The organism is Vibrio sp. Hal054 (assembly GCF_037162405.1).
Classification (GTDB): domain Bacteria; phylum Pseudomonadota; class Gammaproteobacteria; order Enterobacterales; family Vibrionaceae; genus Vibrio; species Vibrio diazotrophicus.
In genome coordinates, this window is record NZ_JARLUT010000001.1 from 2,133,842 (window position 1) to 2,191,512 (window position 57,671).

Annotated in this window: 49 protein-coding genes and 2 pseudogenes (1 of these 51 cut by a window edge); 18 read left to right on the top strand and 33 right to left on the bottom strand. The window is 43.4% G+C overall.

What is annotated here, in order from left to right:
• From menC to P4S58_RS09855, 5 genes and pseudogenes are all read right to left on the bottom strand, one after another.
• Positions 1-468: the 5' portion of an o-succinylbenzoate synthase gene (gene menC / locus P4S58_RS09835; protein WP_337163832.1), read on the bottom strand. It extends 528 nt beyond the left edge of the window; the window shows 468 of its 996 coding nt (coding positions 1-468); its start codon is at positions 466-468; its stop codon lies beyond the left edge, outside the window.
• A gap of 109 nt (positions 469-577) precedes the next feature.
• Entirely contained in the window at positions 578-1,444 is an 867-nt protein-coding gene (menB, locus tag P4S58_RS09840) for a 1,4-dihydroxy-2-naphthoyl-CoA synthase (RefSeq protein WP_042483502.1), read from the bottom strand.
• A pseudogene (gene menH / locus P4S58_RS09845) lies at positions 1,437-2,260 on the bottom strand (2-succinyl-6-hydroxy-2,4-cyclohexadiene-1-carboxylate synthase). Before menH ends, menB begins: the two are co-directional and overlap by 8 nt.
• Positions 2,250-3,962 carry a 2-succinyl-5-enolpyruvyl-6-hydroxy-3-cyclohexene-1-carboxylic-acid synthase gene (menD, locus tag P4S58_RS09850; protein ID WP_337163835.1) on the bottom strand — a complete coding sequence of 571 codons (1,713 nt, stop codon included), beginning with the start codon at positions 3,960-3,962 and terminating at the stop codon, positions 2,250-2,252. Before menD ends, menH begins: the two are co-directional and overlap by 11 nt.
• A complete protein-coding gene (locus P4S58_RS09855; protein ID WP_337163837.1) occupies positions 3,959-5,266 on the bottom strand; it encodes an isochorismate synthase in 1,308 nt (435 codons plus the stop codon). Before P4S58_RS09855 ends, menD begins: the two co-directional genes overlap by 4 nt.
• A 215-nt stretch (positions 5,267-5,481) precedes the next feature.
• On the opposite strand from P4S58_RS09855, the gene P4S58_RS09860 reads away from it, so the two are divergent.
• The 4 genes from P4S58_RS09860 to P4S58_RS09875 all read left to right on the top strand — a co-directional run bounded on the left by P4S58_RS09860 (position 5,482) and on the right by P4S58_RS09875 (position 9,742).
• Positions 5,482-6,696: a pyridoxal phosphate-dependent aminotransferase gene (locus P4S58_RS09860; RefSeq protein ID WP_337163838.1), complete on the top strand. Its 1,215-nt coding sequence runs from the start codon at positions 5,482-5,484 to the stop codon at positions 6,694-6,696.
• 128 nt (positions 6,697-6,824) lie between these two features.
• On the top strand, positions 6,825-7,409 hold the full coding sequence (gene yfbR / locus P4S58_RS09865; protein WP_102952840.1) for a 5'-deoxynucleotidase: 585 nt from the start codon (positions 6,825-6,827) through the stop codon (positions 7,407-7,409).
• Positions 7,410-7,538: 129 nt separating this feature from the next.
• On the top strand, positions 7,539-8,309 hold the full coding sequence (locus P4S58_RS09870; protein WP_237291894.1) for a substrate-binding periplasmic protein: 771 nt from the start codon (positions 7,539-7,541) through the stop codon (positions 8,307-8,309).
• A gap of 83 nt (positions 8,310-8,392) precedes the next feature.
• Entirely contained in the window at positions 8,393-9,742 is a 1,350-nt protein-coding gene (locus P4S58_RS09875) for an anti-phage deoxyguanosine triphosphatase (protein WP_042483526.1), read from the top strand.
• A gap of 7 nt (positions 9,743-9,749) precedes the next feature.
• Here the strand turns inward: P4S58_RS09875 and P4S58_RS09880 are convergent, their stop codons facing one another.
• The gene (locus tag P4S58_RS09880; protein ID WP_337163842.1) at positions 9,750-10,352 is read right to left on the bottom strand and encodes a tRNA-uridine aminocarboxypropyltransferase; all 603 of its coding nucleotides are present in this window, start codon (positions 10,350-10,352) and stop codon (positions 9,750-9,752) included.
• Between the two features lie 3 nt (positions 10,353-10,355).
• On the opposite strand from P4S58_RS09880, the gene rrtA reads away from it, so the two are divergent.
• Complete coding sequence (rrtA, locus tag P4S58_RS09885; RefSeq protein WP_337163843.1) at positions 10,356-10,910, top strand: rhombosortase; 555 nt, start codon at positions 10,356-10,358, stop codon at positions 10,908-10,910.
• A gap of 44 nt (positions 10,911-10,954) precedes the next feature.
• On the opposite strand, the gene P4S58_RS09890 is transcribed toward rrtA, so the two are convergent.
• Together P4S58_RS09890 and sohB are read right to left on the bottom strand one after the other, a co-directional pair.
• On the bottom strand, positions 10,955-11,374 hold the full coding sequence (locus P4S58_RS09890; protein WP_102967693.1) for a DUF3319 domain-containing protein: 420 nt from the start codon (positions 11,372-11,374) through the stop codon (positions 10,955-10,957).
• Positions 11,375-11,662: 288 nt separating this feature from the next.
• Positions 11,663-12,721: a protease SohB gene (gene sohB / locus P4S58_RS09895; RefSeq protein WP_337163844.1), complete on the bottom strand. Its 1,059-nt coding sequence runs from the start codon at positions 12,719-12,721 to the stop codon at positions 11,663-11,665.
• Between the two features lie 89 nt (positions 12,722-12,810).
• Between sohB and P4S58_RS09900 the strand changes: the two genes are divergently transcribed.
• From P4S58_RS09900 to P4S58_RS09915, 4 genes are all read left to right on the top strand, one after another.
• The gene (locus P4S58_RS09900) at positions 12,811-13,554 is read left to right on the top strand and encodes a YciK family oxidoreductase (RefSeq protein ID WP_042483538.1); all 744 of its coding nucleotides are present in this window, start codon (positions 12,811-12,813) and stop codon (positions 13,552-13,554) included.
• Between the two features lie 128 nt (positions 13,555-13,682).
• Complete coding sequence (imuA, locus tag P4S58_RS09905) at positions 13,683-14,369, top strand: translesion DNA synthesis-associated protein ImuA (RefSeq protein ID WP_337163845.1); 687 nt, start codon at positions 13,683-13,685, stop codon at positions 14,367-14,369.
• A gap of 2 nt (positions 14,370-14,371) precedes the next feature.
• Positions 14,372-15,769 carry a Y-family DNA polymerase gene (locus P4S58_RS09910; RefSeq protein WP_337163846.1) on the top strand — a complete coding sequence of 466 codons (1,398 nt, stop codon included), beginning with the start codon at positions 14,372-14,374 and terminating at the stop codon, positions 15,767-15,769.
• A gap of 61 nt (positions 15,770-15,830) precedes the next feature.
• On the top strand, positions 15,831-18,902 hold the full coding sequence (locus P4S58_RS09915; RefSeq protein WP_337163847.1) for an error-prone DNA polymerase: 3,072 nt from the start codon (positions 15,831-15,833) through the stop codon (positions 18,900-18,902).
• Positions 18,903-18,978: 76 nt separating this feature from the next.
• Here P4S58_RS09915 and P4S58_RS09920 read toward each other — a convergent pair whose 3' ends face one another.
• Positions 18,979-19,920 carry a chemotaxis protein CheV gene (locus P4S58_RS09920; RefSeq protein ID WP_042483549.1) on the bottom strand — a complete coding sequence of 314 codons (942 nt, stop codon included), beginning with the start codon at positions 19,918-19,920 and terminating at the stop codon, positions 18,979-18,981.
• 86 nt (positions 19,921-20,006) lie between these two features.
• Entirely contained in the window at positions 20,007-21,224 is a 1,218-nt protein-coding gene (mlc, locus tag P4S58_RS09925; RefSeq protein WP_042483552.1) for a sugar metabolism global transcriptional regulator Mlc, read from the bottom strand.
• Between the two features lie 335 nt (positions 21,225-21,559).
• On the opposite strand from mlc, the gene pyk reads away from it, so the two are divergent.
• Positions 21,560-23,005, top strand: coding sequence for a pyruvate kinase (gene pyk, locus P4S58_RS09930; RefSeq protein WP_102952830.1), 1,446 nt, complete (start codon positions 21,560-21,562; stop codon positions 23,003-23,005).
• A 49-nt stretch (positions 23,006-23,054) separates the two neighbouring features.
• Here pyk and P4S58_RS09935 read toward each other — a convergent pair whose 3' ends face one another.
• Both P4S58_RS09935 and cydH read right to left on the bottom strand, forming a co-directional pair.
• Positions 23,055-24,245 carry a patatin-like phospholipase family protein gene (locus P4S58_RS09935; protein ID WP_042483558.1) on the bottom strand — a complete coding sequence of 397 codons (1,191 nt, stop codon included), beginning with the start codon at positions 24,243-24,245 and terminating at the stop codon, positions 23,055-23,057.
• Positions 24,246-24,263: 18 nt separating this feature from the next.
• Entirely contained in the window at positions 24,264-24,353 is a 90-nt protein-coding gene (cydH, locus tag P4S58_RS09940; protein ID WP_042483562.1) for a cytochrome bd-I oxidase subunit CydH, read from the bottom strand.
• A 680-nt stretch (positions 24,354-25,033) separates the two neighbouring features.
• Here cydH and P4S58_RS09945 point away from each other — a divergent pair.
• Both P4S58_RS09945 and P4S58_RS09950 read left to right on the top strand, forming a co-directional pair.
• Positions 25,034-26,494, top strand: coding sequence for a sodium-dependent transporter (locus tag P4S58_RS09945; protein WP_102963151.1), 1,461 nt, complete (start codon positions 25,034-25,036; stop codon positions 26,492-26,494).
• Positions 26,494-26,586 carry a MetS family NSS transporter small subunit gene (locus tag P4S58_RS09950; protein ID WP_146029080.1) on the top strand — a complete coding sequence of 31 codons (93 nt, stop codon included), beginning with the start codon at positions 26,494-26,496 and terminating at the stop codon, positions 26,584-26,586. The genes P4S58_RS09945 and P4S58_RS09950 overlap by 1 nt, the downstream gene beginning before the upstream one ends.
• Before the next feature lie 72 nt (positions 26,587-26,658).
• Here the strand turns inward: P4S58_RS09950 and P4S58_RS09955 are convergent, their stop codons facing one another.
• The 16 genes and pseudogenes from P4S58_RS09955 to yceD form a co-directional block, all read right to left on the bottom strand.
• Positions 26,659-27,375 (bottom strand): SDR family oxidoreductase, encoded by a 717-nt coding sequence (locus P4S58_RS09955; protein ID WP_337163849.1) that lies wholly within the window; start codon positions 27,373-27,375, stop codon positions 26,659-26,661.
• 141 nt (positions 27,376-27,516) lie between these two features.
• On the bottom strand, positions 27,517-27,921 hold the full coding sequence (locus P4S58_RS09960) for a hypothetical protein (RefSeq protein ID WP_102987026.1): 405 nt from the start codon (positions 27,919-27,921) through the stop codon (positions 27,517-27,519).
• Between the two features lie 164 nt (positions 27,922-28,085).
• Positions 28,086-29,516 (bottom strand): PTS glucose transporter subunit IIBC, encoded by a 1,431-nt coding sequence (gene ptsG, locus P4S58_RS09965; RefSeq protein ID WP_337163851.1) that lies wholly within the window; start codon positions 29,514-29,516, stop codon positions 28,086-28,088.
• Positions 29,517-29,960: 444 nt separating this feature from the next.
• Positions 29,961-30,728 (bottom strand): TatD family hydrolase, encoded by a 768-nt coding sequence (locus P4S58_RS09970; RefSeq protein WP_337163852.1) that lies wholly within the window; start codon positions 30,726-30,728, stop codon positions 29,961-29,963.
• Positions 30,719-31,684: a DNA polymerase III subunit delta' gene (gene holB / locus P4S58_RS09975; RefSeq protein ID WP_337163853.1), complete on the bottom strand. Its 966-nt coding sequence runs from the start codon at positions 31,682-31,684 to the stop codon at positions 30,719-30,721. Before holB ends, P4S58_RS09970 begins: the two co-directional genes overlap by 10 nt.
• 8 nt (positions 31,685-31,692) lie before the next feature.
• Positions 31,693-32,321, bottom strand: a pseudogene (gene tmk / locus P4S58_RS09980) (dTMP kinase).
• On the bottom strand, positions 32,321-33,334 hold the full coding sequence (mltG, locus tag P4S58_RS09985) for an endolytic transglycosylase MltG (protein ID WP_337163855.1): 1,014 nt from the start codon (positions 33,332-33,334) through the stop codon (positions 32,321-32,323). The pseudogene tmk and the gene mltG overlap by 1 nt, the downstream one beginning before the upstream one ends.
• Positions 33,331-34,134, bottom strand: a complete 804-nt coding sequence (gene pabC / locus P4S58_RS09990; protein WP_042483588.1) for an aminodeoxychorismate lyase — start codon at positions 34,132-34,134, stop codon at positions 33,331-33,333. Before pabC ends, mltG begins: the two co-directional genes overlap by 4 nt.
• Positions 34,135-34,213: 79 nt before the next feature.
• Positions 34,214-35,458 (bottom strand): beta-ketoacyl-ACP synthase II, encoded by a 1,245-nt coding sequence (fabF, locus tag P4S58_RS09995; RefSeq protein ID WP_042484139.1) that lies wholly within the window; start codon positions 35,456-35,458, stop codon positions 34,214-34,216.
• Positions 35,459-35,549: 91 nt separating this feature from the next.
• Positions 35,550-35,783, bottom strand: coding sequence for an acyl carrier protein (gene acpP / locus P4S58_RS10000; protein ID WP_014204679.1), 234 nt, complete (start codon positions 35,781-35,783; stop codon positions 35,550-35,552).
• Between the two features lie 232 nt (positions 35,784-36,015).
• Positions 36,016-36,750, bottom strand: coding sequence for a 3-oxoacyl-ACP reductase FabG (gene fabG, locus P4S58_RS10005; RefSeq protein WP_042484141.1), 735 nt, complete (start codon positions 36,748-36,750; stop codon positions 36,016-36,018).
• 27 nt (positions 36,751-36,777) lie between these two features.
• Complete coding sequence (gene fabD / locus P4S58_RS10010) at positions 36,778-37,701, bottom strand: ACP S-malonyltransferase (RefSeq protein ID WP_337163858.1); 924 nt, start codon at positions 37,699-37,701, stop codon at positions 36,778-36,780.
• Between the two features lie 101 nt (positions 37,702-37,802).
• On the bottom strand, positions 37,803-38,753 hold the full coding sequence (locus P4S58_RS10015; protein ID WP_042483594.1) for a beta-ketoacyl-ACP synthase III: 951 nt from the start codon (positions 38,751-38,753) through the stop codon (positions 37,803-37,805).
• A gap of 5 nt (positions 38,754-38,758) precedes the next feature.
• A complete protein-coding gene (gene plsX / locus P4S58_RS10020; protein ID WP_042483596.1) occupies positions 38,759-39,784 on the bottom strand; it encodes a phosphate acyltransferase PlsX in 1,026 nt (341 codons plus the stop codon).
• Positions 39,759-39,965 carry a 50S ribosomal protein L32 gene (gene rpmF / locus P4S58_RS10025; protein WP_337163860.1) on the bottom strand — a complete coding sequence of 69 codons (207 nt, stop codon included), beginning with the start codon at positions 39,963-39,965 and terminating at the stop codon, positions 39,759-39,761. Before rpmF ends, plsX begins: the two co-directional genes overlap by 26 nt.
• A 33-nt stretch (positions 39,966-39,998) precedes the next feature.
• Positions 39,999-40,523, bottom strand: coding sequence for a 23S rRNA accumulation protein YceD (gene yceD / locus P4S58_RS10030; protein WP_102952821.1), 525 nt, complete (start codon positions 40,521-40,523; stop codon positions 39,999-40,001).
• A 146-nt stretch (positions 40,524-40,669) separates the two neighbouring features.
• Between yceD and P4S58_RS10035 the strand changes: the two genes are divergently transcribed.
• On the top strand, positions 40,670-41,251 hold the full coding sequence (locus P4S58_RS10035) for a Maf family protein (protein WP_042483620.1): 582 nt from the start codon (positions 40,670-40,672) through the stop codon (positions 41,249-41,251).
• A gap of 51 nt (positions 41,252-41,302) precedes the next feature.
• Here P4S58_RS10035 and rluC read toward each other — a convergent pair whose 3' ends face one another.
• Entirely contained in the window at positions 41,303-42,253 is a 951-nt protein-coding gene (gene rluC, locus P4S58_RS10040) for a 23S rRNA pseudouridine(955/2504/2580) synthase RluC (RefSeq protein WP_042483623.1), read from the bottom strand.
• A 603-nt stretch (positions 42,254-42,856) separates the two neighbouring features.
• Between rluC and rne the strand changes: the two genes are divergently transcribed.
• From rne to P4S58_RS10055, 3 genes are all read left to right on the top strand, one after another.
• Positions 42,857-45,871 (top strand): ribonuclease E, encoded by a 3,015-nt coding sequence (gene rne, locus P4S58_RS10045; RefSeq protein ID WP_337163861.1) that lies wholly within the window; start codon positions 42,857-42,859, stop codon positions 45,869-45,871.
• 256 nt (positions 45,872-46,127) lie between these two features.
• A complete protein-coding gene (locus P4S58_RS10050; protein ID WP_102963139.1) occupies positions 46,128-47,687 on the top strand; it encodes a SulP family inorganic anion transporter in 1,560 nt (519 codons plus the stop codon).
• Between the two features lie 165 nt (positions 47,688-47,852).
• Positions 47,853-48,728 (top strand): DMT family transporter, encoded by an 876-nt coding sequence (locus P4S58_RS10055; RefSeq protein ID WP_042483629.1) that lies wholly within the window; start codon positions 47,853-47,855, stop codon positions 48,726-48,728.
• Between the two features lie 44 nt (positions 48,729-48,772).
• On the opposite strand, the gene P4S58_RS10060 is transcribed toward P4S58_RS10055, so the two are convergent.
• Both P4S58_RS10060 and adhE read right to left on the bottom strand, forming a co-directional pair.
• Complete coding sequence (locus tag P4S58_RS10060) at positions 48,773-49,183, bottom strand: hypothetical protein (RefSeq protein WP_042483631.1); 411 nt, start codon at positions 49,181-49,183, stop codon at positions 48,773-48,775.
• Positions 49,184-49,481: 298 nt separating this feature from the next.
• A complete protein-coding gene (gene adhE, locus P4S58_RS10065) occupies positions 49,482-52,178 on the bottom strand; it encodes a bifunctional acetaldehyde-CoA/alcohol dehydrogenase (RefSeq protein WP_042483633.1) in 2,697 nt (898 codons plus the stop codon).
• A gap of 629 nt (positions 52,179-52,807) precedes the next feature.
• On the opposite strand from adhE, the gene P4S58_RS10070 reads away from it, so the two are divergent.
• A complete protein-coding gene (locus P4S58_RS10070) occupies positions 52,808-53,443 on the top strand; it encodes a YchE family NAAT transporter (RefSeq protein ID WP_042483635.1) in 636 nt (211 codons plus the stop codon).
• A gap of 52 nt (positions 53,444-53,495) precedes the next feature.
• The gene (locus P4S58_RS10075; protein WP_337163867.1) at positions 53,496-54,353 is read left to right on the top strand and encodes an ion transporter; all 858 of its coding nucleotides are present in this window, start codon (positions 53,496-53,498) and stop codon (positions 54,351-54,353) included.
• 103 nt (positions 54,354-54,456) lie between these two features.
• On the opposite strand, the gene P4S58_RS10080 is transcribed toward P4S58_RS10075, so the two are convergent.
• Together P4S58_RS10080 and asd are read right to left on the bottom strand one after the other, a co-directional pair.
• Positions 54,457-55,977 carry a diguanylate cyclase domain-containing protein gene (locus tag P4S58_RS10080; protein WP_337163869.1) on the bottom strand — a complete coding sequence of 507 codons (1,521 nt, stop codon included), beginning with the start codon at positions 55,975-55,977 and terminating at the stop codon, positions 54,457-54,459.
• Between the two features lie 292 nt (positions 55,978-56,269).
• The gene (gene asd / locus P4S58_RS10085) at positions 56,270-57,382 is read right to left on the bottom strand and encodes an aspartate-semialdehyde dehydrogenase (RefSeq protein ID WP_042483641.1); all 1,113 of its coding nucleotides are present in this window, start codon (positions 57,380-57,382) and stop codon (positions 56,270-56,272) included.
• Positions 57,383-57,671 lie beyond the last annotated feature (289 nt).

Consider the following 57,671-nt stretch of genomic DNA (forward strand, 5'->3'; position numbering starts at 1 on the left):
TGGCATAGATTCTAAGAATAGATTCACCAACATGCCGTCACGAATCGGTTCGTACAAACCCACTTTGATTTTCGCCACTTTTCTGCCTGACATATTGTTCAGCGTTGGAATGAGATCGTCTGGGTCACCAGTACAAAGCGGTGCCGCGTTATACTCACCCTCTTGTGGTAAACCACCAGCTAACTCTAATTCCGCCATAGATAACCCGAAGGCGACTGATGGAAACAGCTCATCGTAGCTCAGCGATTGTCCTTGAACCCAGAGTTCAAGCTGCTCTTTTGCTAACGCACCCGCTTCATCTGGCGTTTCGACACTGAATCCTTTTAAGGGCGCAATTTCCCCAAGCCCTACTTTTCCATCTTCACGAAGTTCAACAACAAAACCTTCGCGTACAGTCAGTTTCTCTTCACGAAGAATCACTCCGCTATCCATGGGTAATGCATAGCGGTACAGTTTTGCACTGCGCATATAAAACCTAATTTGTTGACTATGGGTCAGAGTAACGAGACTACTGACCCTAATTTCGTACGGCTAATAATTAAAAACTGTTAGCCATTAACCATAAGCGTCTGCAACATTAAGGGTTGCGAGGGAACTTGTTGAAGTCCGGACGACGTTTTTCATTAAACGCATTACGTCCTTCCTGCCCTTCGTCAGTCATGTAGAACAACATGGTTGCGTTACCCGCCAGCTCTTGAAGACCAGCTTGACCATCACAGTCTGCATTCAGTGCTGCTTTCAGACAACGAAGCGCCATAGGGCTGTGTTGCAGCACTTCACGACACCAACGTACCGTCTCTTTTTCAAGATCAGCCAGTGGAACAACAGTGTTGACTAAGCCCATATCCAACGCTTCCTGAGCGTTATAGAAACGGCAAAGGAACCAGATTTCGCGTGCTTTTTTCTGACCCACGATGCGAGCCATGTAAGAGGCACCCCAGCCGCCATCAAATGAACCCACTTTTGGCCCGGTTTGACCGAACTGCGCATTTTCTGCCGCGATAGTAAGATCACACATCATGTGCAGAACGTGACCACCGCCTACCGCCCAGCCCGCAACAGATGCGATCACAGGTTTTGGACAGGTACGAATTTGGCGTTGGAAGTCCAACACGTTTAGGTGGTGAGTGCCGGTGTCGTCTTTGTAACCGCCGTAGTCGCCACGAATCTTCTGGTCGCCACCAGAGCAGAATGCATCTTCACCTAAACCGGTAAGTATGATGACACCCACGCCTTCATCGTAACGCGCATCTGCCAACGCATTGATCATTTCTTTTACGGTTTGAGGGCGGAATGCGTTACGGACTTGAGGACGAGCGATGGTGATTTTCGCGATACCATCTTCAGATTTGTGGTAGTGAATATCTTCAAAACTACCGCTGCAATCATGCCACGCCACTGGTGCGTAAAGTTCTTCTTCTGAAATGCCTACTGTTTTAGCCATGGTGATTCCCAATATCGTTGCTTCTCACTTCTTTGTGGAGTGAGTCTATAAATCGCTGAATTGTCTTCGCAAAAGCACTTGGCTGTTCCTGATGAACATTGTGTCCTGCGCTTTCAATTTGACTGTAAGTCAGCCCGCTCTGTTCGGCGAGTTGACGAAATTTGTCATCGTTTGCTCCACACACATAAAGCACTGGCAACGAAAGTTGCTGCAATGCAGGTAGTAAGTATGGTTGATTTGCTAACGATGTCGATAACAGCATATTTGCTATCTCGTTCCCAAGATTAGCACTACGCTTTGTGATCAGAGTTTGTCTTTGCTCATCATTTAGTGAACTAAACACCGCTTGCCGATACCAATCGTTCAATACTTGCTCAATCGGTTCCATGCGAAATCTCTGCGCCCAATGGCTGTCATTTTCCCAGCGCGCTTTTTTTCTTGTTCATTCTGTAAACCAAAATTCCCACCTTCGATAACCAATCCAACAAGGTTGAGATTCGAAAACAGTTCAAGCGCAGCGCCTAACATCGCAATGCGACCACCCAATGAGTATCCAATCAAAATAATGGGTGTATTAGGTTCTAGTTGGGAAAGGATTGTGTGAGAAATTTGTCGGCAGCACTGAAAAAAATCAGCACAGGCATGCTCTTGACTTTGACCATGCCCGGGAAGGTCTATGGTGATCCAATTGCTGTTAGGAAGTTGTTCAATCGATGATTGCCAATCTTCGCCACTGCCCAGCAAACCATGCAAAAAGACCAGCACGGGCTCGCCTTCTTTGGTGGTTTGTTTAAAGCAAGAGTGACTATAAAGCATGAATCTGAGCGGTCAGTTGCTTGATTTGTGCTGAAGCTTGTTGAGGTGGCGTGATGACCTCCACCAGCAGACATCCCTCACCCGACTGCAAATGTTCCTGCACCAAAGAGCGATAGGCTTGAAGCGTCTCAGGTTGCGCATAGTGCAAACCAAATTGCGCTGCGGCGGCTTTAAAGTTCATGCCATGTGGCATCTGGTAAAGCGCTTCACGCTTCTCGGCGGGTACCGGAAGCAAATCGAATATCGCTCCACCATCATTATTGCAGACAACGATCACCAGCGGGTGTTTACTTGCGCGCACTAACGCCAACGAGTTGAGATCGTAAAGCAGTGATGTATCACCCAATATCATCAACATAGGTTTATCAATTGCGCGATGTACGCCAGCCGCTGTCGCAACAAGTCCATCAATACCAGACGCTCCACGATTTGAGTACACGTCACGTTGATCTATCACGCTGAACATATCCGCTAAACGCACAATCAAGCTGTTGCCCAAGAACAATGCTGCGTCCGTATCACCATCACTCAGTTCGAGTGCGACTGCGATTTCGGTTAAATGTTGCTGAGATAAATGCAAGTTCGCCAATTGTGAAATGGCCGTTGAATACGCTATTAGTGAATCCGCCCAGCCAGATTGCAGCGGCGTTAGCGCTGTCCACTGTTCTATGGCAGAAGCGCCCCAGTCAGAAATATCAGCGACCCAATGTTGCTGAGGAAGATGCGCAGGATTGTTTCTGTCCGAACTAGGGGAAACATAACCATATCGGCAATTTCTTTGGCTCACTTGTTCCGAAAGCCATTGATTTAAACGCTTGGAGACGATACGAGAGCCAAACTGAATGATTTGCTCACATTGATTAAGCTGAGTTTTTGCTGTGGCATTTTGCAGCCATAAATCAAAGTGTGCCCATTGACTGCTGATACCTGATTGAGGGTCACACAGCAGAGGCCAACCCAGCTTTTGGGCGAACCGCTTAGCCGCCAACGCCTCTTTTAAACTCACCGAGCCAACAATGACGACGCCTTTGTTACTCAATATGTCGTTAGAAATAAGAGAAAGCTGCGAAATGCTAAAGTGTCGTTGGCAATAAATTTGTTCAGATTGAGACCATTCACCAATCGTAGCGAGGTAATCCAGATACTGTGAATCGTCACCATTGGAATACAAAGGTTCAGGGAATGGGCAGTTAACATGGATGGCACTGCCCGCTTGCTCCTGCTGATAACAAGCATCATCAATCGTAGTCAACAGCCAGTTAAGTGAGACGCCAACATCAGGGCTGGGCAGGTAAAGCGCTTTTGTCACATGCGAAGAAAAAATGTCATGCTGCACAATTGCTTGGTTCGCGCCACAACCTACCAGTTCAACAGGACGGTCAGCAGTAAGCACGATCAGTTTTTCACCGGTTAGTTTTGCTTCTGCAATAGCAGGAAGTAAATTTGCTACCGCCGTGCCAGATGTGACGATAACTGCAACAGGCTTGTTGCTTGCTTTCGCTAAACCTAATGCAAGGAAACCAAGTCCGCGTTCATCATAGTGATTGTGAAGGTTTAACTTTGCGTTTGCGTCTGCTTCAAGTGTCAAAGGTGTAGAACGAGATCCCGGAGCCACGCAAACTTCAGTCACACCAAATCGCGATAACTCTTCTAAGATAACCTTGCTCCAAATTCGGTTCAGTACCGCTTGATCTTGGCTCATGAAGCCACTCCCAAAGGCAGCTTGTCTGAGATTAAACTCAGCAGCGTCGACATTTTCTTATCCAGTTCCTGCCACTCATGTTCTGCGACCGAACCGGGAACAATACCCGCACCGGCAAAAAGCTGAACTTCTTTTTCCAACACTAATGCACTGCGAATCGCGACACAAAACTCGGCTTTTTGATGGCTAAAGTAACCCATAGAACCTGCGTACCAACCACGCGCAAAAGGCTCGTTTTGGGTGATAAAATCCAACGCTTCTTTGCGAGGTAACCCAGCCACGGCGGCTGTCGGCTGCAACGCACTCAACAATTGAATGCCGTTAATACCTTGTTTCAGCTCAGCACGGATAGAACGTTTCAAATGTTGAACTTTGCGTAAGCGAACCAATCGGGCTTCCTCTTCAACAAACACTTGATGAGAATGCGGTTCTAAACGCTCAACAATATCATCCACAACTAACTGGTTTTCATTCAGATTTTTTGTATCTTGCGTTAACCAATTTGCCAGTTCTAAATCCTGACTGGCATTGTGACCCCGTCCAATTGTGCCAGCCAACGCTTCTGTCTGTAGTTCACTGCCTTGGCGGTAATACAAACGTTCCGGCGTAGAACCCATGAAACTGTGCTTTGTATCAATCGATAGCAGGAAGTGGAAGCTGTGATGATTCTGCGCATAGCTTGCTTTTAAAAGCTGAGCAGCACTTAAGTTGCTGTCTAGCTGCAAGCTTGTTTTTCGTGCCAGAACCACTTTTTTGAACTCTTTCTGCTCAATACCATGCAAGACTTTTTCTACAAGGTGATTCCAACCGTTTTCATCCGGTGTATGTGTTACATGCACAATCTCGCTTTGCAGCGTTCGAATTGGCGTAACGTCCACCAGCAGTTTGTTGAGCGTGGCTAATGTGCGGTGTTTTTCGTGGCTCACATTTGCAGCTAATGACCATTTATCGTCGAAACGGATTAACTCAATCTGTGGCAGAAAGAAAAAAGAAGCCATGCAGTAACGGTTCTTCTCCGTCCGCCCATCAAAAGAACGTCCGCCCCATACTCGCTGGCCTTCGCCCAGAATAGCGTAAGCAGGCTCTGGCTCAGTAAAGGTGTATAACTGCCCTAATGCGACCACTTCGTCACGAGTGTCTCGTGATTGCCAGTAAAACTTAGGGAAAATAGGTTGGGCTTCAAGCCAATCTATAAACGCGAATGGTGGCTTGTCTGCCAACTCTTGGACAAAACGAACATCGTTTTCTCTCGCGTTATTTACTTGCTCAATTAACTGAGCAACGGCTTGATAAAATTTAGACAAAACAACCTCGTAGTTAAGGAGATTTGGTATACCTTTGGCTACTCTATTGAGAGAACTTATTTAAATCAAGGTTATGCTCTATCTTTTACATCACTTCAACAAAATGACATTCAACTCACTCACCATAAAGCAGACTTTTTACAGATTTTTATTCTAAAAAACTTCTATTTGAGTTAGTTTAATAAAGAAATTCAACCATTCTCAGGAATAAAAAAATGCAAAATATCGGGATGTCGTCAAAACTCGATAATGTCTGCTACGACATTAGGGGTCCTGTACTCAAACATGCTAAGCGCATGGAGGAAGAGGGGCATAAAATACTGAAGCTAAATATCGGTAACCCGGCCCCATTTGGCTTCGACGCCCCAGACGAAATCTTGGTTGACGTGATCCGTAATATGCCGACTTCGCAAGGCTATTGTGATTCGAAAGGTATTTATTCCGCTCGTAAAGCTGTCGTTCAGCACTATCAGAAAAAAGGTATCCGCAGCCTAGACGTCGAAGACGTTTACTTAGGTAACGGCGTATCTGAACTGATCGTAATGGCGATGCAAGCCCTACTGAATAATGGCGACGAAATGTTAGTGCCAGCACCTGACTATCCGTTATGGACTGCTGCTGTGTCTCTTTCTGGTGGTACTGCGGTGCATTACATCTGTGATGAACAAGCAGACTGGTACCCAGATCTGGATGACATTAAAAAGAAAATCACACCAAAAACTCGTGGTATTGTTCTGATTAACCCGAACAACCCTACTGGTGCGGTTTACAGTCGCGATTTTCTGTTAGAAGTGATTGAAATTGCACGTCAGCATAAATTGATCATTTTCGCAGATGAAATCTACGACAAAGTCCTTTATGACGGTGCAACACATACTCCAGTAGCAAGTCTGACGGAAGATGTACTGGTTGTGACATTTAACGGTCTGTCTAAAGCTTACCGTGTTTGTGGTTTCCGCAGCGGCTGGATGTTCCTGACTGGTCCTAAGCATTATGCTAAGGGTTATATCGCAGGTCTTGAGATGCTCTCATCAATGCGTTTGTGTGCCAACGTTCCTATGCAACATGCAATCCAAACAGCACTGGGCGGTTATCAAAGTATCAATGAACTCATTCTTCCTGGTGGTCGCCTGTTAGAGCAGCGTGATAAAGCATGGGAAATGATCAACCAGATCCCTGGTGTTTCTTGTGTAAAACCAAAAGGCGCGATGTACTTGTTCCCGAAAATCGACACTAAGATGTACAACATCAAAGATGACCAAAAAATGGTGTTGGATTTCTTAGTTCAGGAAAAAGTACTGTTGGTTCAAGGTACTGGCTTTAACTGGCCAAAACCAGACCACTTCCGTATCGTAACGTTACCGCACGTTGAAGATTTGGAAGTCGCCATCGGACGCTTTGAACGCTTCCTAAGCACTTACAGTCAATAATTTGATGTTACAAATATCATATTCGAACCCTTAAGCGACAAGCCAAACGGTAAGAGTATTAGAATTAACGGGCTCTCTTCTGTACACTCAAGAGAGCCCGTTTTTTATGCTGAACAAGTTGGAATGTTATGCAAGAGAGTCATTTTTTCGCCCACCTCGCCCGAATGAAGCTGATTCAACGCTGGCCATTAATGCGTTCAATCTCTAAGGAAAATATCTCAGAGCACAGCCTGCAAGTGGCTTTTGTTGCTCATGCTTTGGCGGTAATCAAAAACAAAAAATTTGGTGGAAATCTCAATCCTGAGCGCATAGCCATTTTGGCGATGTACCACGATAGCAGCGAAGTATTAACTGGCGATTTGCCAACCCCAATCAAGTACTACAATCCAGATATCGCTAAAGAATACAAAAAGATAGAAGCAGCGGCAGAGAAACGTCTTCTGTCTATGTTGCCTGAAGAGTTCCATGAAGACTTCGCGCCTTTCTTAGTTTCAGAATCTTCACATCCGGATGATGCCGCTATCGTCAAACAAGCAGACTGTATCTGTGCTTATCTGAAATGCTTAGAAGAGCTGAGTGCGGGTAATCACGAATATGCGTTAGCGAAAAAGCGCTTAGACGTAACGTTGAAAGAGCGCTATTCGCAAGAAATGGAGTATTTTCTAAACACTTTCGCCCCAAGTTTTGAATTAACACTGGACGAAATTAGCTAGAACCCGTGTTGATATAAAAAGCATGTTTGAAGGATTCTTTAAACATGCTTATTCAATAGGACACTCCGCTCGAAAAAGCCAAACATCAAATATCGTCTATAATCATACCGTTAATAACGGAGATGCTTTATGTTTGGGTACTTCAAGCGCCTATTGATTTTAACTTCACTGATTCTTTCATGTTTCATCCCGCCGAGTTACGCCAATACGGTCAATTTATCCGCGATGGAGTGGCCTCCCTTCTATGGGAAAAATCTACCCGAAAATGGTTTTTTAGCTGCAATAACCAGAGAAGCTTTTCAGCGCTCGGGATACACACTAGAACTGACGTTTATGCCTTGGAAACGAGCCCTCAGCAGCGCACAGAATGGCCTAGTCGACGGCATTCTAGGGTTGTACTTCGCACAAGAAAGAGAGAAAACGCTTTCTTACTCTTTCAGTATTTATTCTAGTGAACAGGTGTTTATTAAAAAACGAAACCCACTGAATAAAACTGACTCATTCGATGATAATAAAAATCTCCTTATTGCCGTTCAGATAGGCACCCTGCAAGCCGATGACGCTCAAACCGAAGGGCTTAATTTATATCCGGCAAACTCTAATTTGGTTAGTTTGTCTATGCTAGTTAAGGAAAGAGTTGACCTTGCTTTGATGGCTCGGGAATATTTTCGCTTCATGCAAAATTCTGGATTAGAACCGAGCAATTCCTCCGAACATATAGAAATCCTCGATCCGCCATTTCGCACTTACGAAGTCTATAATGCATTTAGTCGCAAGTTATCTCGAAGTGATGAGCTGACTCAAGCATTCAACCAAGGCCTGTCATCTATGAAAGAAGATGGTACTTACAACGCCATACTGACACGGCTTGGTGTTTCAAATCTTCCTAATGAAAATTAAGGCACCAAAGTAATTTCGCGTTATCTCTGGACGAACACCGCTAAGTCACTATAAGTTATACAAACACCTTGTAGGAGTTATGAATGAAACCCTCTTTCGACCTCGCGGAAAACTACGAATGCAATGCTCTATGGCAAGAACGTAAGAACGACGAGCATAAAATTCGCCGTAATGATCACCGCAGCCCTTTCCAGCGAGACAGAGCACGCATACTCCACTCCGCCGCTTTTCGACGCCTGCAAGCAAAAACTCAGGTGCACGGTACCAGTCTCAATGACTTCCACCGCACTCGCCTGACTCACTCTTTGGAAGCCGCGCAAATTGGCACAGGCATCGTCGCCCAACTCAAACTGAAACAACCCGAATTCAGTGAGTTATTGGGCAGCGACACATTAATTGATTCACTTTGTTTAGCACACGATATTGGGCACCCACCTTATGGGCACGGTGGTGAAGTCGCCTTGAATTATATGATGCGTGAACATGGTGGTTTTGAAGGCAACGCTCAGACGTTCAGAATTGTCACCTGCTTAGAACCCTATACTGAACATCACGGAATGAACCTTGCACGACGTACTCTGCTCGGGTTATTGAAATATCCTGCCCTGCTGAGTGCAACCCGTGCAGAAAAAATACCGGAATCCGTTCCTCACCAGCGTCAGTTAAAAGCGAAAGACTGGTCACCAGCGAAAGGGGTTTATAACTGTGACAGCTTTGTTTTTGACTGGGTCTTAGAGCCTCTTGATGCTCATGACAGAGCACTGATTAGCCAAATGCGTGACGGAATACAGTCACCCTACCAACATCAGAAAACTCGCTTCAAGTCGCTCGATTGTTCCATTATGGAACTGGCGGATGACATTGCGTACGGTGTTCACGATTTAGAAGATGCGATTGTACTTGGTATGGTCACTCGTCAGCAGTGGAGTGAAGCGGCTGCCCAGTTGGAGAAATGTGGCGACCCTTGGTTTGGCGAGAATACAGGCAAGCTCAGTGATATGCTTTTTTCTGGCAAACACCATGTGCGCAAAGATGCTATAGGCGGCATAGTCAATGCCCTGCTTACCAGCATCAGCATTCAACCCGTTAATGCACCTTTCCATAGTGAACTGCTCGCTCTAAATGCTTACTTGGAACCTCACATGGCAACCGCTTTGGAAGTGCTTAAGCACTTTGTTAGCCAATATGTCATTCAAATACCTGAAGTGCAGCGTTTTGAGTATAAAGGGCAACAAATCATTATGGATATGTTTGAAGCTTTAGCCGCTGATCCAGAAAGATTGCTTCCATCCGCCACCAAGGAAAAATGGCTTAATGCAGAGCAAACATCAGGCGATGGGTTACGGGTCATTTGCGATTATATTTCTGCAATGACCGATGCTTATGCACAGCGTCTACATCAGCAGCTATTCTCTGCTCATACTCATTATTAGCACGCGCTTATGAACGATAGTTGCGCTCAAATACGCCAGCAGGCATTTGCTGAATTTGATAATCGATCATGGCTTCAAATACGTCTAAAAGAGGCGAAAAGTCTTTCTCTGGTTGCATCATACTGAGAACATGAAAACCTGCTTCAACGGTTGACAGCGCATTTTCGCTTGGCGCTTTACGAATACGATAGTTACCTTTCAAATCTTCTGGCAAATGCAAGCAAGGCAGATGGTGGAGCTGGGTATTCAGCTGCCACATCTTGAATGCTTTTTTCCATGTTCCATCCAGCAAAATGATGCGGATTTTTTTCTCAATTGGTAACGCTACATCCGCTGCCGATAGAGAAACATCACTGGGATATAGGACAAAATGCTCAACATCCGGCTCTGCTAATAGTTGGTTTAGTTCACCATGTTCGCGGAAGTCTTCCCCGACCAACAGGCGACTGTTGGCCAGTGACAAACTTAAAATTCGCGCCGTTCCCATAGGTCGGTGTTCTTCTGTTGGGTGTTGAAGGATGATAAGCTCGACCTGCGAATCAAGCGCAACAATGCTGTCACAGATACACGCTTTACGTGCCTTTCCACACTGAGAACAATAACGAGACATTTTGTGAATCTTTACCTGCTGTTATCTATAGTCACCACCGTTTGCTTTGGGCTTCAATTTGAGCCTTTCAGCCACGTAATGGATTGGCAAGCCGATGCGATAGAAAATGGTCAATGGTGGCGGATCGTAACAGGAAACTTCACTCATACCAACTTTGCTCATTTGGCGATGAATTTGTTAGGTTTGTGGGTCATTGGCTACCTATTCCAACCCAAACCGCGATACTTTGCTCTGATCACTTTACTTATCAGCACTTGGATAGGAATCAGCCTGTTATTTACCAACATGGTGAACTACGTGGGTTTATCAGGCACTCTGCATGGTTTATTTGCTTTTTATGCTTTAAAGGAAGCATTAGGCGGACGAAAAAGCAGTTGGTTATTAGTGATTGGGGTGATGTTAAAAGTCGCCAGTGAACAGTTATTTGGAGCTTCCGACAGCACAGCAGAAATGATTGGTGCACGAGTCGCAACAGAAGCGCATCTGGCAGGTTTACTTGGTGGTTTACTGCTGGCATCAATCGCCGAAATTAAAAAACGTCAATACTTAAAGAAGTAAAAACGTCCTATATTTATGCCTTAATTACAGAGATAAGTAGCCAACTATTTAATGACAGATACCCTTTCTTCTATCCGATCAATAACCTGAATTATTTTATCTTTAGAGCCTTTCATTAATTTTCCCCGGTAAATGATATACCAATCATTCTGCCCACCAAGGTCATTAATTATCTTAAAATTTTTGTAATCAAAAGTTTGCCTATTCGATGGATCATCATTACTTTCAAAATATTCTGGAGGTACATATGTTCCCGTATCTGCCCAATGATCGATGGTCATTTTAATGTATTTTATTTCACCTACCGCAATTTTCTCACCTAATACCACAGACCAGCGTTCTGAACTATCAGCATTGCGTTTTATGAAATGACCTCGATAAAAGTCTGTTCTAACGGTATGTGCTTTCCTAGATTTGGGTTTAGCCGAAGTAAAGATACTCAGAAATGATTTCATCTTATTCATTATTTCTACCTAATGTGAGAGTCGGTGACTACGCTTTCTTAATGAAACGACATTGCCAAACCTGACCATTTTTATCTCGACATGTTTCTATTTCATCTACCACACTGTAAACCCTAACATTTTCATTCCACCGATAACTGTGAGCATATAGAGGTTCTTTGACTTCTGATACATTCCACCAGCCATGTCCATAACGTTAATTTTCGACAGACAATAAAAAACCTGCCTAAGCAGGTTTTTTTATCAACTAGGTAGTTTTCAGAATGGTCTTCAGACTTATTCAAACAACTACACTATCGGTCGTTGACCTCGGTTGATCAGCTTTAATAGAACACTGTCTGCCGCTTCTCCGGCAACGCCTGCCAGTTTGTCGGTCAATTTTTTCTTCTGCACATAGCGAAGAGCTAATACCGTCTTCTCTTTGCACGCTTCAACAATTAAATCGTCCGATGTTTTGATTTCATCTACCAGACCAAGCTCTTTTGCTTGCGTACCAAACCAGTGCTCACCGGTTGCCACTTTGTCTAGATCTAACTCAGGGCGACGCTCACGGATGAAATCTTTAAACAATACGTGCGTTTCTTCTAGCTCTTGCTTGAATTTCTCGCGAGCTTTATCCGTATTCTCACCAAACATAGTCAATGTACGTTTGTACTCACCTGCGGTCAGTTGTTCGAATTCAATATTGTTTTTTTTCAGCAATTTATTGAAGTTAGGCAACTGTGCTACCACACCAATAGATCCAACAATGGCAAAGGGTGCTGAAACAATTTTATCCGCAATACAGGCCATCATATAGCCACCGCTTGCAGCCACTTTATCTACCGAGATGGTCAGTGGTAAGCCTGCGGCTTTAATACGATCCAATTGTGAAGATGCCAAGCCATAGCCGTGAACCATACCCCCACCTGTTTCAAGGCGTAGCAACACTTCGTCACCTTGCTGTGCGACAGCCAGAATCGCAGTGACTTCTTGGCGCAATGAAGACACTTCTTTGGCATCAATACTGCCGTGGAAATCTAAAACAAATAAGTGAGGTTCACGTTCTTCTTTTAACTCGCCCGATTTTGCGGCTTTCTTAACGGCTTTTTCGCGTTGCTTATGTTTTTCTTTCTCGCTTTTCGCTTCTGCTTTATGGCGAGCTTTCAAAAAAGATTCATCGTGTAAGTGCGCTTCTAAATGTTCAGCGTTCTCTCTGTTCTGCTTAGTTAAGTCGGTCACTTCCAACTCACCTTTAGCTGCACCTTTTCCGCCGACGGATTTAGCAATGACTAACAACACAACGATCGCAATCACAAGTGTCGCGATCTTGGCTAAAAATAAGCCATAGTCCAACAAAAATTCCAATGTACTCATCCTCTTCAATGCGAATTGGTGTATTGTAACCACCTTGTCATCATGACTTAAAGTAAATCATAACAATAAGGATACGTAACGTGGATTATTCAGTGTCTGCAAACGCCCTAAAAGATAAAGTAATTTTAGTTACAGGTGCTGGTGACGGCATTGGTAAACAAGCAGCCATCACTTATGCGGCACATGGTGCGACAGTGATTTTGCTTGGGCGCACTGTGAAAAAATTAGAACAAACCTACGATGAAATTGAAGCCGCTGGCTATGCTCAGCCTGCTATTGTTCCTTTAGATATGAAAGGAGCAACAAAACAGAACTATCTGGATATGGTTGATACCATTGAAGGGCAGTTCGGCCGTTTGGATGGTGTTTTACACAACGCCAGCATTTTGGGTGTACTAAGCCCATTTGATCAGATCGGTGAAGACTCTTATGACGACGTCATGCAGGTAAACGTCAAAGCACAGTTCCTGATGACTCAAGCTCTGCTGCCTCTACTTCATAAATCTGACGATGCCCGCATCATTTTCACCAGCTCGACGGTAGGCCATTCTGGTCGCGCGTTCTGGGGGACTTATGCGATATCCAAATTTGCGACTGAAGGCATGATGCAAGTGCTTGCCGATGAGCTTAGCGATACAAATATTCGCGTTAATGCTATCAACCCAGGTGGTACTCGTACTGGTATGCGTGCAAAAGCTTTCCCTGCGGAAGATGCTGGCCTACTGAAAACACCACAAGACATTATGCCGTTATACCTGTATTTGATGGCGCCAGAAGGCAAAGCTGTCAATGGTCAGTGCATTGATGCTCAGCCGAAAAAATAGTTACTGAGTTTCATCAAACGATTCAAAGCCTTGCTAACTAAGCGAGGCTTTGTTGTTTATAAACCTTACTTTTTTCTTGAATGTTCTAAACAACAAAATATACTGTACAAATATACAGGTAAATTATTATGTATGAACTGATAGAACACCTCAAGAACAAACACTGGCTATGGCAAGGCTCAGAAACAAAATATGAGCAAAGCGCCCACTCGACCGGATTCAACGCACTGGATGACAAACTTGCCGGAGGCTTTCCTCCTCATGGTGTGGTTGAAATTCAGTCTCTGTCGGGTATTGGTGAATTACGCCTTATCTATCCTTATCTGAAACAACACGATAAGCGACTAACGGTATTTATTAATCCACCAGGCATAGTGCAGGCTGAAAGTCTGAAGTGTGAAGGTATAAACCTTGAACACGTATTGGTTTTAACACCAAAAAACCACAAGGAAGCCTTGTGGGCTGCTGAACAATGCCTAAAAAGTGGTGCATGCAGTCAAGTATTGCTTTGGCAAGATAAGCTCGAAGTCCATCAGGTTCGTCGTTTAAATGTTGCCAGTGAAACGGGTAGCTGTTTGCAATTTCTTTTCCGTTCGCCGCAAGAAAGCGTATTTTCGCTACCCGTATCACTCAGTTTATCGTTACAAGCCGATCCACAAGGTCTGCAGATTAGTGTCCCCAAACGCAAAGGTGGATGGCCTTTAAGCGCATTTAAGCTATCTATGTATGAGCGCTGGCCAAACTTGGTGATCCCGCAGGCTTCTTCAAAACCGTCTTCACAAGTTATCGCCTTTCCTCAACGTATGCAGGGCTAACGATGACACTTTGGATCTATCTTCATTTTCCAGCACTACAACTGGATACCTTATACGCCGAGCATGAATACCCTCTGGTTATCATCGAAGGTCGTGATAACCATGTTGTTCAAGCCAGTGCTTGTGCATTAAAGCAAGGCATAAAAATTGGGATGGGGCTAGGCAGTGCGGCATCTATGTGCAGCGATCTACAAGTACATCCCTATGATGAGAATGTTGAAAATCAAACCATCGAAGAGATAGCACAATGGTTGTATCTGGTAACCTCAGACATCGTGTTGCTTCCACCAAAAGGCATATTGCTAAGAGTCACTAACATGCTGTCTCTGTATTCGGGTCTGGATAACTATTGGCACACATTAAGTGCTCATCTTCGTTTACGTAAAACACGTTACTACTATGGTTCCGGTTTTTCGCCACTTTCGGCTGTTTTGCTTGGAAAAAGCGCTTCAAATATCATCATTGAGGATAAAGACAAGATTCTTGCTGCCATTAACGATTACCCACTCAGTGCCACAGAACTGGATTTTAAACAGGTAGAAAAACTCGCCAGAGTCGGGATTCGAGACATCAAAGCCCTCCTTGCCGTACCAATACAAGATCTGGCAAGACGGTTTGATATCGATTTAGTGAACTATGTAGGCAAGCTCTTGGGGCAATTTAAGCATCCAGTTAGTTTTTACCATCCGCCAGAAGCCTTTTGTAGCCACCTAGAATTGCTGTATGAAATTGAAAATATTCAATGGTTGGAGAAGCCTTTATCTCGTTTGCTAAAACGCTTAGAGCAATTTTTAACACTGCGAAATCAGGTCGCTTTTGAGCTTGAACTGATACTGACTCAGCGAGATAACATCAAAAACAGTCTGCATTTTACTTCAGCACAGGGAGAATATGCTTGTGGAAAATGGGGGAAGCTCTGTCAACTCACTCTAGAGTCAATACAACTGTCCCAACCCGCACTGGCAATGACGTTAAAAGTCATTCGTTCTGGGGAAATGAACCAAAGCGTGACGGACATTTTTGATGGTGAAAAAGGTCAGACGACAGCACTGGAACTGATCACTCTGCTACAAGCCAAGCTTGGTCAGGCACAAGTCAATAAGCCGAATCTGAGTGATGATCCTCGCCCAGAGAAGCGCAGCCAATACATAGCAGCAACAGAACCCACATCCCATACATTACGCAGACCAGAGTTGCGCCCTAGCCTGCTGCTTCCTGAGCCCGAACCTCTGTGTGAAATCGTATCGCTCATCCATGGGCCTGAAAGACTAGTCACTGGATGGTGGGACAACCAGCCCATCACTCGTGACTATTTCATTGCCCACAGCGAACAAGGCCGCTGGCTTTGGGTATTTCGCAACCAAGATAAACACTGGTTTCTGCATGGCCAGTTTAGCTAAAACGCAGGCTTGTTTAGCAAACGTGCCTCTTTGATCAGACGATTTTTATAAGAGTAGTGATATGGCTTACGCTGAACTATTTTGCCAAAGCAATTTCTCATTTCTGACGGGTGCTTCTCATGCTGAAGAACTTATTCAGCACGCGGATTTTCTACGCTATCGCGCTCTCGCGATTACCGACGAGTGTTCAATCGCTGGCGTCGTGAGAGCTCATACCGCCATCAAAGACCGAAAGCTTGGTATCAAACAAATTGTCGGCAGTATGTTTTGGCTCAATGGTGAGTGCCAAGTTGTACTTTTGTGCCCAAATCGCCAGGCATACGCTGAGCTGTGCAGAATCATCACCAATGCGCGCAGGCGCAGTGAAAAAGGCAGCTATCAGCTATCTGAATGGGATTTAATGTCCGCGAAGCACTGCCTTATTCTCTGGCTTCCAACCGAGGAAGACAACAATGCCTATTGGGGAAAGTGGCTGAAGCAATATCATCAAGGTCGTTTATGGATTGCCGTTCAACGCCATCTCGGCGCGAACGACCATCACTATATTTCGCACTGTCAGGAGCTGGCTCAACAACTGAGCTTGCCCATCACTGCATGTGGCGGTGTTCTGATGCATACGGCCACACGCCTTCCACTGCAACATGTTCTTACGGCCATAAAGCACAACCAGAGTGTCGAACACATTCAGGCTCACCTAATTGGTAACACTGAACGGGCACTGCGCAGTAAAACAAAGCTCGCCAAAATATTCCCAAGTGAATGGTTAAAAGAGAGCGTACGTATTGCTGAACTGTGTCACTTCAAACTGAGTGATTTGAAATACGAGTACCCAAGTGAATTGATTCCAGATGATGTCAAACCTATGGAACATCTGCGTCAACTGGTTGAAAAAGGCAAGCTTGTTCGCTTTCCCGAAGGCGTCCCTGACGATATTCAGGCGACCATAGATAAAGAACTCTCTCTGATTGATGAACTCAACTATCCATTCTATTTTCTTACCATTCACGACATCGTTATGTTCGCCAAAAGTAGAGGCATTCTATACCAAGGACGAGGGTCTGCCGCGAACTCTATTGTCTGTTACTGCTTAGAGATAACCGCGGTCGACCCTCGCCAAGTCGCGGTGTTATTTGAACGATTTATCAGTAAAGAACGTCAAGAGCCGCCAGATATTGATGTGGATTTTGAACACGAGAGACGTGAAGAAGTTATTCAATACCTGTATCAGAAATATGGCAGAGAGCGAGCTGCATTGGCCGCGACAGTAATTACTTATCGCTTAAAAAGCGCTATTCGAGACGTAGGGAAAGCATTGGGGATTAGCGAGACTCAACTCGATTTCTTTATCAAAAATATTAACCGCAGAGACCGCAAACTCGGATGGCAAGCCCAGATCATAGAGCTTGGACTTCAGCCACAATCGCATAAAGGGCAACTGTTTATCGATCTGGTCAACGAAATACAGTCGTTCCCACGCCATCTCTCACAACATGTGGGTGGCTTTGTTATTTCCGCGGGTCCTTTGTATGAGCTGATCGCCGTAGAAAACGCAGCCATGCCGGAACGAACCATTATTCAGTGGGATAAAGACGATTTAGAAAGTCTCGGACTGATGAAAGTCGATGTGCTGGCGTTAGGTATGCTAACGGCTATTCGTAAGTGTTTCACCATGATCGAACTCCACCATCAACGAAAGCTCAGCATTGCAGACATCACACGTTTAAAAGACGACGAAAACGTGTATGGGATGATACAACGCGCAGATACCGTAGGCGTGTTTCAAATAGAGTCTCGTGCGCAAATGAGTATGCTACCACGCTTAAAGCCTCGCACTTATTATGATCTGGTCATACAAATCGCCATCGTTCGCCCCGGTCCAATTCAGGGCGATATGGTGCACCCGTTCCTTAAACGAAGAAATGGTATTGAGGAACCTTCTTTCCCATCCCAAGAGGTGAAAGAAGTTTTAGAGCGGACGATGGGCGTTCCGATCTTTCAAGAGCAAGTGATTAAAATTGCTATGGTTGCAGCTGGTTTCAGTGGAGGCGAAGCAGATCAGCTTCGCCGAGCGATGGCGTCTTGGAAAAAGAGTGGCGAGTTGGCTAAATTCAGACCTAAATTGATAAACGGCATGCTGGCTCGCGGTTATGAAAAAGAGTTTGCCGAACGGATTTACGATCAAATTTGCGGCTTCGGGGAATACGGTTTCCCAGAGAGCCATTCGGCATCATTCGCGGTTTTGGCATATTGTTCGGCATGGCTCAAATACTATTATCCGGAAGCGTTTTACGCCTCGTTGCTCAATAGTTTACCTATGGGTTTTTATAGTCCGTCACAACTGATTCAGGATGCTCAAAGGCACGGCATTGTGGTTCTGCCTGTTTGCGTTAATCATTCATCTATTGAGCATCAAGTCGTACGCCACCAGCAAGGTTTTGCTATTCAACTCGGTCTGCGTCTGGTGAAAGGATTAAGCGACTCAGGAAGCGAGCAACTGCTGCGAGCTCGCCCTACTAGCGGATTTCAGCATGTTAATCAGCTAAAAAATGCAGGAATTAACCAGAAAGATATGGAATCACTGGCCTCTGCCAATGCCCTGCATCGCTTAACCAATAACCGCTACGACACCCGTTGGGCTATCATGGATTCTCTTTCTGACCTGCCGTTATTTGAACACTATCAAGAAGATGAACGCCTAATTCAACACTCACCTACAGCGATGAAAGATCTGATAGAAGATTATGCATCATTAGGATTATCCCTCAACCAGCATCCGATAACCTTATTAGACAAAGCTGGTATCTTAGGCAAGTTCACCCGCCATAAAGACCTGATAAATCTCCCGCATAAATCACTCGTTACCGTTGCAGGAGTCGTCACCGGACGACAAGCTCCCGGAACAGCCGCTGGCGTAACGTTTTTCACACTAGAAGACGATACCGGAAATATTAATACCGTAGTTTGGCAAGCCACAGCCAGAGCACAGAAAAGCGCTTATATCAGTGCCAAAGTCCTAATGGTAAAAGGTATTGTCGAGAAAGAAGAGAATGTGGTGCATGTGATCGCGGGAAAACTGATTGATATCACCGAACATTTAACGTTGCTTCAAAGTCGCTCTCGAGATTTTCATTAAGCCAGATACTAATAAATACTGTGAGACAGTATTTGAAGATACCAAAAAGCGCTGAATATTCAGCGCTTTTCTATTCTTATAAAACTTCTCGAAGACGTTCTTGAGCCACCTGCACCAACAAGTCGGGCTGGAACTTAGAGATGAATCGGTTACAACCAACTTTCTGAACCATCGCTTCGTTAAAGCTGCCACTCAAAGAGGTGTTCAAAGTAATAAACAGGTCTTTCATACGAGGGTCGTTGCGAACTTCATGAGTTAAGCGATAGCCGTCCATTTCTGGCATTTCAGCATCTGTAATCATCATCAGAAGCTCATCATTGATGTTTTTACCCGCATCACATAAAGATTTGAGGAAATTCAATGCTTCCAAACCGTCTCGGCATTCAATGATGTTGAGACCAAGCTGTGACAAGGTATCTTTAATCTGGTTTCGTGCGGTTGAAGAATCATCCACGATTAAAACATTGCGGCCTACCATTTCACCCAAAATATTGTGGTCAAGCAACTCTTCAGAAATAGAAACATCGTACTCGATGATCTCTGCAAGTACCTTCTCAACATCAATAATTTCAACGATATTGGTTTGATTTTGCTCTTTAATCTGAGTAATGGCAGTCAAGTAGTTTGAACGCCCCGCTGATTTTGGCGGCGGTTCAATTTCTGTCCATGCAGTATTAACAATGTTGCGGACTTGACCAACGAGAAAGCCCTGAGTAGTACGGTTGTATTCCGTAATAATGAGGTTTTGCTCTGGCTTTTCTAATCGAGATGGAGGGAAACCAATCGCTTGGCGCAAGTCGATAATCGGTACTGGCACACCGCGAAGTGTTGCAACACCGGTAATATTGCGATGTGAGCCTGGCATTTTAGTTAGATGAGGGACTTTAATCACTTCTCTAACTTTAAATACGTTAATAGCAAACAGTTGACGGCTGTTTAAGCTAAAAAGCAATAACTCAAGTCGGTTTTCGCCAACCAAGTTAGTACGTTGATCGACTGAATTTAAAACACCTGACATAGAAAATTCCGCAAACTATTAAAACCCAATAACAGTATAGCTACAAAGGATAAATGTAAATGATAGTACTCAAGGTATTGTGATAATTATCCTTCCACCACCTTCATCAGCAACAAACCATCATATAATGCTTGCTTAACAAGCGCTGCACCAGGCATCGTCGCCTGTTTGTAAAAACGAGACTCCACGAGCTTCAAATCTTTATGGTAAACAGGAAGGCTTTGTTGTTCGATACAATGCTGAATTGCCGGGTACAACACACTTTTTGCTTGATTGATAACGCCACCAATAAGAATTTTTTCTGGATTAAATAGGTTGATTACGATAGCAATCGCCGCACCTAAATAAGCACCAAGCTGCTCAATCACTTCAACCGCAAGAGGATCCCCTTCTGCAGCCGCAGAACAAATATCTTCTATCGTGATTTCTGCAATTTCACTTAAGCTTGAAGCTTCACCATTGGCAATACGTTCTGCGACTTGTTCTCGAATCGCTTGAGAACTGGCAACCGTTTCAAGACAGCCAATATTCCCACAGTGGCAACGCTTACCATTGCGGTCAATTTGGATATGCCCTAATTCACCAATATTGCCGTTACGACCTTGCAGTACTCGACCATCAAGAATGATACCAGCGCCTAAACCATGGTGTATTGAAATCAGAATTGAATTATCAACGTCTTGCGAATGACCAAATAACTTTTCCGCCAAAGCCCAAGCACGAGTATCGTTAGCAATAAATACAGGCAGCCCAGTTGCTTTATAGATTTCAGGGCCTAACGCTAGATTATTCACGTTGTAGTGAGGCATCTGCAAAACGATGCCTTTCTCCGAGTTAACTAAACCCGGTAAAGTGATAGCAATGCTCGTGACGCGATCGAGTTGGTCAGCATAAGTTTGGAAAAACTCTTCAACTTCAAATAAAAGACGTTGAAGCACATCGTCTTGATCGATTTCATGAATCTCAATTTTAGTATCGATCAGAACTTCACCACCAAGCTCATGAAGGGCTATGGTTAAATATCCGCGTCCCAGACGCATAGAAAGGAACTGCCAGCCTTCATTGTTGGTCTGTAAACCTACAGCAGGACGACCACGGCTGATAGCTTCTTGAACCGTTGTTTCATGAATTAGGTGCGCATCAATAAGCTCGCGAGTAATTTTAGTAATACTTGCAGGCGCGAGTTCGCTCTCTTTCGATAAATCGATACGAGATATCGGACCTTTTTGGTCAATCAATTTATACACACGACCAGCATTGACCTGCTTAATGTGGTCAATATGGCCAGGTTGAGCCATGTACATAGTACGCTCCAAAAAACAACAACCTGCCAATTTTTTTACTTTGCGAACTAATTGTGAAGGGCTTTGGTAAATACCCGTGACCAGCATCACGTATATACTCGGAACTTTGTGTATTCAGTCAAATTGTCGGGTTTGGGTAGGCTCGATATCTGTGTTTGAAAAACTTATTTTCAGAGCAAAATTATTTTAATTGCATTGAGCATTACGGCCAAATTCCTACAAAAATCTCAGACTTACGTAACAATTTTATAACCTTAATCTCAAGTACTATGGGTGTTGTTTATACTTATAAAATCCTCGATACCTTATCTGCCCGATCACTGTAGGAGATCACCATGAGTTTAGGTCAAAGACGTACCAAAATTGTCACCACACTCGGCCCATCCACAGATAAAGAAAACGTACTAGAGCAAATCATAAAATCAGGGGCAAACGTAGTACGAATGAATTTTTCGCACGGTTCTGCGGAAGACCACAAGCTAAGAGCTCAAAAAGTTCGCGAAATCGCAGCAAAACTCGGAAAAAATGTCGCGATTTTGGGTGATTTACAAGGCCCAAAAATCCGCGTATCCACATTTAAAGATGGACCGATTCTCCTGACTGAAGGTGACCGATTTATCCTTGATGCCGAACTGGCGCCCGGAATGGGCGATCAGGACTCAGTCGGTATTGACTACAAAGCCTTGCCAAACGATGTCAAAAGAGACGACATCCTTCTGCTCGATGACGGAAGAGTACAGCTACAAGTATTGTCTGTTGAAAACAATAAGATTTTTACTTCCGTCCTGATTGGTGGTCCTTTATCGAATAACAAAGGCATCAACAAAAAAGGAGGAGGCCTTTCAGCAGACGCACTGACCGAGAAAGACAAACGCGATATCCTTCTCGCTGCTGAAATCAAAGTGGATTACCTCGCCGTTTCATTCCCTCGCAACGGGGCAGATATGAATTATGCTCGCCGTCTTGCTCGAGATGCTGGCTTAGAAGCGGGGTTAGTAGCGAAAGTGGAGCGAGCAGAAACCGTCTCATGCGATGAAAATATTGACGATATCATCATGGCATCTGACGTGATCATGGTGGCTCGTGGCGATCTCGGTGTCGAAATTGGCGACCCAGAACTCGTGGGTGTGCAGAAAAAACTGATCCATCGCGCGAAAGCTCTCAACCGAGTGGTGATTACCGCCACGCAAATGATGGAGTCTATGATCACAAATCCAATGCCAACCCGTGCCGAAGTCATGGACGTTGCGAATGCCGTACTTGATGGCACCGATGCCGTAATGCTGTCAGGAGAAACGGCGGCGGGGAAATATCCTGTTGAAACGGTCAAAGCGATGGCAGAAGTCTGTATTGGTGCAGAGAAAACCATTGAGTCGAATCAACAGAACTATCGTATTGATCGCTCCTTTGCCACCTCAGAAGAAACCATCGCCATGTCTACCATTTATGCAGCTAACCATTTGGAAGGTGTACAGGCGATGGTCACATTGACGGAGTCGGGGCGCACAGCACTAATGACGTCTCGTTTAAATTCCGTCTTTCCTATCTTTGCCATGTCACGGAATGAACGCGCGCTTAATCGCTGTGCACTATACAGAGGCGTTACTCCATTCTATTTCGACAGTAAGCATGAAGAAGGATTTATTGCGGCACAATCTGCTTTGAAATCTCTCAAAGATAAAAAGCTGCTCGAGTTTGGCGACTTGGTTATCATCACTCAAGGCGATGTGATGGAGGTTGAAGGTTCAACCAACTGTATGCGTATCCTGCCAGTCTTCTAACTGGTATATCCCATAAAGCAATAACTCACTCTACTTGTTCTAGAGTGAGTTATTCGCCGATTTCCAGAGAATTAAAATCAGCACGAATAATGCGTTCCGCTTTTATCTCCCTAGCCTGCAAAAACAAATTGATAAAGCGGTTTCCGGCTTCAACACCTAACTCATAATCGTGTAATAGGTCTTCTTTATCGCTCATCAAAGAGGAGGATTTCAGAGGACTGCTTGGCGCAATTTGCACTATAAACACATCATCAGGTGGTGAATTCAGAAACTCTCTAGTTAGGGAGTAAGTCTGGTAATGTACCATCAACATATCCGCCAGCCCTGAATCAAATTTATCTCCAAGCAAATGACTCAATCGATAAATATCGTCCGCACCAAATAACCAACGACCGCCGTTGAGTGCTTGTAGGTGTTTATGCTCATTTTTCAACTCTTTGGAGCGCGCAATTTGCTGCTGAAAAAAACGGTTCCAGTCTTGTTTCCATTGACCTAATCGGTTCTGCCACTGATTTTGAATACTGTTAAAAGAATCTCTGAACCATTTAATTTCTTCCTGCCGAGCTCTTTCATCCTGCATGATTAGCCCTGATTCAAAATCAATTTCTTCCGTTCTGATCACCGTAATAAAACGAGCTTCTCGACGCCAAGCCTCCTGAACAGGGATGGAAGCAGAGACTCCGCCATCAATGTAAAACTGATTGTTTAACTCGACTTGTTTGGGATATAAGCGAGGAATCGCGCATGTCGCTCTCATAATATCCTTCCAGTTGCCTCCCAGCATCGGAAAGTATTCATCACTCAGGGTCAATGAGGATGTAACAGCCGCCATTGCTTTGCGTGAACCTAATGCCCTACGTCCCATGTCTATATCCATATGAAATGGGAAGTCACAAATTTTTTCCAACGCCCAGTCAAGATCCATATATTGTTTTCTACGGATGTAACCAAAAAGGTGGAAAAACTCGGGTGTAGTGGTGAGTTCTGTAATGAAAGCTTTGCCTAAGCCATGCTGACGGCAGAGAAAAGCGCTGAGATTCAGAGCACCAGCGGAGGTACCATAAAATTCATCGAATGGGTCGAAGTTGGCGAGATTAAAGGCGTCTAATACACCGGCAGTAAATATACCTCTCTGACCACCACCTTGAGCAACCAGAGCGTTTTTACCGCCGATGAATTTGGATAGTCGAATCACATCGACTTTGTTATCTAAATTAGAAACAGTTCCACTATTAGGCATAAGTAGAACCCTTATCAGTTAGTGTGTTATTGCGATCAATCCAAAACCGACAAGTACCGTGAAGATAACGGCAGTAGCAATTACTGCAAACTTTAGATCATGTTCCATACAGACCTCCTTTTACTTAACAAATTAATAACATCGGTAAAGGAAGCCATCAAGAATTGTCGATTTTTCAGCTACAATTATGCAATTGCCCTCACAATAACTCAATCACCATATCCCTTATTAGACTAATCTGGAGAACGAAAAAACTAACCTCAACGACTCTTTGATTAACAATGTCTGCATTTCCTCTCCTTATTTTAGATAAAGAGCAAAAGGTGGAGGGATTCACTGTCGATTGTATATTTTTCAGTCATACACTCTACTGTTTTTAATAGTGATATCAATTACAAATAAACGAAATAAACATCACTTGAGCCAGTGATAAGTAACTTAGCAACATTTTAAACCACATATTAGCCAATACATCACACAATAAAACTATCTAAAGACAAAAAACTAACATTTATGATCTATTGCTATTAACAGAACAAATCTGTAGTCTCGGTACCACGCGTAGCTGATTATTTCAGATTTCGCAAACACACATCAGATAATAAAGAACAAAACTCTGAGTTTTCTTAAGGCAAACAAAATTTAATACTAACTTTTCACCGAATCATGGACGATAGATAAAATATTGAGCAATTCTATAGAATGCTAAAAATATCGACAGTAGCCATGTTCGCCAGTGATAGCCATAGAGAAGCTTCAGACCTCAGAGTGTCGTAAAGGAGTAAAACATGAAGCGAGAACAATGGGGATCCCGAGTTGGGTTTATCCTAGCTGCAGTGGGCTCTGCAATCGGTCTTGGAAACATTTGGCGTTTCCCTTATATGGCTTATGAAAACGGCGGCGGCGCATTTTTCATTCCTTATATCTTCGCACTACTTACTGCGGGTATCCCATTCATGATCCTTGAGTTCAGTATGGGTCAAAAAAACCGTGGTTCAGCACCTTCTACACTAGCAAAGATCAATTCTAAATTTGAATGGTTAGGCTGGTTCCAAGTAGGTATTGCTGCGCTTATCGCAGTTTACTATGTGGCAGTTATTGGTTGGGCTATCTCTTACTTTGGTCTGTCATTCACTCAAGGTTGGGGTACAGATACTAACGCATTCTTCTTTAGTGAATACTTGGCACTTGGCGACAACTCACCAACCAACCTTGGTGACATCCAATGGAATATCGCATTCGCTATGCTCATCGCTTGGGCAATCACTTATGCGGCTATTGTAGGTGGTGTAAAAGCGGGTATTGAACGAGCTTCTAAGATCATGATGCCAATTTTGTTCATCATGGTATTGGGTCTGATTGCACGTATGATTTTCCTTCCTGGTGCGCTTGATGGTGTGAACTATATGTTCGAACCAGATTTCAGCAAAATTTGGGATGTGAAAGTTTGGGCGGCAGCTTATGGTCAGATCTTCTTTACGCTAAGTATCGGCTTTGCAATCATGCTTGCTTACTCAAGCTACCTACCAGAGAAATCAGACATCACAAACAATGCGTTTATGACGGTATTGATCAACTGTGGTTTCTCGATTCTTGCAGGTATTATGATTTTCTCTGTACTGGGCTACATGGCTCAAGAGCAAGGTAAACCTCTAACAGAAGTTGTTTCTGCAGGTGTAGGTCTGGCATTCGTAACACTGCCAGCGGCAATTAACCTTTTACCAATTCCATACATCTTAGGTCCACTATTCTTCCTAGCATTGGTTGTTGCAGGTCTAAGCTCGCACATCTCTATCATGGAAGCTGTTACTTCAGCAGTGATCGATAAGCTAAACTGGAGCCGTAAAAAAGCTGCAAACATCGTTATTGGTTCAGGCGTAGTGATCTCTATGGCATTTGCGACTAACGGTGGCCTACTGTTACTTGACCTAGTTGACCACTTCGCGAACAACGTAGGTATCATGGCAAGCTGTTTCGTGGAAATCGCACTAATGACTTGGTTGCTAAAAGTCTCTGACGTACGTAAATACGTGAACAGTATTTCTGATTTCAGCGTAGGCATTTGGTTTGACATCTGTTTACGCTTTATCACTCCAGTGATGCTAGCGGTTATCATTTCGACAAAACTGATTGCACTGTTCACTGAAGGCTACGGTGGTTACGACCTAACTCTAGGTTGGGCAATTATTGGTGTTCTACTTGTATTTGGTGTCCTTGTTAACCTAACCAGCCGTAAGGAGGCAAACTAATGACGACTAGCGCAATTATTATGATGATCATTGGTCTTGGTATCACTTGGGGTGGTGCTGCTATCTGTATCAAGAAAGCGATGGACAAATAAGTCATCCAGTTAAAGAAAAACCGGCATAACGCCGGTTTTTTTATTTGATACGGATAGAAGAATCTCCTACCTCTAGCAATAATTTTTCTCAACTATAGGTCGAATAACTAATTCGTCTACACTAGAAATGCCGTTTTGACTCGCCATAAACAAGATAGCATCCACCACCTGTTCTGGGTCTAAATACTCAGGGCGATCTGCTGATCGGAAAGGGGTATCTACTCCACCGGGATAAATCGCACACACTTTCACGCCATGTTCCCTAGCTTCTTTTCGGAAAACCTTCGTTAAGGCATCGATACCTGCTTTTGAGGCTGTATAAGCACCGATCCCTTCATTGGAAAATCGACACACCGTTGACAGAACGTTGATGACAATACCCTGCCCCCTAGGCTTCATCGAAGCATTGTAGACTTCCTTCATAAAAACGAATGGAGACATCATATTCAGTTGAACTAACCCCATGAGGTCATCTACAGATAAGTCTGCGATAGCACTTCTCGATGTATTCGCACCAGCACAATTAACCAATACATCAATGTCACCCAGTTTCTCACTGGCATCAGCAACGAAGTGATTGATCAACTGGAAATTTGTCGCATCAAAGGCTTGAGAAAAAGTTTGGCTATTAGAAGGTGTGACTTCAGAAACTAATTCCTTGAGTTTGCTTTCAGAGCGCCCACAGAAAGCCACATTGGCGCCTAGCTCTACCAATCGCTTTGTCAGCAAACGTCCAATACCGGATGTCGCTCCTGTAACAATAAAGTTCTTATTTCTAACATCCAGCATCAGGTATCCACGCTTTTGTTCAAATAGGTTTAAATTCAGCCATGACAAGCACGGCTGATACGATTTGCCTATATATGATACGTTTAACTACCTAAAAGCGAAAAGGCGGGCAATCACATAACGAACTAAATAGTTTTAAGGTTAGAAATGATACGTCAGGCCTAATGCCGCTCCGATTTGCAGTTCAGGGCCGCCATAAAAATTGATTTCAGGATGTACCTGACCATAAAGGTTAAAACGGTTATTGAACTGCCAATTAATACCTAACGGTAGACGAGCACCAAAATCATCTTCCCACTCAGCCCATGCTCCGCCTCCAACATACCAGTCAAAAGGTACATTTGGGCTGTTGAAGCCTCCCTGAGCAAAAATGTAATCAAACGCTGCGCCATCATTGCCTAGAATGAAACGATATTGGTCGTCGATTTCAAAAACAACACTGAGCTGCTGGTCAACTGCCATGCCGACTTCAAAGCCTTTGTTCTGCTGTGCATGAACAGCGAATGAAGTGCCAAGTAGTAAGGCGACAATCCCTAATTTCTTCATATGTAATTCCAAATACCATAGCTATACAAAAGTATAGACGGTACCCAAGCGGCCATTGGAATGTGTCATTGTCAGGTAAGGGAATATCAGAAATTTGTAGGAATTCGCGCACAAAAAAAGGAGACCGAAGTCTCCTTTTCTATAGGGGAAGAAATGTCTGAGGATTAACCGTGGTTACGGATCCACTCATCCATATCTGTTTTAAGGTTGTCAGACTTAGTACCGAAGATAGCTTGAACGCCACCAGATACTACAACTACGCCTGCTGCACCAAGTTTTTTCAGTTTGTCTTGATCAACAATTTCAGTATCAGCAACTGATACACGTAGACGAGTGATACATGCGTCTAAGTTAGTGATGTTCTCTTTACCGCCGAATGCAGCAACAAGTTCACCAGCCATTTCAGTACCAGTAGTCGCTGTTGCAGCTTCTGACTCGTCTTCACGGCCTGGAGTTTTAATGTCCATAGCGCGAATAACGAAAGTGAACACTACGTAGTAAAGAACTGCGTAAGCGATACCTAGACCAACAAGCAGTAACATGTTTTCAGCACGTGGAGATTGAACCACGAAGTCGATGAAACCGTTAGAGAATGTGTGACCGTGAACAACACCTAGAGAGTTCGTTAGCATGTATGCAACGCCAGCTAGTACTGCGTGAATTACGTATAGTACTGGAGCGATGAATAGGAACGAGAACTCGATTGGTTCAGTAATACCAGTTAGGAATGAAGTCAGAGCTGCAGAAGCCATGATACCCATTACTTTTGCACGGTTTTCAGGTTTAGCGCTGTGTGCAATTGCAATAGCAGCAGCTGGAAGACCGAACATCTTGAATAGGTAACCACCCGCTAGCTGACCGAAACCGTTACCCGCTGCGCGAGAAGCGTCATCAGCAGTTAGGAAACATGTCATAATACCGTGAGCGATTTCACCAGAACCATTTGTACAAATACCTGCTTCGTAGAAGAATGGTACGTTCCAAATATGGTGTAGACCGAATGGAATTAGAGAACGCTCAACAATACCGTAGATACCAAATGCAGTAACAGGGTTTTGGTTTGCTGCCCAATCAGAGAAAGATGCAATCACGCTACCAATTGGTGGCCAAATGATAGAAAGAATCACACCAAGACCAATTGATAGGAAACCAGTGATGATTGGCACTGCGCGTTTACCAGCGAAGAAGCCTAGGTACTCTGGAAGTTGAATTTTGTAGAAACGGTTGAATGCCCAAGCAGCAACACCACCCGCTAAAATACCACCTAAAACACCAGTTTCGATGTGGCCAACACCCATTGCATCGCCCATTACGTTTAGCGTAGCAATCATGATGCCGTAACCAACGATAGCAGATAGACCTGAAACGCCATCGTTGTTAGTGAAACCTAGAGATACACCAACTGCGAAAAGAAGTGCCATTTGGCCGAAAACTGAACCGCCAGCTTGTTCCATTAGGTGTGATACAACTTCTGGTATCCAGCTAAAGTTCGCCGCACCCACACCAAGCAAAATACCTGCAACTGGTAGCACTGATACTGGTAGCATCAGAGACTTACCAACTTTTTGCAGGTTAGCAAAAGCGTTTTTAAACATGTTTATGCTCCTGATTAAGTTATTAGAATTTTAGGGTTCTAACGGCACACCCCCGTAGCCTAAATGTTAGCACCCAATGAAAATGTAACCACAAAATGTATTATATTTTCCGCCTCTAAATATATATTGATGCTCCTCATGGATTCTACTTAGTTACGAAATTAAGTTTCAAAGTATTAGACAGATCACAATCAGATCTGACCTCTGAAAACCATTACACAGAACGTATCTAATTGTTTTTAATAAATTTAAAAGTTAAAACCAATAATTTCACTGCGTAAATAAAATTGGGCATCATGTTATTTTATGTAACAAAATTACATTGGCTTGTTTTTCCCTCTCAAAATCAACAGATTTAGTAAACAATGGGGTTATTTTTACAATCATCTAAAATTTTCAATAAAAAAAGGAGCAGATGCTCCTTTTTAAAGCAAATGTTGATTTCTATCGCAAAAAAAGATTTTGGTAATTTTGGGTTGTTTTTTCAGCGATTTCAGAAAGCGAGCACCCTTTTAACTGAGCAATGTAGGCTGCAACCTCAACAACATAGGCTGGCTGATTCTCTTTTCCACGGTGTGGAACAGGTGCAAGATATGGTGAGTCCGTTTCAATCAGCAAGCGTTCTATCGGCAGTGCTTTCACGACTTCCTTCAGTTCTGTTGCTTGTCTGAAAGTAACAATCCCTGAGATAGAAATGTAAAAACCCAAATCCATAGCCGCTTCCGCAAAAGCGAGATCTTCAGTAAAACAGTGGATCACGCCACCACAACGCTCTGCTCCACCTTGTTTTAGCATCGTCAAGGTGTCTTTTCGCGCATTGCGAGTATGAATAATTAGCGGCTTATTAAGCGCAACAGCGGTTTCGATTTGCTGGGAAAAACGTAATTTCTGCAACTCTGCTGTTTCTGGCTGGTAATGATAATCCAAACCAGTTTCACCTATCGCCACCACCTTAGGGTGTTTCGCATATTCGTGAAACTTATCTAGTGCGAACTCACTTTCCACATCTAATGGATGAACACCACAAGAGGCATGGACATATTCGAATGGCGTGATCATTTCAATCATGTCAGAGAAAGAATCAAGCGTAACTCCAACCGACAATAGCTGTTTTACATTCGCTTGAGCGGCTTTGTTCACGACATCCGATATATCAGTATGTAAATCTTGATAATCCAGTTTATCCAGATGGCAGTGGGAATCTACAAACATGTTTCCTCGTTAAATTTAAATATCCAATCCATAATTAAAAGCTCGCTATTTAGACCAGTAAAATGACGTAGCTTTTCAATTAAAGTGGCAAGTTCTGAACTTTGCTTTTCTAAAACAACATAGCTCAATACTGACGATAAAGTATGACAACCGGGAGTAAAGTTTGGTTGCACAACAGCAAAATGAGCTTTTTGAGCATCAGTAAGTAAGTACCAAAGCCAAGTTAAGCGCACAACTGGTGACTCATTCAGTTTGCTCGCACATTTGAGGGCAGCTTCAGTATTGCCTTGCACCGCAGCAATCAGACTCTCTTCAATAGACTTGTACGTATCTAAATCACCGGACTGAATAAAAGCTTTAGTCTTTACTGGAGCATCACCATTAATATGAGCAACATAAGGCGGAACTTGTTCACCCAATTCATTCTGTAGCCATTGAGTGACAACTGAAGATTGCGGGTCAGGAATCGTAACTTGCTGACATCGACTCACAATAGTAGGCAACAAGGCACCGGCTTTTGAAGCGATGAGAACAAACACACACTTCTCTGGCGGCTCTTCGAGTGTTTTCAATAATGCGTTAGCAGCAGACTCGTTCATTGCCTCCGCAGGTTCAATCACAAATAGGCGATAACCTGAGAGCTGAGAGGACTCCTGAGCAATACGATTACACTGGCGTATCTGCTCTACTGTAATCGCCTTCCCTTCCTTCTCCGGCTTTACGACATGGTAATCAGGGTGATTACCCGACTGCATTAAGTCGCAGCCATGACAAAAACCGCAAGGTTCACTGTTGGAAGTGCTACACATCAATGAACGAGCAAACTGCTCGGCCAACTGAAACGTTTCTAAACCGGGAGAAGATGACAGCAAGGTAGCCGAAGCGAAGCTGTTATTGTCTAGCTGATACTTCCAGTTATCCCAACTGCTTTGTAACCAAGAATGGAGTTCTCGCATATTGCTCCCTAGACGCTCTTCAACCATTGTTGTAGCGCAGACTTAATGTCCTGTGCCACTTTGTCTATGGTTTGCTCTGCGTTCACGACAATAACCGAATCGTCTGAACCAGCTATTTCAAGGTATCGTTCTCTTGTGCGCTCAAAAAAACTGATATCCATTTTCTCGATACGATCAAGCTCACCACGTCCGCGAGCGCGCTCAAGACCGACTTTAGGATCAATATCAAGATAAAGAGTTAAATCAGGCTTGAAGTCACCCAGAGTCGTTTGTTTCAAACTTTGCATGGTTTGACGTGGGATTTGACGACCGCCCCCTGATACGCCTGAGAAGACATATCATGGCGATCTCCAACAACCCAACTTCCTTTCTCTAGAGCTGGCTTTATCACGTTCTCAACCAGCTGAACGCGAGCGGCATACATCAAAAGCAGTTCAGTCATGTCTTGTAGGACTTCACCTTCGTGTTCTTGCTTAACCAATTCACGCATTTTCTCTGCCAGTACAGTGCCACCAGGCTCTCGAGTACGTGTAATTTGGTCGACACCAAATTCATGTAAGGTTTCTACAATCGCTTGAATAGCGGTACTTTTACCAGCCCCTTCTAGGCCTTCTACTACGATAAATTTTGAGTTCATTATTGGTTACGAATCTGTTTTAGATAGGCGCGTACTGCGCGGTTATGCTCTGCGAGTGTCTTAGAAAAAACATGACCACCATTCCCACTAGCAACAAAGTACAAATAACTGCTTTGGTCTGGATTTAGAGCTGCATTGATTGAAGCAGGGCCAGCCATTGCAATAGGCGTCGGTGGTAGGCCAAAAATCACATAAGTGTTATAGGGTGTAGGTGCTTTCAAATCTTTCTTGCGAATATTCCCGTCATAATTTTCACCCATACCATAAATCACTGTAGGGTCAGTTTGAAGCCGCATGCGCTTGTTAAGTCGATTAACAAATACCGATGAGATCTGTGTTCTCTCATCTTCAACTGCGGTTTCTTTTTCAATGATTGAGGCCAAAATCAGCGCTTCGTATGACGATTTCAGGGGTAAACCAGTTTGTCTTTTGTCCCACTCAGCAGTCAGAATGTCATTCAACTTTACATGCGCCCGTTTCAGAATATCTAAGTCACTTGCTCCATGAGTAAAATGGTAAGTTTCCGCAAGAAACAAGCCTTCCAGTTTGTCGCGTTCAATCCCTAATTTTTGAGCAATCTCTTTTTCTGATACACCATCTAATGTGTGTTTCAGGTAAGGATTATTCGTAAGTATATCTCTCCATTCAGAGAAACGGCTACCTTCAACGAAGGTGATAGCAAACTGATGTTCTTTACCTGAAATCACTAGATTCAACGCTTGGTTTAACGTCATATCAGGTGTGAGCTGGAAAGTTCCCGCTTTTAGGCCAGCAAGCTCAGGGTGCAAGCGATGGATTAGAGAAGTAAAAGGCGTTGTCTCGATCCAGTTCTTCTCTACTAGCATTGACATCGCGCGATTTAAACTGGTGCCACTTTGAATAGTGACGATTTGCGGCTCTTCTATTTTTAAAGGTTGGGAAAGATAGCTGTTTACTTCACTTTGTACATAAAAATAAGTGCCAGCTACACACAGAAAAAGAACGACCAATAGAAAAGATAACTTTTTAATCACGAATTAAATTTCTCCTGAATTCTTAGCGTCTGTTGTCCAATAGAGTACTTACGCTCCGATATTTGGACCACAGGTGCGATCTCTAACAGTGAGTTAGAGATAAATACTTCTTCGGCATTATCAAGATGATCGAGTTCGAAATCACCTTTCACCACTTTCAAATTAAGTTGCTGGGCGTATTCTAATATAATTCTGCGGGCCACACCTGAAACACCTGCATTTTTTAACGAAGGCGTATACAAAGTAGCACCTTTTACCCAAAAAATATTGGCGGCGGTGGTCTCTACAATATGCCCATGAATATCAAGACATAAACCATCGAGATAGCCAGCCAAATCCATTTCGCTTTTGAGTAGAACCTGCTCGAGTCGGTTGTTGTGTTTGTGTCCTGCAAGCATAGGGGTTAAGCCCATGCGCTTCGAACAAATACCAAGCTGCAAACCTTCGGCTTGCCATTGTGCATAGTGAGAGGGCAAAGAAAAGTTGCTAATCGTAACGTTAGGTTGCGTGGTTTGAGCAGGGCTATAACCTCGCCCACCAGTACCTCGGGTGATATGCAATTTAAGGCCAGATTTCTCATCGAAAAGAGAAGCTTGTTCCAACCATTGTTCGACTTTCTGCCAATCGGGAAACGGAATGTCTAAGACTTTCAAGCACGCTTCCATACGGTCTAGATGATATTGCCAATGCTGAATTTGACCTTGCTTGACCAACATAGTTGTAAAGCATCCATCACCGTATTGAAATGAGCGATCACTGACTGAAACTAGATCACTCTGCTCACCATTTATCCAAAACATATTTCCGCTCCCTGAAAATAAAGAAACGGCCTAATGCTAAGCATCAAGCCGTTTCAAAACAAGTACAGTTCAATGAACTTTATACGCGTTTAAAGATCAATGATCCGTTTGTGCCACCAAAACCAAACGAGTTACACATTGCGTATTCCATACCTTCCACTTTACGTGCAGTGTTTGGAACAAGATCAACGTCTAAACCTTCTTCTTGGTTTTCAAGGTTAATTGTTGGTGGAACCATTTGATCAACTAGCGACATAACTGTGATGATAGCTTCAACAGAACCCGCTGCACCTAATAGGTGGCCAGTCATTGACTTAGTAGAAGAGATAAGAACTTGTTTCGAACCTTCTTCGCCTAAAGCACGTTTGATGCCTTTCACTTCAGCCACGTCACCAGCAGGAGTCGATGTACCGTGAGCATTCACATAACCGATTTGAACACCAGTTAGGCCAGCATCACGCATTGCCGCTTCCATCGCTAGCGCGCCACCAGAACCGTCTTCGCTTGGTGAAGTCATGTGATAAGCATCACCGGACATACCAAAGCCAACGATTTCTGCATAAATTTTAGCGCCACGAGCCTTAGCATGTTCGTACTCTTCAAGCACCATGATGCCCGCACCGTCGCCTAGTACAAAACCGTCACGGTCTTTGTCCCAAGGGCGAGAAGCTTTTTGTGGTTCATCGTTACGAGTCGACAACGCTTTTGCGGCACCGAAACCAGCCATACCTAGCGGCGTTGATGCTTTTTCTGCACCACCAGCAACCATAGCTTCTGCATCACCGTATGCAATCATACGAGCTGCATGACCAATGTTGTGCAAGCCAGTCGTACATGCTGTTGAAATAGCGATGTTAGGGCCACGTAGACCACGCATAATAGATAAGTTACCAGCAATCATGTTTACGATGGTTGATGGTACAAAGAATGGGCTAACTTTACGTGGGCCTTTATCTAAAAGTGAACGATGGCCACTTTCAATAAGCTCTAGACCACCGATACCTGAACCAATAGCAACACCAACACGTGGAGCATTTTCTTCAGTGATCGATAAACCAGAATCGTCTAATGCTTGAATACCCGCAGCAATACCATATTGGATAAACAAATCCATCTTGCGGGCTTCTTTTTTAGACATGTAATCTTCGCAATTAAAGTCTTTAACTAGACCTGCGAAACGAGTTGAAAAATTGGTTGTATCAAAGTGATCAATATTAACAATACCACTTTGACCAGCTAGCAGGGCTTTCCAAGAAGATTCTACTGTGTTGCCCACTGGTGACAACATACCCATGCCAGTGACAACGACACGACGCTTGGACACGATCATATTCTCCGGGAATTGAAAAATTCTATGAGAGGTAAAGATGATTGAGAAAAACTCAGGCGGTCAGATGACCGCCTGGGAAGAGACATTACTGAGCGCTGTTTACGTAGTCGATCGCAGCTTGAACAGTAGTGATTTTCTCTGCTTCTTCATCAGGAATCTCAGTGTCAAATTCTTCTTCTAGAGCCATAACTAGTTCTACAGTGTCTAGAGAATCCGCACCTAGATCTTCAACGAAAGAAGCTTCGTTTTTAACTTCTGCTTCGTCTACACCTAGCTGTTCAACAATGATTTTCTTTACGCGTTCTTCGATGTTGCTCATTTTTTCTTTTCCTTTACAGATTTCGCCTAATGCGATGATTCCGTAGTTTATTCTAACTAGGGAAAGTTGCAAGGGGGTCCTTGCTGGTCAAACCACAAAATTGGCGATTTTAACCGAAATTCACACCATTTTTGACATATATCATGCACAAATGTTGCGCATTTTTATATCAATTAATGTACAAAGTTGCTCACAATTAAAACTCTGTTTCCAACTTAGCACAAAAATGGCATTAAACCATATACATGCCGCCATTTACGTGCAAAGTTTCGCCCGTAATATAAGCGCCTTCTGGTGAAGCCAAAAATGCAACTGCAGAAGCAATTTCACGTGGATCACCTAAACGACCAGCTGGTACTTGTGCAAGTGTAGCAGCACGTTGCTCATCATTCAGTGCTTTTGTCATATCTGTTTCGATAAAACCTGGAGCAACGGTGTTTACTGTCACACCACGAGAAGCAACTTCACGCGCCATTGATTTAGTAAAACCAATCACGCCTGCTTTTGCTGCTGCATAGTTTGCTTGTCCAGCGTTACCCATAGTACCAACTACAGAACCTACGTTGATGATGCGGCCATTACGCTTTTTCATCATGCCACGTAGTACAGCTTTCGACATACGGAAGATAGAAGTCAGGTTAGTATCTAAGATATCTGACCATTCATCGTCTTTCATACGCATCAACAAGTTATCACGAGTGATACCTGCGTTGTTCACTAGAATATCGATTGCACCAAACTCATCATTGATTGCTTTCAATACTGTCTCAATAGATTCTGCATCTGTAACGTTAAGAGCTAGACCCTTACCGTTATCGCCAAGATAAGCGCTGATTGCTTGCGCGCCGCTCTCGCTAGTTGCAGTACCAATTACTGTGGCACCACGTTCTACAAATAGTTCAGCGATAGCTTTACCAATACCACGGCTTGCACCAGTAACTAGTGCAACTTTGCCTTCTAAACTCATGAATTGACTCATGTTTGGTTCCTATATTTACTTAGCTGCTTCTAGTGAAGCAATATCGTTCACTGCTGCTGCGTCTAAGGTTTTTACAATACGTTTAGTTAGGCCAGTCAAAACTTTACCTGGACCCATTTCTAGTAATTTCTCAACGCCCTGTTCACTCATTTTCTCTACGCCTTCAGTCCAGCGTACTGGGCTGTATAGCTGACGAACAAGTGCATCTTTAATTTTCGCAGGATCTGTTTCAGCAGCAACATCCACATTATTAATTACTGGGATTTGAGGTGCATTGAATTCGATTTTCGCTAATGCTGCAGCTAAACGTTCAGCCGCTGGCTCCATTAATGCGCAATGTGAAGGAACCGAAACAGGTAGAGGCAACGCACGTTTAGCACCAGCTTCTTTACACAGTACACCAGCGCGTTCAACTGCGTCTTTTTGACCAGCAATCACCACTTGGCCTGGCGAGTTGAAGTTTACTGGAGAAACCACTTCACCCTGAGCCGCATCTTCACAAGCTTTAGCAATCGCTTCATCATCAAGACCGATGATCGCATACATTGCACCAGTACCAGCAGGAACGGCATCTTGCATCGCTTTACCACGAAGCTCAACTAAGCTGATCGCTTGTTTGAAGTCAATAACACCTGCACAGACTAATGCTGAATACTCACCCAAGCTGTGACCTGCAAGAACCGATGGCTGTTCCAAGCCAAGTTCTTGCCACACTCGCCAAATTGCAACAGACGCTGCAAGTAATGCAGGCTGTGTACGGAAAGTTTGGTTTAGATCTTCAACAGGGCCGTTTTGAACCAACGCCCACAGATCATATCCCAATGCATCAGATGCTTCTGCAAAAGTTTGGTTAACTACATCATACTGCTGTGCAAGCTCTGCAAGCATACCGATAGCTTGAGAACCTTGACCTGGAAATACGATAGCAAACTTGCTCATTGCTGTTTCCTCAAAAATGATTAAGGCGTTATTTCAACGCCTTAAAGACTAATAGTAACGATTAATTATTACAAAAACCGATTGGCTAAAATCTAACGTTGTTAAAATTTAACCAAAGCTGAGCCCCAGGTGAAACCGCCACCAAAAGCTTCTAATAATAAGTTTTGACCACGTTTGATACGACCGTCACGAACCGCTTCATCAAGCGCTGTTGGAACAGTAGCCGCCGAAGTATTACCGTGTTTATCCAAGGTTAATACTACTTGGTCTAGAGACATAGAGAGTTTTTTCGCTGTCGCAGAAATAATGCGATAGTTCGCTTGATGCGGAACCAGCCAATCCAACTCAGACTTATGCATGTTATTTGCTTCTAACGTATCTTTAACCAGCTTAGACAACTGAGTCACCGCAACTTTAAAGACTTCGTTACCAGCCATGTACAGCCATTTGTCAGCATCACCACCACGCTCAGCGACAGGTAAACTCAATAATTCACCAAATTCACCATCTGAGTAGATGTGGGTTGAAAGAATACCCGGCTCTTTACTTGCACCCAGCACAACCGCGCCTGCTGCATCGCCGAATAAAATAATGGTCGAGCGATCCGTTGGGTCACAGCTTTTTGACAATGCGTCTGCACCAATCACCAGTGCATTTTTACACATGCCTGTTTTAATGTGCTGATCTGCAACCGAAAGCGCGTAAATAAAGCCAGAACACGCCGCTGCTAAGTCAAATGCTGGACAGCCTTTAATGCCTAATTTCCCTTGAACCTGACAAGCAGATGAAGGGAACGTATGGCTGCTGCTTGTGGTCGCGACGATAATGAGATCAATGTCGTGTTTATCAATGCCCGCCATTTCGATCGCATTTTGCGCTGCATAAAACGCCATATCTGCAACTGTTTCATCTTCAGCTGCAATACGACGCTCGCGAATACCGGTACGAGTGACAATCCACTCATCACTTGTATCTACCATTTTCTCTAAATCAGCGTTAGTACGCACCTGAGATGGCAGGTAGCTGCCAGTACCTAAAATTTTGCTATACATGAAGACTAATAATGCCTCTCGAGTAAAACCGCTTCCAAACGATCGCTTATACGGCTGGGTACTTGTCGTTTAACTTCATGCACCGCCTCTGATATCGCATTCACGACAGCGGATACATCAGCACTTCCATGACTTTTTATTACAATGCCGCGCAATCCTAGCAAACTTGCGCCGTTATACTGGTCGGGGTTCAGTGTTTTTAACTCAGTAAATAGTTCAGAAAACAGCTTTTTCGCAATCCAACCTTTTATAGATGAGCCTAAAAACTTATTTTTTAGCCTATCGATAAAAAGTTGTGCCGTTCCTTCACACGCCTTTAAACAAACATTGCCAACGAAACCATCGCATACGACAACATCTGCTGCATCAATTAATAATTGGTTCCCTTCAATGTAGCCGATAAAATTCACAGCGTGTGTTTGACTCAGCATTTCTGCACAACGTTTAACTAAATCATTACCTTTAATCTCTTCCGCACCGATATTCAAAATCGCTACACGAGCAGGTCGACCTAAATGTTGCTCAGCTAATGCTGCACCCATCACTGCAAATTGAAATAAAGAGTCTGCATCACTAGAAACATTTGCGCCTAAATCCAGCATCCATGTTTTACCACCTGACGCGGTGGGCAACGCTGAAACCAAAGCGGGACGATCAATACCTGGCAATAGTTTAAGCCTAAAACGGGATAACGCCATCAATGCACCGGTATTGCCGGCACTGACACACGCATCAGCTTGACCGTCAGCGACAAGATCAATAGCCATACCCATAGAGGTACCAACACTGTGACGCAATGCCAAAGAGGGTTTTTCTGAATTCGAGATGACGCGGTCACTATTTACGACACTCAAGCGAGCGTTCGGTTCGCAACCTAATAAAGAAAGTTGTTGGGCGATCTCAGTTTGATCACCGATGAGAGTCACTTTTAGCTCTGGGAAATGCGACAGTGCCTGCACGGCGGCAGGCACTGTTACGCGAGGACCGAAATCCCCGCCCATTGCATCAAGTGCAACGGTTAAATTTTGCAAAGGTCAACCTTACTTGTTGATAACCTTTTTTACCACGGTAGTAACCTTCAGCAGTTACGTTGTGGCGTAGGTGAGTTTCACCTGAAGTCGCGTCTACAGATAGTGCAGCTGCAGTTAGCGCATCGTGTGAACGACGCATACCACGACGTGAACGTGTTTTACGGTTTTGTTGTACGGCCATTGACCCTACTCCTATGTTAATGGTCTCAAAGAATTACTTCTTCAAACTTTTTAAAACATCGAATGGATTCGGTTTATCTTCCAAAATCTCTTCTGGAATCTCACCAAACACCATATTGTCTGATTTAACGCTGCAATCCGCATCTTCATGCATTGCTACTTGAGGCAAACTTAAGATGAACTCGTCTTCAACTAGCTGAATCAGGTTTACTTCACCGTACTCATTAAGATCTACCAAATCGTAATCGTCGGGAATTTCTTCATCACTCTTTTTCCCCGTAATCGGAGAATAAGTGAATTCAATTTCGCACTCGTGTGCGAAAACCTCATTACAGCGCTGACACTCTAAATCAACTTCGATGTTAGCTTTACCAGAGATAACTACGAGTTGTTGTTCATCAAGCCCAAATGACAATGAGACTTGTGCGTCGCGTTTTACGCTAGCGACTGATTCCTCTAAGCGCTTCAAAAGACTCATTTGGATGATGCCATCGTAATCAAGTCGTTTTTGAGCCGCTTTGCCCGGATCAACCGTTCGCGGTATCTTTACCTTTTGCATAGGGCGCGAATATTATCTTCCAAAACAGATTTAGTCAAAGAAAAAGGTTAAAAATACAATTTTTTCCCTTTTCACGGAGAGAATTATGGTCAACAGCATTGAATGCTATATGCTGCACATAAACTTAACGATAATTGTAAAGTAAAATGCAAAATTACCAACTAGTTTTAGCTTCCACTTCACCTTTTCGTCAGCAGTTGCTGAAAAAGCTCGATATCCCTTTCATTACCGCACAGCCCAATTGCGATGAAACACCCCACACAAACGAGTCGCCTGAAGCTTTAGTACAAAGACTAGCAGAACAAAAAGCACGCTCTTGTGTCGTTAAAACCCCAAGTTTAGTCGTTGGCTCAGATCAAGTTTGCGTCATTGACGGACAAATCGTTGGTAAACCGCATACCAAGCAAAAAGCGGTTGAGCAGTTGATGAGTCAAAGTGGGAAAGCGATTACCTTTTACACAGGCTTAGCACTGTATAACTCTGAAACGCAAAAAAGTCAGGTTACGCTAGATACGTTCACAGTGCATTTTCGCCAACTTAATCAAAAGATGGTCGAATGTTATGTTGAAAAAGAAATGCCTTTAAACTGTGCAGGCAGTTTTAAAAGTGAAGGGTTAGGAATTGCCCTATTCGACAAACTCGAAGGTGACGACCCAAATACATTAGTAGGTCTTCCACTTATTAAGCTTATCCAATTGCTCGAAAACGAAAGTTTTACAGTTCTATAAACTTCATCGAACTATCAAACTGAAAAAGGCTTGTTTATCACAAGCCTTTTGTTATTTGGCAGAGCGCATTTGAGTGAGCGCATGCTCAAGTTTGCTATCCAGAGGAGCGTTAATTTCCATTTGCTCTTCCGTCGCTGGATGAACAAATCGAATGTTCGCAGCGTGTAAGAACAAACGGTCAATGCCGAATTGGGCAGTATAGGCATCAAAACGGCGATCACCATATCGGTCATCCCACGCAATTGGATGCCCCATATATTGAGTATGAACGCGTATCTGGTGAGTTCGGCCTGTTATTGGGCTCGCTTGAATCAACGTCGCCTGTTCAAACTTTTCAAGGATCTTAAAACGCGTTTCTGAAGGCTTACCGTTAGAATTGACTCGAACAATACTATTCACTTCGTTCTTTAGCAGCGGCGCGTTAACGACCTTCCACTTGCTCTCCCACTCCCCCATCACCAGAGCAAAATAGTATTTCTGTACTGTTTTCTCGCGAAACTGAGCTTGTAGATGACGAAGTGCCGAACGCTTTTTAGCAACCAGCAAAATACCCGATGTGTCGCGGTCAATACGATGTACCAGTTCCAGAAAGCGAGCTTGTGGACGTAACGCACGTAAAGCTTCAATCGCACCAAACTTTAGGCCACTACCTCCATGCACCGCTGTTCCTGACGGTTTGTTCAAGATCAGTACATGGTCATCTTCATGGATAATGCAATGTTCAAGTTCCGCAACTTTGTTCAGCTTGGTACTTGGCGCAGTTGCTTCTTCTGCCTTCGCTTCAATCGTTACGGGTGGAACACGAACCACGTCTCCAGCTTCCAATTTATATTCAGCCTTCACTCGCTTTTTGTTTACGCGCACTTCACCCTTTCGCAAGATTCGATAAACCATGCTTTTAGGAATTGATTTTAATTGGTTACGCAAAAAATTATCGATGCGTTGACCAGCCATATCTTCATCTATATCGATGAACTGGACTTGGGTTCTGATTTCGTTCATGGCAACTATTCTAACTGAATCTACGTGAATTCACATTTTCTTCGTGATTAAAAATCGCTTTTCGGATGCTTTTTTTAATAACTCGTTGAAATAAACATCACATTGCTCATTGCGCCCGAAAATTGGGCGGTTTGTTATTGATAAAATGCAAACTTCTCTTTCATTTTGCTCAGATTTGACACTGACTAGGAAACACTTTTGGACATGGCTTGAAATTTTTAAGCGCTTTCTAATAAAGCACATTGCTGTGACTAGCAGTCACTGCTATAGTTCACACCTGCAATAATTGAACTGGTATGTTTCTATTTTTACCGTTTTATTAAAGCAATAAACGAGTAGTAAACCTATAACTTGGTGCTGCATTGGCGTAAGACATTTCAGGTTAAGGTTTCTTGTTGCTCTACTCTTCGCCTTTCATGATGAGTAAATCCGCCTCTATGCGGATCACAGGCTGCTTATGCTTGTGATGACTGACGTGCCCTCAGAGCATCCCTCCAGCCGGGAGGCTGTAATGAATTAAGCCATGGGATCTGGCACCGTGAAAGCGAACCAAACGCGACAAGAACAATAATCAAAACAAAGAAAAAATTACGAGATTTTTAAATGAAAAGAATGCTAATTAACGCGACTCAGAAAGAAGAGTTGCGTGTCGCTTTGGTTGATGGCCAGCGATTGTTCGATCTTGATATCGAAAGTCCTGGACATGAATCTAAAAAAGCGAACATCTACAAAGGCCGTATTACCCGTATTGAACCAAGTCTAGAAGCTGCTTTCGTTGATTACGGCGCTGAAAGACACGGTTTCCTCCCTCTCAAAGAAATTGCCCGCGAATACTTCCCAGATGGTTATACCTATCAAGGCCGTCCAAGCATAAAAGAAGTGCTTAAAGAAGGTCAGGAAGTTATCGTTCAAATTGAAAAAGAGGAACGCGGTAGCAAAGGCGCAGCTCTAACAACTTTCATCTCTCTTGCTGGTAGCTATTTAGTTCTTATGCCTAACAACCCTCGTGCCGGCGGTATTTCTCGTCGTATCGAAGGTGATGAGCGTACTGAGCTAAAAACAGCATTGAGCTCTTTAGAATTACCACAAGGTATGGGCCTCATCGTTCGTACTGCGGGTGTTGGCAAAAACGGTGAAGAGTTAGAATGGGACTTAAACGTTCTACTTAATCATTGGGCTGCAATCAAACAAGCGTCTGATTCGAATCCTGCGCCATTTCTGATCCACCAAGAAAGTAACGTAATCGTGCGAGCGATTCGTGACTATTTGCGTCGTGATATCGGTGAAATCCTAATTGATAGTAATACTATCTATGAACGTGCTCTAGACCATATAAGTCTAGTACGTCCTGATTTCGTAAACCGTGTTAAGAAATACGAAGGTGAAGTGCCGCTATTTAGTCACTTCCAGATCGAAAGCCAAATCGAATCTGCATTCCAACGTGAGGTTCGCCTTCCTTCTGGTGGCTCAATCGTTATTGACCCAACAGAAGCACTAACTTCTATCGATATCAACTCAGCTCGCGCAACTAAAGGCGGCGATATCGAAGAGACTGCTCTAAACACTAACCTAGAAGCTGCTGACGAAATTGCACGTCAATTACGCCTACGCGACTTAGGTGGTCTAGTTGTTATCGACTTTATCGATATGACACCAGTTCGTCACCAACGTGAAGTAGAAAACCGCTTGCGTGACGCTGTTCGCCTAGACCGTGCTCGTGTACAAATTGGCCGCATTTCACGCTTTGGCCTGTTAGAAATGTCTCGTCAACGCCTAAGCCCTTCTCTGGCAGAAGCAAGCCATCACATTTGTCCACGTTGTTCGGGCACGGGTGTAGTTCGTGACAACGAGTCTCTTGCGCTATCTGTTCTTCGTCTTATCGAAGAAGAAGCATTGAAAGACAACACAGCACAAGTATTGGCTGTAGTTCCTGTATCGATTGCTTCATATCTACTGAATGAAAAGCGTCGTTCAATTAACCATATTGAACGAATCCAAGAAGTTAGAATTACTATCGTTCCAAACTCAGACATGGAAACACCTCATTTCGAGGTAGTTCGTGTACGTGAAGGTGAAGAGCATGAAATTCTTTCTTACTTGATCCCAAGAAAACTTGAAGCACTAAAAGAAGCTGAAGGCAAAGAACTTGGTGAACCTGATTTACGTCCAAAACGCATCGAAGAACCTGCTCTGAAAGGTTTTGCGTCACCAGCTCAGTCAGCACCTGCGCCAGTTGCAAAACCAAAAGTAGAAACGCCTAAAGAAACCGTTGTTGTTGAACAAAAACCTGGACTGGTTAGCCGTTTCTTTAAAGCTTTAGCTGGTATTTTCGCTTCTTCAGAAGAAGAGAAGAAAGAACAGGTAAAAGAAACAAGCGAAGCAGAGAACGAGCGTAAGAAACAGCCTCAACGTCGCGAGCGTAACGACCGCCGTCGTAACAACAACTCTCGAGACAGAAATCGTCGTAAGCCAAATGATAAGGCGAACGAAAAAGTTGAGAGCGAACAACCTGTTGTAGCAACTGAAAGCAAACAGCAAGAGCGCAAGCCTAAGCAAGAGCGCCGTAACAAGCGCGACCGCAATGATACGAAGTCGAACAAACTTCAACAAGAAGGCCGCCAGTTAGCAGCTGAAGCACAGCAAGAAGTGGTTGAAAAACCTGCAAGCGAAGCGCAACAAACAAAAGCTGCGGCAGTTAAAGAGCGTCGTCAACGCCGTAAGCTTAACAAGCAAGTTCGCGTGAACAATCAACAATCTGAAGAAGCAGAAATCGTTGAGAATTCATTGAATGCAGATGTTCAAGCACCTGTTACTCAAGAGCCTAAAGTCGAGTTGACTCAAGCGAATGTTGATACTGATAACAATGCAGAGCAACAAGATGAGCAGAAACAGCGTCGTAACCGTCGTTCACCTCGTCACCTACGAGCAAGTGGTCAGCGTCGTCGCCGTGGTCGTGATCGTCGCCCTAACCCATTCCGCCTACGCAAAGGTGGTGTAGCTTCTCCAGAGATGGCTATGGGTAAAGTCATGCCACGTTACGACTTAGCTAAACCTGTGGTTAAAGCTCAGCCTCAAGTTGAAGCGGTAGTTGAACAAGCCGTTGTATCAACACCTGTATTAGGTGGCTACGCATTCCCAGAAATGGCAATGGGTAAAGTAATTGTTCGTCGTGACGTAGCTGTTGCTGAAGCGCCAATTGAGAAAGCTCCAGAACCAGTGGTTGAAACGCCAGTCGTTGAACAGACTGTTGTTACACCAGCTGCTGTTGAACAAGCACCAGTAACTGAACCTGAAGTGGAACAAGCCCCAGCAATTGAAACCATTGAACAACCGACAACAGAAGCGCCTGTAGCTGAAGTTGTTGTGGAAGAAGTGGCAGAACAAGCGGCTGAGATCCCTGTACCCGTAGTTGAACCAGCGAAGAAAGCGAGTGTTACAGCTCCGGCAAAAGGTCATGCTTCATCACCAATGACTAAAGCTTCTGGTTCACAAGAGGTAAAGGAAATTGAAGTTAAGGCTGCACCTTTCCGCACTGAACGATACGCACCTATTGGTGCAGGTAGCCAAGTCGCTCGCAACCAAGCGGGTTCTGCCATGGCGAAACCTCAAGGTTACTAATTAGAAACCATGTAAAAGCCACCTTCGGGTGGCTTTTTTATTATTGCAGCAGACTCATTACTCTTGATTATTGGTTCAATATTGAACTTCATCACACAATTCTGTAGCATCCGCCATTCATCTTTAACTTAACGCGTTCAGCCTATTGAATACCCTTTTTGCCAAACAATATTTATTTGGCACATCCCATTTCGATTCCATGAGCGTTTTAAATAAAGTCGGTTCACCATTAATTATCAGGAAAAACACTCAACTCATGTTTGAATTTCCCCAGTTTTCCAAACACTCTGTAAAAAATGACGTTCTTTCGGGTCTTACTGTTGCTTTAGCTCTGGTACCAGAAGCGGTTGCATTCGCATTTGTAGCTGGTGTTGACCCTATGGTTGGTCTGTACGCCGCATTTATTGTTGGTCTTGTGACTTCTATTTTCGGTGGACGCCCGGGCATGATCTCGGGAGCAACAGGCGCAATGGCTGTAGTAATGGTCAGCCTAGTATCAAGCCATGGTGTCCAATACCTGTTTGCCGCCATTTTGTTAACGGGAATACTGCAAATTGCAGCCGGCCTATTTAAACTCGGTAAGTTCATTCGCATGGTGCCTCATCCTGTCATGATTGGTTTCGTGAATGGCTTGGCTATTGTTATCTTCCTAGCACAATTAGGTCAGTTCAAGGCACCTGATATGAGTGGCGCGCTTAGTTGGCTTCCAAGCGATCAGTTGTTCCTAATGTTAGGCTTGGTCGCTTTGACGATGGCTATCATCCACTTTCTTCCTAAAATTACCACTGCAGTTCCATCTTCATTAGCAGCGATAGTTACCGTCACTTTGCTGGTTCAAGGTCTCGGGTTAGAAACTCGTACTGTTGTCGATTTCTTGCGTGCAATGTCGGGTAATGAAGGCGCAACACTTGCTGGTACGCTGCCAACATTTGCCTTCCCTATTGTTCCAATGACACTTGAGACTTTACAAATTATTCTTCCGTATTCTGTTATTTTGGCAGCTATTGGTTTGATAGAGTCATTGCTGACGCTGACTGTTCTAGACGAAATGACTAACACTCGTGGTAAGTCTAACCGTGAATGTATGGGACAAGGTCTTGCGAACATTACCTGTTCTGTATTTGGCGCTATGGGTGGCTGTGCGATGATTGGTCAGTCAATGATTAACATTAATTCTGGTGGTCGTGGGCGCTTGTCAGGTATTGTGGCAGCGGTGATGCTACTGGTCTTTATCCTGTTTGCTTCCTCACTGATTGAAATGATCCCACTGGCTGCGCTAGTTGGCGTTATGTTCATGGTGGTGATCGGTACGTTTGAATGGGCAACCTTTAAACTTGCTCGTCGTGTACCTAAGCAAGATTTCTTTGTCATCGTACTAGTAACGATTGTTACCGTGTTTACCGACTTAGCTATTGCGGTAGGAGTTGGTGTAATTGCTTCTGCACTTATGTTTGCTTGGGAACACGCAAAACACATCTACGCAACCAGCCAGCTTAATGAAGAAGGTTCCAAAGTTTATAAAGTTAATGGCCCTATATTCTTTGGTTCAGCTGCGAACTTCTTAGAATTATTTGACGCGCAAAACGATCCACAAGATGTGATTGTCGATTTTGCTCAGTCACGTGTTGCTGACCACTCAGCCATTGAAGCGATTGAAACTCTGGCGGAGCGCTACGCTTCTGTAGGAAAAACACTTCATCTACGCCATTTAAGCCAAGATTGCCGTGCATTGCTTCATAAAGCAGGCAGCCTAGTCGAAATAAACGTTAAAGAAGACCCTAGCTACAAAGTTGCTACAGATGTACTTGCAGGCTAACTGACAGCTTCTTCAATCAATGTTTCTAAGCCTCTCAATTGAGAGGCTTTTTCTTATATATCCATTTGATATGGCAACCGATTAGTTGCATAGTGATATGCCTGTGCTCGTCTTGTGTCATCTCTGGCACAACAACTTTCTGTTATCTCTTTGGATGTTCTTAGCATGACATGGATTCTGTTCACTCTATTCGCCGCTTTTATGCAATCTTGGCGCAACGCTTTTCAAAGTCACTTATCTGGCGATGTAAAAACGGCTGGAGTCACTTTGGCTCGTTTTCTTTGGGCAAGTCCTATAGCTGCTCTGTATTTAATCACTTTGTATGTCATAGAGCCCATTGCTCTACCCAATTTTAATTCACTCTTCATCACTTACATTGTCGGTGCTGCGACAATGCAAATCGTTGCGACAGCGCTTATGGTTAGGCTGTTTAAATTTAATAATTACGCCGTAGGAGCTGGTCTTGCCAAAAGCGAAGCATTAGTTGCCGCATTGTTAGGCATGCTTTTCTTCGGCACTCACCTGACATTATTGGGATGGTTCGGGGTATTTGTTGGCGGTATCGGTGTGTTCTTACTCAGTACTCAAGGCAGTTTTCGTCAAATATCCTTGCCCACCGTTATTTTGGGGATAAGCTGCGGCAGTGCTTTCGCGTTAACATCGTTATGGGTTCGAGAAGCCAGCATCGCTCTAGGATTACCTTTTCCTTACGGTGCCGCTTGGGTTTTGCTGTTAGTTATATCCCTTCAAACACTCATCCTAGTCGCATATTTAACCCTCAGAGATGTGGATACGCTAAAAGCTTTATTCGCCAGACCTAAAATAGTCTTCTTAACCAGCTTTACCAGTTGTCTAGGCTCAATAGGCTGGTTCAGTGCGATGTCTTTGCAAGCGGTTCCTTATGTAAAAACTCTAGGGCAGGTAGAAATCTTTTTTACGATGTTGATATCTGTTCTCTGGCTTAAACAAAAAGTCCGAATTAAAGACGGCTTTGGGCTAGTTCTTGTGGCTCTCGCCGCTATTCTAGTCATGTGGACTTAATATCAAAAAGAAGGCAATCTTCAGATTGCCTTCTTTTTAAAAAATTACATATTGTAGCCAGGCTCACTTGGGTTATATGAAACCTTATAAACTTTAAATACTCTCGCACCAAAGCCAGTACCACCGGTAAAGACTATTCGGCCTTCTCCTTTGTATAAAGCTTCAACTCTCGCTGCATCACTACCAAAATAGAATGGGATAAATGATTTACCTGTAATATAACTCAATGTATCAGTAGGTTGACCAATGGTGTCATAGACCTGCCCCATTGACATACCAACCTTTACCTTCGCGAACTTACTCTCAGCAGGGATATTCCCTGTTACTTGCGTAATATTTTCCTGTGAGTTGGTAACTTGAGTGGTAGATGTCGATTCAGAAGTACTAGCGCAGCCAATAATGAAATTAGTTACTAGAGCAAGCCCCAAAACTTGCAATACAGCTTTTTTATTCATTCAATTTTCCTTAGATTTATAATTACTATCTTTATTATTTTCGTGCATAGAATAATAACTATTCATAATGCACACAATATATATCTACATGATTTTCATGCATTATTCACGTTATCGATAAAAATTATAGATAATAAAAATTTTAATAGATAATTAACCCTTATGTGGCAACCCAAATATAGTCAGATCCATATTTGATTATTATCCTATATCTGTTGAATAGACAAAAAAAGCCCCACCGAAGTGGGGCTTTTTGTTTCTTGATTTGGTAATCGTGCTAGCGAAAACCTATCTCAAATTAAGCTTTTACTTTTTTATCTGCTTTAGCAGCTGCTGGAGCTACTTGGTCAGCTTTCTTCTTGATTACAGTAGTACCTTCGAAAGTTTCACCTTCAACGAATGCTTTACCGTAGTAAGAAGAGATAAGTACTTCTTTCAGCTCAGTGATTAGAGGGTAACGTGGGTTTGCACCAGTACATTGGTCATCAAACGCGTCAACCGCTAGTTCTTCAACTTTCGCTAGGAAGTCAGCTTCGTTAACACCCGCAGCTTGGATAGACATTGGGATATCAAGGTCTTTCTTAAGCTCATCCATCCACGCTAGTAGACGTTCAATCTTCTGAGCAGTACGGTCACCAGGTTGAACTAGACCCAAGTGCTCTGCAACTTCTGCGTAACGACGACGTGCTTGTGGACGGTCGTATTGAGAGAATGCAGTTTGTTTAGTTGGGTTATCGTTCGCGTTGTAACGTACAACGTTAGAGATAAGCAGTGCGTTAGCAAGACCGTGTGGTAAGTGGAACTCAGCACCAATCTTGTGAGCCATTGAGTGACATACACCCAAGAAAGCGTTCGCAAATGCTACACCAGCGATAGTTGCTGCGTTGTGTACTTTTTCACGTGCGATTGGGTCATTTGCACCATTCTTGTAGCTTGATGGTAGGTACTCTTTTAGCATCTTAAGTGCTTGAAGAGCTTGACCGTCAGAGTATTCGTTCGCAAGAACAGATACGTATGCTTCAAGAGCGTGAGTTACTGCATCGTAACCACCAAACGCTGTTAGAGACTTAGGCATGTTCATAACAAGGTTCGCATCAACGATAGCCATGTTAGGAGTTAGCTCGTAGTCAGCTAGTGGGTATTTAGCACCAGTCTTGTCGTCAGTAACAACCGCGAATGGAGTAACTTCTGAACCAGTACCTGAAGTAGTAGTAATACATACCAACTCAGCTTTTTGACCCATTTTAGGGAACTTGTAGATACGTTTACGGATGTCCATAAAGCGCATTGCTAGTTCTTCGAAGTGAGTTTCTGGGTGCTCGTACATAACCCACATGATCTTCGCAGCATCCATTGGTGAACCACCACCTAGAGCTAGAATCACGTCTGGTTGGTAGCTAGCCATTTGAGCTGCACCTTTCTCTACTACAGATAGAGTTGGATCTGCTTCTACATCAAAGAATGTCTGAACTTCCATACCTTGAGCTTTAAGTAGTGAAACTACTTCATCTGCATAACCGTTGTTGAATAGGAAACGGTCAGTTACAAGGAATGCGCGTTTTTTACCTTCTAGGTCGCTAAGAGCGATTGGAAGGCTACCACGGCGGAAGTAGATTGACTTAGGTAGTTTGTGCCACAACATGTTTTCAGCTCGCTTAGCAACAATTTTCTTGTTGATTAGGTGTTTAGGACCAACGTTCTCAGAGATAGAGTTACCACCCCATGAACCACAACCTAACGTTAAAGATGGAGCAACGTTGAAGTTATAAAGGTCACCGATACCACCGTGAGTAGTCGGAATGTTGATAAGAATACGAGCAGTCTTCATTTTGTCACCGAAGTAACGAATACGATCTGCGTTTACGTCTTGGTTAGTGTAAAGACCAGAAGTATGGCCGATACCGCCGATTTCAACCATTGTTACAGCTTGGTCAACAGCGTCTTCGAAGCTATCCGCTTTGAACATACCTAGACATGGAGATAGTTTCTCATGTGCGAACTCGTCGTCGTAAGAAACTTTACCAAGACCTTCACCGATAAGAACTTTAGTATCAGCTGGAACTTTAACACCCGCCATTTCTGCAATAGCAGAAGCAGGTTGACCAACGATTTTCGCGTTTAGCGCACCGTCGATTAGGATTGTTTTACGTACTTTGTCAGCGTCAGCTTTGCTTAGTACATGAGCTTTGTGAGAAGCAAAACGCTCTTTAACTTCGTCGTATACATCTTTATGAACGATTACAGCCTGCTCAGAAGCACACACTACACCGTTATCGAAAGTTTTAGACATAAGAACAGAAGCTACTGCACGTTTGATGTCTGCTGTTTCATCGATAACAACTGGAACGTTACCTGCACCAACACCGATAGCTGGTTTACCAGAAGAGTAAGCCGCTTTAACCATGCCTGGACCACCAGTAGCAAGGATAAGTGCGATACCTTCGTGTTTCATAAGAGCGTTAGATAGCTCTACAGATGGTTGGTCGATCCAACCGATGATGTCTTTTGGCGCGCCCGCTGCTACTGCTGCGTCTAGAACCAATTTAGCTGCATCGTTTGTAGAATTTTTAGCACGTGGGTGTGGTGAGAAAATAATACCGTTACGAGTCTTCAAAGAAATCAAAGATTTGAAGATTGCAGTAGATGTTGGGTTAGTTGTTGGGACGATACCACAGATGATGCCCACAGGCTCTGCGATAGTCATTGTGCCCATGCTTTCGTCTTCTTCTAGAACACCACAAGTTTTTTCATCTTTGTATTTGTTGTAGATGTATTCTGAAGCGAAGTGGTTTTTGATTACTTTATCTTCAACGATACCCATGCCAGATTCTGCTACCGCTTGTTGCGCTAGAGGAATACGAGCTTGGTTAGCTGCAAGAGATGCTGCACGGAAGATTTTGTCTACCTGCTCTTGAGAGTAAGTAGCAAACTCAGCTTGAGCCGCTTTAACGCGAGCTACTAGAGCATCTAGTTCAGCCAGATTAGTTACAGGCATAATGGATCTCCTAAAATAAAAAAATTTAAAATTAAAAACTCTTTATTAAGCATGTTGCATATGTGTTTATCAAAACTTCAGAGACTTAATAACAACGAACTTAGTAAATTGCTTTCATGGCTGAGTATAATATTTCACTACGTGAAAAAAATTGACTCAGATCAGTTATGAAAAACTAATTATCCCTTTATAGGTAGAAAGCACCAAAGATACCAACTAACCAATTGTATTTATTGAAAAATTCCTCACAAAATAAACTGGTTAAAAATACTGCATTCGAACTGAAAATCTAAAAAAAATACAACATCGTGTAAAAAAGTTTCATTTTTGTACAACATTACTACATGTAGACAAGTTTTCATGTGCTACTCATAGTATATCCATTTCATTTTGACTCTCCAGTAGATGCACTTTTTTTATCAAAACTGGGGGGATGTTAAAAAATCCCATAAACAAGTCGATTAATGCACACATATTTGAAACAACTAATTTTCAATTATCGACCATAATTAGTTTTTCTCACGTATAAGCTGCAAAAAACAGCAAATTTTTTCATTCGCGATTTTGCTATGTTTGACTTAGATTACGCGCAATTAATTTCAATCCTATGAAAAATAAGAGAACCTAACATGTCGTTCGAAATTGCTATTTTTCTCCAGTTCTTTCTGGGCTTGGTTGCCGCAGTTAATCCTGTAGGAATCATGCCGGTTTTTGTTTCCCTTACTGGGCACATGACTCCAGAAGAGAAAAACAAAACCGCCGCTACTGCTAATACTGCTGTGGCCATCATTCTGATCACTGCGCTGCTTGGCGGACAAATGCTGTTAGACATGTTCAGCATTTCTCTAGACTCATTTCGTGTAGCCGGTGGTTTGCTGCTTATGAGCATCGCCTTTTCGATGATGAGTGGTAAGTTGGGTGAAGATAAGCAAAACAAACAAGAGAAATCGGAATACATCAGCCGCGAACAAATTGGTGTGGTTCCGCTGGCAATGCCACTAATGGCGGGCCCAGGTGCTATCAGCTCAACCATAGTATATGGCTCTCGCTATCCGGGATTGATGGACACCACAGGTATTGTCGTCACGATTGTATTTTTCGCGTTGTGTTCGTGGTTGCTGTTCCGTTCAGCGCCCTATATTGTGAAATTGTTAGGCCAGACTGGCATCAACGTGATCACGCGTATCATGGGTTTGATACTTGGCGCATTAGGCATCGAATTTATTACCAATGGCTTACGTAGCCTATTCCCAGGATTGGCTTAAACGCTAGCCTAAGGCTATGATAGAGCGATAAAAAACGTTAGGTCGCTCTATCATGTCTTTCTCAAATGAAAATTTAAAACATCAGCTCTATGTCATCATCTTTGGTACTCACACCAAAGCGGGTAAAATTTTCGACATCGCACTTATTATCGCGATTTTCACCTCTTTGATCGTACTGGTTCTAAGTTCCATCCCAAGTTTTGATGCGAAATGGCGTGAAGAGTTCAAACTGATCGAATACGGATTTACAGCTCTATTCACCATTGAATACTTAACGCGACTCTACTGCTCACCAAAACCCAGCGCATACGCAAAAAGCTTTTACGGTGTAATCGATCTTGTCGCGATATTGCCGACATATCTCGTTATCTTGTTCCCTTCTGCGTCATTAGTTGGTGTCGTTCGAGCACTGAGAGTCATGCGTATCTTTCGTATACTTAAACTGGTTCGTTACCTTCAAGACTCCAATCTGTTGTTAAGATCATTGTTGGGTGCAAGAAGAAAAATCATTATTTTCTTCAGCACGGTAGCAATACTGGTCACCATCTTGGGTTCCTTTATTTATATTATTGAAGGGCCAGAAAACGGTTTTACTAGCATTCCGCAAAGTATCTATTGGGCAATTGTAACAATCACTACCGTAGGTTATGGCGACGTTGTACCACAGACAACACTAGGTAAAGGCTTAGCGGCACTTACCATGTTATTAGGTTATTCAATACTTGCTGTGCCGACGGGCATTATTACCGCAGAGCTACATCAAGAAATGAGTGCACACAGAGCGTTAGTGAAATGTCCTAACTGCTCTTTGGCGGGACATGAGTCAGATGCTCTATTTTGTAAGCATTGTGGAAGTGAATTGGCAGATCCTGATAAGCGAGTGGTACCAGTCAATACGACGAAAACATAGCGGATGTTAGAAGCTTAAAACTACGGATTAATACATGGGTGGTTCGACTTACTCAGTATCGTTAACCAGTAGCGGAGAAGAGATAAACCATCTCCGCCATTGTTTATGCGACAGCTGATTGCTCCTCAAAGATTTCATATCCTCCTTCTGGATATTTTCGTTTAGCCAAATACATCATCTGATCGGCTCGTTGAATCAAAGACTCAGCATCAAGCCTATTCGCTGAATAGAAGGCAACACCAATACTGGGAGGAACAATGACTCTGGCTGTTTGTGCCCCTTCAAGGATATGTGGTTCGGATAAGACTTTTACAAATTTATTCGCGACAACAGAAGCATTTGCTCGGCATTTTAACCCTTTTACGATGACTGCAAATTCATCCCCGCCAAGACGGTAAACATTATCTGAACTTCGCAGGACTTCTTTCAGCCTCTGCCCAACATTCTTAATGACCAAATCTCCAGCTGCGTGGCCGTACTTGTCATTGACGTCCTTAAATTTGTTTAAGTCCATGTAAAATAATCCATATTGGTGTTCTGTATCTTCCATCATATCGAGATAATTATGGAACGATCGTCGGTTGGGAATCTCTGTGAGTTGATCTGTATTTGCGTATTGGTAAAGCTGGCTATTGAGCTCTTTCTGCAAAGTAATATCTTGATAAGTTCCTGCAACTGTAAGAGGAATTTGACTGTTAAATGCCCTCTTGATAACTCTACCTCTCACCAAAATCCAAACCCAGTGGCCAAGTCTGTGCCTTACCCTAATCTCAGTCTGGAAAAAACTGACTTCACCATCCAACTTAGACCGCATATTTTCTTGGGCATCAGCCCAATCTTCAGAATGACAAAGGGGCTTCAAGCTTCCCCGTTTAATCGGGAAATCCGCCCACCGCTGGTAACCAACCATAGCGTAGGCGTAATCATTCAAAGCTAATTGATCACTTTGAATATCCCACTCCCAGGTCCCAATATTGGCAGCCCAAATCACATCCGACAGTCGTTTCTTTTCATCTTCGAGTTGGGTTTTAGTGCTTCTCTGATTTATCAGCAGTCGACTTAATGCTACCAAGGCAGAGACAAGAAATGTTGATAGCACAGTAAATGTAATTAATTGACGTTGATGAGTAGATCTCAACTGAGCGGATTGTTCTTTGACCATATCGTCGAGTCGATGTTGAAAGTGCCAGAGTCCTTCTTGAGCCGAACGGTATTCAGAAATATCTCGAATAATTGAATAGAGAACAGGCCTGCCTTGATAAGAAATAGGAATAGACGACACTTCAACGGTTTTTAAATTTCCGTTTTTTAACTGGTGCTTGAAAATGAAGTAGTTTCTTTTCTCTTTTCGAGCTAGCTGCATTTCTGCTTGAGTCGCCTCTTTGCTGAGGGTATTAATCTCTTGAATCTTCATAGATTCTAATTCTGAAATTGAATAGCCGTAAAACTCTGCAGCAGAAGAGTTGGCTTTGACAATACTCCCTGTCACAGGATGGATTAGTAACATCACCATTTTGTGCTCTGCAAATGCCTTAACCCCATCGAGAGCATAGACTTCGAAAGAACCTAGAAATGTAATCAGTACAATGATAATGAGATTTTTAACGCAAAGTATAAGTGACATAAACCTAACTACAGCCATCAACAAGGTACATTTCAAAAATCATTCAGTGAGCACATGGAACATATTCAGCAAAATGATCTTTTTGTATTATTTAGTACCTCTATTTATGACTGGTAATGCTAGCAACCACTGGCACAATAAAAATAGGCGTATGCCTTTTGCAATGTAGGATATATCTCGTGTTGTGTGAGGATAGCTTATACGAATAGTGGCGCTTGTTTTCAGACTCTACTCAGGCAAGTGACGAACAAAAAAAAGCGCCCTAAGGCGCTTTAGATATTTGAACATATTATTATTTTTCAGAAAGAATAATACGAAGTGTACGACGTAGTGGCTCAGCAGCACCCCATAGCAATTGGTCACCAACTGTGAATGCATTGAGGAAGTCATCACCCATTGCCATCTTACGTAGACGGCCAACAGGGACAGACATAGTGCCTGTAACTTTCGCTGGTGATAGTTCTTTCGCGGTAATGTCACGTTCGTTAGGGATCACTTTTACCCACTCGTTGTGAGAAGCAATGATCTCTTCGATTTCATCCAAAGGTACACTTTGTTTTAATTTGATAGTCAGTGCCTGAGAGTGACAGCGCATCGCACCAATTCGAACACAAGTACCGTCGATCAGCACTGGTGAATCTTGAGTACCAAGAATCTTGTTCGCTTCAACACCCGCTTTCCACTCCTCTTTGCTTTGACCATTGTCGCGCTTCACGTCAATCCAAGGGATCAAAGAACCAGCAAGTGGAACACCAAACTGATCGGTAGGGAAAGATGAAGAACGCATGGTTTCCGCAACTTTCTTATCGATATCAAGAATAGAGCTAGATGGGTTAGCAAGTTCAGAACTTACAGAGTCATTAATAACACCCATTTGAGAAATAAGTTCACGCATGTTCTGTGCGCCAGCACCAGAAGCAGCTTGGTATGTCATAGCGCTGGTCCACTCAACCAGACCTTTTTCAAATAGACCACCAAGACCCATTAGCATCAAACTAACAGTACAGTTACCACCAACGAAGGTGTTAGTACCCGCGTGGATACCTTGTTGAATTTGCTTCAAGTTTACAGGGTCTAGCGTGATGATAGAGTCTGATGCCATACGTAGAGTTGAAGCAGCATCGATCCAGTAACCTTTCCAACCTGCTTGACGCAATGCTGGGTATACCTTTTCGGTGTAGCTGCCACCTTGACAAGTAATGATAGCGTCAAGCTGTTTTAGGCTCTCAATATCAAAAGCATCCTGAAGCATGCCAGCGTCTTTACCTAAGTTTGGCGCAGGAATACCAATTTGTGAGGTACTGAAGAATACTGGTTCAATTAAATTAAAATCACCTTCTTCAACCATACGTTGCATGAGTACCGAACCAACCATGCCACGCCAACCTACTAAACCTACTCTCATCGCACTAATTCTCCGTGTGTTCTTGAAAAAACAATTGACCATCTATAAGTGGTTCAGACAAAAATCTCAAGCGTTTCTTATAAAAATGATTATATTGCTGCTTTATGACAAGGAAAACGACGCGATTCGCTTCCCTACACAGCTAAATATTATAAGTATACTAACTTAACACAACTATCTGGCTTTAAAAGGCATATTAGTAACAAAATGTTCTCTATATTCAGGATATTTGACGATAAAACTTTGAATAAGAACGATAAATAACCACTAAAAAATCATCTCACTTTTC

Bases quoted from the DNA above. Each gene is read 5' to 3' on its own strand.
- menB (WP_042483502.1), bottom strand. From the start codon at position 1,444: ATGGCTAAAACAGTAGGCATTTCAGAAGAAGAACTTTACGCACCAGTG.
- menD (WP_337163835.1), bottom strand. From the start codon at position 3,962: ATGAGCCAAGATCAAGCGGTACTGAACCGAATTTGGAGCAAGGTTATC.
- P4S58_RS09860 (WP_337163838.1), top strand. From the start codon at position 5,482: ATGCAAAATATCGGGATGTCGTCAAAACTCGATAATGTCTGCTACGAC.
- yfbR (WP_102952840.1), top strand. From the start codon at position 6,825: ATGCAAGAGAGTCATTTTTTCGCCCACCTCGCCCGAATGAAGCTGATT.
- P4S58_RS09870 (WP_237291894.1), top strand. From the start codon at position 7,539: ATGTTTGGGTACTTCAAGCGCCTATTGATTTTAACTTCACTGATTCTT.
- P4S58_RS09875 (WP_042483526.1), top strand. From the start codon at position 8,393: ATGAAACCCTCTTTCGACCTCGCGGAAAACTACGAATGCAATGCTCTA.
- P4S58_RS09880 (WP_337163842.1), bottom strand. From the start codon at position 10,352: ATGTCTCGTTATTGTTCTCAGTGTGGAAAGGCACGTAAAGCGTGTATC.
- P4S58_RS09890 (WP_102967693.1), bottom strand. From the start codon at position 11,374: ATGAATAAGATGAAATCATTTCTGAGTATCTTTACTTCGGCTAAACCC.
- imuA (WP_337163845.1), top strand. From the start codon at position 13,683: ATGTATGAACTGATAGAACACCTCAAGAACAAACACTGGCTATGGCAA.
- P4S58_RS09910 (WP_337163846.1), top strand. From the start codon at position 14,372: ATGACACTTTGGATCTATCTTCATTTTCCAGCACTACAACTGGATACC.
- P4S58_RS09915 (WP_337163847.1), top strand. From the start codon at position 15,831: ATGGCTTACGCTGAACTATTTTGCCAAAGCAATTTCTCATTTCTGACG.
- P4S58_RS09920 (WP_042483549.1), bottom strand. From the start codon at position 19,920: ATGTCAGGTGTTTTAAATTCAGTCGATCAACGTACTAACTTGGTTGGC.
- mlc (WP_042483552.1), bottom strand. From the start codon at position 21,224: ATGTACATGGCTCAACCTGGCCATATTGACCACATTAAGCAGGTCAAT.
- pyk (WP_102952830.1), top strand. From the start codon at position 21,560: ATGAGTTTAGGTCAAAGACGTACCAAAATTGTCACCACACTCGGCCCA.
- P4S58_RS09935 (WP_042483558.1), bottom strand. From the start codon at position 24,245: ATGCCTAATAGTGGAACTGTTTCTAATTTAGATAACAAAGTCGATGTG.
- cydH (WP_042483562.1), bottom strand. From the start codon at position 24,353: ATGGAACATGATCTAAAGTTTGCAGTAATTGCTACTGCCGTTATCTTC.
- P4S58_RS09945 (WP_102963151.1), top strand. From the start codon at position 25,034: ATGAAGCGAGAACAATGGGGATCCCGAGTTGGGTTTATCCTAGCTGCA.
- P4S58_RS09950 (WP_146029080.1), top strand. From the start codon at position 26,494: ATGACGACTAGCGCAATTATTATGATGATCATTGGTCTTGGTATCACT.
- P4S58_RS09955 (WP_337163849.1), bottom strand. From the start codon at position 27,375: ATGCTGGATGTTAGAAATAAGAACTTTATTGTTACAGGAGCGACATCC.
- P4S58_RS09960 (WP_102987026.1), bottom strand. From the start codon at position 27,921: ATGAAGAAATTAGGGATTGTCGCCTTACTACTTGGCACTTCATTCGCT.
- ptsG (WP_337163851.1), bottom strand. From the start codon at position 29,516: ATGTTTAAAAACGCTTTTGCTAACCTGCAAAAAGTTGGTAAGTCTCTG.
- P4S58_RS09970 (WP_337163852.1), bottom strand. From the start codon at position 30,728: ATGTTTGTAGATTCCCACTGCCATCTGGATAAACTGGATTATCAAGAT.
- holB (WP_337163853.1), bottom strand. From the start codon at position 31,684: ATGCGAGAACTCCATTCTTGGTTACAAAGCAGTTGGGATAACTGGAAG.
- pabC (WP_042483588.1), bottom strand. From the start codon at position 34,134: ATGTTTTGGATAAATGGTGAGCAGAGTGATCTAGTTTCAGTCAGTGAT.
- acpP (WP_014204679.1), bottom strand. From the start codon at position 35,783: ATGAGCAACATCGAAGAACGCGTAAAGAAAATCATTGTTGAACAGCTA.
- fabG (WP_042484141.1), bottom strand. From the start codon at position 36,750: ATGAGTTTAGAAGGCAAAGTTGCACTAGTTACTGGTGCAAGCCGTGGT.
- fabD (WP_337163858.1), bottom strand. From the start codon at position 37,701: ATGAGCAAGTTTGCTATCGTATTTCCAGGTCAAGGTTCTCAAGCTATC.
- P4S58_RS10015 (WP_042483594.1), bottom strand. From the start codon at position 38,753: ATGTATAGCAAAATTTTAGGTACTGGCAGCTACCTGCCATCTCAGGTG.
- rpmF (WP_337163860.1), bottom strand. From the start codon at position 39,965: ATGGCCGTACAACAAAACCGTAAAACACGTTCACGTCGTGGTATGCGT.
- yceD (WP_102952821.1), bottom strand. From the start codon at position 40,523: ATGCAAAAGGTAAAGATACCGCGAACGGTTGATCCGGGCAAAGCGGCT.
- P4S58_RS10035 (WP_042483620.1), top strand. From the start codon at position 40,670: ATGCAAAATTACCAACTAGTTTTAGCTTCCACTTCACCTTTTCGTCAG.
- rluC (WP_042483623.1), bottom strand. From the start codon at position 42,253: ATGAACGAAATCAGAACCCAAGTCCAGTTCATCGATATAGATGAAGAT.
- rne (WP_337163861.1), top strand. From the start codon at position 42,857: ATGAAAAGAATGCTAATTAACGCGACTCAGAAAGAAGAGTTGCGTGTC.
- P4S58_RS10050 (WP_102963139.1), top strand. From the start codon at position 46,128: ATGTTTGAATTTCCCCAGTTTTCCAAACACTCTGTAAAAAATGACGTT.
- P4S58_RS10055 (WP_042483629.1), top strand. From the start codon at position 47,853: ATGACATGGATTCTGTTCACTCTATTCGCCGCTTTTATGCAATCTTGG.
- P4S58_RS10060 (WP_042483631.1), bottom strand. From the start codon at position 49,183: ATGAATAAAAAAGCTGTATTGCAAGTTTTGGGGCTTGCTCTAGTAACT.
- adhE (WP_042483633.1), bottom strand. From the start codon at position 52,178: ATGCCTGTAACTAATCTGGCTGAACTAGATGCTCTAGTAGCTCGCGTT.
- P4S58_RS10070 (WP_042483635.1), top strand. From the start codon at position 52,808: ATGTCGTTCGAAATTGCTATTTTTCTCCAGTTCTTTCTGGGCTTGGTT.
- P4S58_RS10075 (WP_337163867.1), top strand. From the start codon at position 53,496: ATGTCTTTCTCAAATGAAAATTTAAAACATCAGCTCTATGTCATCATC.
- P4S58_RS10080 (WP_337163869.1), bottom strand. From the start codon at position 55,977: ATGTCACTTATACTTTGCGTTAAAAATCTCATTATCATTGTACTGATT.
- asd (WP_042483641.1), bottom strand. From the start codon at position 57,382: ATGAGAGTAGGTTTAGTAGGTTGGCGTGGCATGGTTGGTTCGGTACTC.